The organism is Streptomyces sp. NEAU-W12 (assembly GCF_026242095.1).
Lineage (GTDB): Bacteria > Actinomycetota > Actinomycetes > Streptomycetales > Streptomycetaceae > Streptomyces.
The window spans coordinates 114,335-169,085 of the sequence record NZ_JAPJDM010000019.1 but is presented as its reverse complement, the minus strand read 5'-3'; the positions used below and the strand labels follow the sequence as shown (position 1 = coordinate 169,085).

Genomic DNA, 54,751 nt, shown 5'->3' with positions numbered 1-54,751 from the left:
CGCCCAGCTGCCAGTACGACCAGCCGACCGCCCCTGCGCCCGGCACCAGCACGCCCGCCAGCGCGAGGCCGGCGAACCGCAGGGCCCGCGCCCGGCGACGGGCCGGCTGCCGATCCGCCGGCGGGTCCGCCGCCCGGGCTGCCGCCGGGCCTGTCACCGGGTCCGCGGGCGGGTCCGCCACCGGTCCCGTGGGCGGCTCCGTGGGCGGGTCCGCCCGTATGTCCGCGTCTTCGGAGGGGGCCGAGGGCGTGTCCGAAGAGGCCTCGCCCCCGCCTTCGTCGCGCCCGTCACCGCGGCCCCCGTCGTGGCCCTCATGTCCCATCACAGACAGGAACGTAGGTCCGAATTATGACAACGAGCGCCCCCGGACCGTTTTCTTGTGAAGTTCTCAGACTTCACAGTCCGCACTCACCCGGGACACACGGCGAAACTTTCGGAACCGTCGACGACAGCCTTCGGACAGTGTCCGGCCGGCGCCCTCGAGCCCGGCAACCGTCACCCCCCGGCCGGCGGCGCCCCCGTGCTGCTGCGCACCACCAGGCTCGTCGCCAGTTCCACCCGGGTCGCGGCGGCCGCGGGGTCCTCGCCCTTGCCGAGGTCGAGGACCAGCCGGGCCGCCGTCTCCGCCATCTCCGTCAGCGGCTGCCGCACGGTCGTCAGCGGCGGCCCCACCCAGCGGGCCACCGGCAGGTCGTCGAATCCCACCACGCTCAGGTCCTCGGGAATCCGCAGGCCCAGCTCACGCGCGGCCTCGTAGAGGCCGAGCGCCTGGAGGTCGTTGCCGGCGAAGACCGCGGTGGGGCGGTCGGGCCGGCGCAGCAGGGCGAGGCCCTGGCGGTACCCGGTCTCGTGGTGGAAGTCGCCCGCCATGACCAGCCCGGGGTCCACCGGAAGTCCGCCGGTCTCCAGCGCGGCCCGGTAGCCGTCGATGCGGGCGCGGCTGCACATCATCCGCGAGGGTCCGCTGATCGCCCCGATCCTGGTGTGCCCGAGCTCGACCAGGTGCCGGGTGGCGGCGAGCCCGCCCTGCCAGTTGGTCGCGCCGACGGAGGGCACGTCGGTGCCGGGGTCGCCGGCCGGGTCCATCACCACGAACGGGATGGACCGGCTGGTCAGCAGCGCCCGCCCGGACTCGTCGAGGCCGGACAGGACGAGGACCACCCCGTGCGGGCGGCGCGCGGCGACCTGGTCGGCCCAGGTCCGCCCCGGGGTGAGCCGCCCCGCACTCTCGGAGAGGACGACACTCAGCCCCGCGTCCCTCGCCACGTTCTCCACGCCCCGGATGACCTCCATCGCCCAGGCGCTCTCGAGTTCGTGGAAGACCAGGTCGATCAGGGGCGAGCGGGCGGCCTCGGCGCGCCGTCGCCGGTAGCCGTGGGCACGCAGCAGTTCCTCGACCCGGCTGCGGGTGGCGGGGGCGACATCGGCGCGGCCGTTGAGGACCTTCGAAACAGTCGGTGCCGAGACACCGGCCTCGCGGGCAATCTCGGCGAGGGTCGCAGTCTGCGCACTGCGCCCTCGCGTCCGGGTTTCGGCGGGCTGCGAGGAAGTCATGGCCGCGATCGTATCCCTACGGGCTCCTTGACGAAGTGTTCCCGGAGCCACAGGCTTCCGAAATGTTCGATACACTTTACGAAACTTTTGTAGGCCGTGGCGGACCCGGCGGCCGCCCCGGCGTCAACCCGGCGGCCACAGAGACCCTTTCCACCTTCGCACCTCTGCGAGAGGGGCCTCCGCCCCCCGACAGGAGTTTCATGACCACCGTGCCCTGGCGTGACCCCGCCCTGCCCGCCGTCGCCCGTGCAGACGGCCTGCTCGCCCGGATGTCCCTGGAGGAGAGGACCGCCCGGCTGTACGGGGTCCGGGTGGGCGCGGACACGGACGGCGAGGGAGTCGCCCCGCACCAGCACGACACGACCTCCGACTACGACCGGGACGAGCCGACCACCCTCGGCCGGCTCGTCCGCCCCTTCGGCACGGCCCCGGTCGACCCGGACCTCGGCACGCGGGCGCCGCCCCGCGCCAGCGCCGGACCGCGGCGGCGGGGCCCGCCTCACCCTCACCGGCCCGCTCCACGAAACCCGCCCGGACCGAAGGCCGTGGTGCGGGACGGGGGCCACGGACACGGCACGAGGGGGCGGGTGGACCGGGTTGTCAGTCCCGGTCGGCAGCCGCCCGTCGGCCGGTGGCCGCACCGGTCACCTCGCCCCCACCGACTCGAAGCGCCACCGGTGCACCGCGCGGGTGACCAGGTCCCCGGTCGGTTCGGGGAGTTCGGGGAGGTCGGCCTCGTACGGGGCGTTCCACCAGGTGATGACAAGGACCCGGTCCTGCGGGGCGCGGAAGGTCTCCCGGCGCAAGGGGGCCGGGTCGGCGGGCAGTTCGCGCAGCTGCTCCTCGGTCCAGGCCAGCAGTTCCTCACCCCGGCCGGGCACGGCCCGTGCCTCCCACATCAGCGCGACGGTCACGAGTACAGGTTCTCCCCGCCGACCTCGTGCACGTGATCGTGCCCGAGGTCGTGCGTGTGCGTGTGGGGGTGGGTGTGGGTCTCGCCCGGCACGTGGGGTTCCGTCACGGGGAGGGAGGAGTCCGCGGACAGGTCCCAGTCGGACGCCGCCCGGCCCCGGGCGACCATCTCGGCGCCCAGGGCGGCCACCATCGCACCGTTGTCCGTGCACAGCCCCGGGCGCGGTACGCGCAGCCGGATGCCGGCCGCCTCGCAGCGTTCCTGGGCCAGCGCCCGCAGCCGGGTGTTGGCGGCCACTCCGCCGCCGATCATCAGATGGTCGACACCCTCGTCCTTGCAGGCGCGTACCGCCTTGCGGGTGAGCACGTCCACGACCGCCTCCTGGAAGGAGGCCGCCACGTCACGCACCGGGACCTCCTCCCCCGCCGCCCGCCTGGCCTCGATCCAGCGGGCCACGGCCGTCTTCAGACCGGAGAAGGAGAAGTCGTACGCGGGGTCGCGCGGCCCGGTCAGCCCGCGCGGGAACGCGATCGCGGACGGGTCGCCCTCGCGCGCGTACCGGTCGATGACCGGGCCGCCGGGGAAGCCGAGGTCGAGCACGCGCGCGATCTTGTCGAAGGCCTCGCCGGCCGCGTCGTCGATGGTGGCGCCCATCGGGCGGACGTCGGAGGTGATGTCCGAGGAGAGCAGCAGCGAGGAGTGGCCGCCGGAGACCAGCAGCGCCATCGTCGGCTCGGGGAGCGGCCCGTGCTCCAGCTGGTCGACGCAGATGTGCGAGGCGAGGTGGTTGACGCCGTAGAGGGGCTTGCCGAGGGCGTAGGCGTACGCCTTGGCCGCCGAGACGCCGACCAGCAGCGCGCCGGCGAGCCCCGGGCCGGCGGTGACGGCGATGCCGTCCAGGTCCCGGGCGCTCACCCCGGCCTCCTTCAGGGCGCGCCCGATCGTCGGCACCATCGCCTCCAGGTGGGCGCGGGAGGCGACCTCCGGGACGACACCGCCGAAGCGGGCGTGCTCGTCGACGCTGGAGGCGACGGCGTCCGCCAGCAGGGTGGTACCCCGGACGACGCCGACACCGGTCTCGTCGCAGGAGGTCTCGATCCCCAGCACCAGGGGTTCGTCAGCCATGGGTCTCGGTTCCTTCTACGCCGTTCACGGGGTTCACGGGGTTCACGAGGTCCGCGGGGTTCACGGAGACGGACGGGTCGGTCAGCCGCATCACCAGGGCGTCCACGTTTCCCGGCTGGTAGTAGCCCTTCCTGACCCCGATGGTCTCGAAGCCGAAGCGCTCGTACAGCTTCTGGGCCCGGACGTTGTCGATCCGGCACTCCAGCAGCACCTCGGCGCACTCGAACGCGGTCGCCGCCCGCAGCAGTTCCGTCAGCAGCCGCGAGCCGAGGCCGGTGCCCCAGTGGTCCCGGCGCACGGCGATGGTCTGGACGTCGGCCACCCCGGTCGCCTCGCCCGTGTCCTCGCCGCCGTCGGCCGCCGCGCCGGCGGAGGTGAGACCGGCGTATCCGACGAGCCGGCCGTCCTCCTCGGCGACCACGTAACGGCGGGTCGCGGCGGGGCCGCGCGCATGGGCCAGCTCGGACCAGAACATCCCCCGTGACCAGGCGTCCTCGGGGAACAGCTCGCGCTCCAGCTGGAACACCCGCTCGATGTCCCACCAGCGCATCTCGCGCAGCGCGACCTTCTCGGGCCCTGTCACTCGTGTCACTTGGGGGTGACCACCTTGTAGTTCTTGGGGACCTGGGCATCGGGGCGGCGCAGGTACAGCGGCCGCGGCGCGGGCAGCTGCGCACCGGCCGCCAGCCGCTCGGCGGCCAGCCGGGCGAGGGCGGCGGCACTCACGTGCTCGGGCTCGTGCGCCTTGGGGAAGGTTCCGGGGTACAGCAGCGCGCCGGCGCCGACCGCGGGCAGCCCCGCGACCCGACCGGCGATGTCGGCGGGCCGGTCGACGGCGGGGTCGGTGAGGCGGGTGCGGGAGTCGGCGTACCGCGCCCAGTAGACCTCCTTGCGGCGGGCGTCGGTCGCCACGACGAAGGGGCCCTCCAGGTCCGCGGCGTACGCGAGGCCGTCCAGCGTGCACACACCGTGCACGGGGACACCGAGCGCGAGCCCGAAGGTGTCCGCGGTCATCAGGCCGACCCGCAGCCCGGTGTACGGACCGGGGCCGATGCCGACGACGATCCCGGTGAGGGCGTCCGCCTTCACACCGGCCGCGGCGAGTACCCGGTCGACCGCCGGGAGCAGCAGTTCGCCGTGGCGGCGGGCATCCACCTGACTCGACGAGGCGATGACGTCGTCGCCGTCGTGCAGCGCGACGGTGACGGCAGGGGTGGCGGTATCCAGAGCGAGCAGGAGCACACAAACAGCCTACGGCTCCCGGCGCCCCGTGTCGGACGGCCCGGTCGGACGGTCACGTACTGCTACCGTCACATCGACGTACGCACACTCCGGGACGATCCTGGACGATCCGTGACTTTCCCGCAGGGCCCGCGGTCGTCCCGAAAGGTCACCACCGGGTGGCACGGAACGGCCGGGGCGACCGCGAGGCGGTACGGGGGTGACGTCGAGCGGCGCAGAAACGCAGAGGTACAGCGGCACAGCGGCACAGAGGTGGTGACGGCGGTGGCGGGCAACAGCTCGGCGATCGTGGCGGGGCTGACCGCGGCGGCCCTCCTGACGGTGGGCGTCCTCGGCTACCAGGCATCCGCGAACGCACCGGCCACCCGTCCCGCCGCCCGCGCGGGCACCGTACCGGCGGCCCTGCAGGCCGACCGGGGCGAGGACTCCTCCCCCACCAGCCCGCCCCGGGGGTCCGGCCGGGGCATCCGGGTCGTGTACGCGCTGGACGACGACCGGGTGTGGCTGGTCGAGAGGGACGGCACGGTCCGGCGCACCTTCACGGTCAGCCCCAGCACGGTGGACCCGGAACCGGGCACCTACCACGTCACCTCCCGCTCGGGGGCCGTCACCGGATCGGACGGCATCCCGGTCGAACACGTCGTCCGCTTCGCCACCCGCAACGGCACCGGGATCGGTTTCAGCGCGGCGCTCGACGGCTCGGCCCCGCACCTGGACCCGGAAGTCCCCACCGGCGGTATCCGCGAAACCCGCGCGGACGGCGAGGCGATGTGGAAGTTCGCCACCATCGGCCGCAAGATCGTCGTCGTGCGGTAGGCACGACACCGACCGCGCCCCGCGGGCCTGCGGCCCACGCCGCGGTCAGGCGGCCTCGCGGTGGCCGTTCACCGGCCCGGCGAGCCGGGGCTGCGGGCGGGGGTGCGGCTCGGGAGCGCGGGGCGGGGTGGAGATCGCGGCGGCGGCCTCGCCGGCCGCCAGCAGGTCGCGCATCGACACCCCGGTGAACGACTGCGGCCGTGCCTCGGTCCGGCGAGAGCTCTCGGTGGCCGGCATGGACGCCTCCTGGGGCCGGGGGCGGAAGTAGTTAGGTAGACCTAACTACGAGCTGGATACCATGTGACCACGCCGGGGGCACCGAATGCAACATCTTGCCGACACCTTGTCGGAACGAGCGGCGAACAGACACCGCGGCCACAGGAAACCGGGCACCACGGGCACCACGGGCAGCAGGGCACTTGCCGCCCGCCCAGGCCGGCAGGCCATCCGGGCCGACAGCCGTCCGGGCCGGCAGTGCGCTCAGGCCGACAGTGCGCTCAGGTCCGTGCCCGCCCAGCGGTCGCCCAGACCGGTCAGCGTCACGTGCCGTACCTCGTCCGTGGTGTCGCCGACCGCGCGGTGGATGACGATCTGGAGCCGGTCGTCGGTCAGCTCCTCGATCCTGCCCTCGCCCCACTCCACGACGATCACCGACTCGGGCAGCGAGACGTCGAGATCGAGGTCCTCCATCTCGTCCAGCCCGCCCGACAGCCGGTACGCGTCGACGTGGACCAGCGGCGGGCCGTCCCCCAGGGACGGGTGCACGCGGGCGATCACGAACGTCGGGGAGGTGACGGCACCCCGCACCCCGAGCCCTTCACCGAGCCCGCGGGTCAGCGTGGTCTTGCCCGCGCCCAGCTCGCCGGTGAGCATCACGAGGTCGCCGGCGCGCAGCAGCTTGGCGAGGGCGCGGCCGAGGTCCCGCATCCGGTCGGCCGAGGTGACGGTGAGCTCGACGGACGGCTCAGCCCGGTTGTGCGCTGCCGCTGGTGTTTCCATAGCCACCCACGGTAGCTCCTGCGGGCACCGCGCCCACGCGGACCAGCAGGTCCGCGAGACGGTCGGTGACCACTTCCGGGTGCTCCAAAATAACCAGGTGCCCGGCGTCCGGTACCAGCACCAGCTCGGCGTCCGGCAGCAGACCGGCGATGGCCTCGCTGTGCTCACTGGGCGTGATCAGGTCGTGCACCCCCGCCAGCACCAGCACCGGGAGACCGGTGAAGTGGGCGAGGGCCCCGGTCTTGTCGTGCTCGTGGAACGCCGGGTAGTACTCGGCGACGACGTCGATCGGGGTGGACTCGATCATCCGCTCGGCGAACCGGGCGACGGCCGGGTCGACGTCCCGGGCCGCGAACGAGTACCGCTTGATGATCCCGGCGAACAGGTCCACGGTGGCCCGGCGCCCCTTCTCCACCAGCTCGGCCCGCTGCCCCAGCGCCTTCAGTATCCCCGGCAGCACCCGCCGCACCGCGTTGACCCCGGCCACGGGCAGCCCGAAATTGACCTCGCCCAGCCTCCCCGGCGACGTGCCGACGAGGGCGACGCCGACGACCCGCTCGCGTATCAGCTCGGGATACCGGTCGGCGAGGGCCATCACCGTCATCCCCCCCATGGAGTGCCCGACCAGCACGACCGGGCCCTCGGGGGCGGCGGCCTCGATGACGGCCTTGAGGTCCTGCCCCAGCTGGTCGATGGTGACCGGCTCGCCCCGCTCGACCTGGGCCGCGCCCCGCCCGGAACGGCCGTGGCTGCGCTGGTCCCAGTAGACGGTCCGTACGACGCCCCTGAGCGCGGCCCGCTGGAAGTGCCAGGAGTCCTGGCTGAGGCAGTAACCGTGGCTGAAGACGACGGTGACGGGGGCCGGCGACTTGCGGCCGAACAGCCGGCGGCGGCGCGCGGGGGTGGCGTCCGGGTCGGGATCGAGGTCGTCGACCTCGTAGTACAGCTCGGTACCGTCCTCGGCGTACGCCGTGCCGGGGGTGCCGCGCAGCGAACCGTACGGTCCCGTGGAGTCCAGGGCGAGCCGTGCCTTCCTGCGCATGCCCCGGCCGACGGTCATCCGCTCTATGGCGACCCCGGCGGCGGCACCCGTGGCGAGCACGCCTATCGCCATGCCGGCGACCCCGGTCGCCCGGCGCCAGCCACCGGGCACTTCGGCGACGGAGGCGGCAGCCGTCATGGCGGCGTCCCGGGCAGCCTCCGCACTGCTCTCGCTCACGTACTGGCTCCTCTGTCGTTCCGGTGGTTCCGGTCGTTCCTCATGCGCGTGCGGTCGGACGGGCGTACGGGCGTACTACTTCGTCACGTCGCTCACGTCGCTCACGTCGTCCGTGCCGTTTGCGGCGTTCACGTGGACGCGCGGGACGCGGGTTCCGATCCGGGTGACGATCTCGTACCCGATGGTGCCCGCGGCCTGCGCCCAGTCCTCGACGGTGGGCTCGCCGCGGTCCCCGGGGCCGAAGAGCACCGCCTCGGTGCCCGGCGGGGGCTCCTCCCCGCCGAGGTCGACGACGAACTGGTCCATCGCGATCCGTCCCGCGGCCGTACGCCACTTGCCTTCGACCAGCACCGGACCGGTGGAGGAGGCGTGCCGGGGAATGCCGTCCGCGTAGCCGAGCGGGACCAGACCGAGGGTGGTGGCGCCCGGGGTGACGTAGTGGTGACCGTACGAGACACCGTGTCCGCCCGGGACGTGCTTCACCAGCGCGAGGGAGGCGGTCAGGGTCATCACCTGGCGCAGCCCGAAGTCGGCCGGGGTCCCGATCTCGGGGCTGGGTGAGACGCCGTACAGGGCGATGCCGGCCCGGACGAGGTCGAAGTGGCTGTCGGGGAGGGTGAGAAGGGCGGGCGAGTTGGCGATGTGCCGGACCTCGGGGGTGACGCCCTGCTGCTCGGCGTGCGCCACCATCTCCCGGAAGCGGGTGAGCTGGGCGTCGATGGAGGGGTGGCCCGGCTCGTCGGCGCAGGCGAAGTGCGACCACAGGCCGGTGACGCGCAGCAGGCCGTCGGCCTCGGCGGCGAGCGCCGCGGCGACCAGCCCGGCCCAGTCCCCGGGCGCGCAGCCGCCCCGCCCGAGACCGGTGTCGGCCTTGAGGTGCACGCGCGCGGGCCGCCCGGCGAGGCGCGCGGCCGCGGTGACCTCCTCCAGCGCCCACATGCCGCCGACGGAGACGTCGAGGTCGGCCTCGATCGCCTCCCGCCAGGGCCCGCCGGGTGTCCACAGCCAGCACAGGACGCGTACGCCGGCGGGGACACCGGCGCCGGGCGCGCGCAGCGCCAGCGCCTCCTGCGGGGTGGCCGTGCCGAGCCAGGACGCCCCGGCCTCGACGGCCGCCCGCGCGCAGGCGAGGGCGCCGTGCCCGTACGCGTCCGCCTTGACCACGGCCATGAGGGCGGCACCGGGCGCGTGGGCACGCAGGCTCCGCACGTTGGCGCGCAGCGCGGCCAGATCGATCTCGGCACGGGCCCGCAGGGTCGCGCTCCGCACAGCATCTGTCTCGTTCATCGCGCCCCAGTGTCTCAGAGCGGTAAGGGCTCTCACCGGGAGTGGTACGGCCAGGGCGGGCAGCGGTACGCCGCCACCGGCGGCCGTGGGCGGGGCGGAGGCGGGGTCATCCGCGGGTGACGTCCCGCCATGCCGCCGGGATCGCCGCCGCCACGTCGTGCGCCCCCACCGGTGCGCCGTCCGCCGCGTAGCGTCCGGCGAGTCCGTGCAGGTAGGCCGCCACGCTGCCGGCGTCCCTGGCCGGCAGACCCGCCGCCAGCAGTGAGCCCGCGAGGCCGGACAGGACGTCCCCGCTGCCGGCCGTGGCCAGCCAGGACGTACCGGTCGGGTTCACCCGTACGGCGGTGCCCTCCCCCTTCCCGCCCTTGCCCCCGTCTCCCGGGTCGGCGACCAGGGTCGTGGAGCCCTTGAGCAGCACGGTCGCTCCGTACCGTCCGGCCAGTTCACGCGCCGCGGCCAGCCGGCCGTCCTCGACCGCCTCGCGCTCGACGCCGAGCAGCGCGGCGGCCTCCCCGGCGTGCGGGGTCAGCAGGGTCGGCGCACTGCGGGCCCGTACGGCCGAGGCGTCGACGAGCCGCAGGCCGTCCGCGTCGATCAGCACCGGGACGTCGGCCGCCAGCACCTCCGCCACCGGCCCGGCGTCGTCGCCGGCGCCCGGCCCGGCCACCCACGCCTGCACCCGTCCGGCGTGCTTCGGTCCCCGGTCGGACACCAGCGTCTCGGGGAAGCGGGCGATCACGTCCTGTGCGGCGGGACCGACGTACCGTACGGCCCCGGCGCCGCCCCGCAGCGCGCCGGCCACCGCGAGTACGGCGGCGCCGGGGTAGCGGGCGGATCCGGCGGCGACGCCGACGACACCGCGCCGGTACTTGTCGCTCTCCGCACCGGGCACCGGCAGCAGGCGGGCCACGTCGGCGTGCTGGAGCGCCTCGAGCACCGGGCCGGCGGGCCCTGCGGGCAGGTCGAGGCCGATGTCGACGAGCCGTACGGACCCCGCGTACGCGCGCGCCGGGTCGACGAGCAGGCCCGGCTTGTGCGTCCCGAAGGTCACCGTGAGGTCGGCCCGGACCGCGGTGCCGCGCACCTCGCCGGTGTCCGCGTCGACGCCGCTCGGCAGGTCGACGGCGACGACCGCGGCCCCCGACCGTTCGGCGGCCTCGGCGAGCGGCACCGCCGCCGGGCGCAGCCCGCCCCTGCCGCCGATCCCGACGATGCCGTCCACGACGAGATCGGCCCGCCGGACGGCGGCGACGGCATCGGTGCCCGCCCGGGTTCCGCTTCCGGCGCCGGCGTCGGTGGTCCCCACGGTCCGGCCGCCCGCCCGGCGCAGTGCCGCGAGCCCGGCGGCATGGGTGTGCTCCGGCGCGAGCAGCACCGCCGTGACGCCTGCGCCGCGCCGGGCCAGCCGGGCACCGGCGTAGAGGGCGTCGCCGCCGTTGTCCCCGCTGCCGACCAGCAGGACGACCCTGCTGCCGTAGACCCGGCCGCGGCCCCGCCCCAGCAGGTCCGCGCAGGCCGCGGCGAGCCCGGCGGCGGCGCGCTGCATCAGCGCGCCCTCCGGCAGCCGCGCCATCAGGTCCCGCTCCGCCGCCCTGACGGTCTCCACGCTGTACGCAGTACGCATACGTCCGAGTGTCCCCCACGCCCCGTCCCGCACACCCCGCTCCGATGCCGCTCGCGGGAAGCCCTCCCCGCCCCCCTCCCGCACCCCGGAAACCGGTCGAAAGTTGTCGGAGCCCGTCCCCCGGTCGCATCCATTGACGACGTGCCGCCCCCTCGCCACACTCACCACCCCCCACCGCGTGAATCGATTCAGTCGAATCGGTTCGACGCGACGAGAAGACCAGAGGAAGAGGAAGCAGGGACCCCATGGGACGCAGAGCCGCACTCCTCGCCGCAGCCGGCGCCACCGCACTCCTCACCGCCGCGGGCGCGCTGACGGCCCCCGCCACCGCCGCACCCGCACCCGCTCCCGTCGCCCGGGAGGCCCCCGTCCAGGCCGCGGCCTGCGGTGACGGCTCCTACCAGGCCGAGGCCGTGCAGAGCGGCAGCACCTGGACCTCCCGGCGCGGCAGCAGCGTCGTCTACACCGGTACCGACATGCGCGCGGCCGTCCAGGCGGCGGTCAGCAGCCTGTCCTCGGGCCGCACCTCCAAGGAACGGGTGGTGGTGCGCGGCTCGGGCTCGATCTCCGCCGGTTCGCGCATCTCGCTGCCGAGCTACACGGTTCTGGACGTGTGCGGCACGATCAACGTCACGGGTAGCGGCTCCGGCGACCAGGCCCCGGTCTACTCCCGCGGCACGCGGGACGTCGAGGTCCAGAACCTCAGCGTCACCGGGACCCCGCTGTACGGCATCTTCCTGCGCAACGTGCAGAACGTGGTCCTGGGCCAGATCGACATGCGCCTCTCGCGCGGCCTCGGCGTCCGCATCGACAACCGCGGCGACACCAGCCAGTGGACGAGGAACGTCCGCATCGACAACGTCTACGTGTCCGGCGCCTCCAGTCACGCCGTCGAGACGTACGGGGTCGACGGCCTGACCGTCGGCACGGTGACGGCCCGCAACGTCGGCGAGTCCGGTCTCCTCCTCAACCAGACCGTCAACGCCACGGTCGGCAAGGTGGACGCGGAGAACGCGGGCACCGGCACCGGTTACGCCGCGTTCCGCATGGCCAACCGCAACGGGCGGGTCGGCAGTTCGTACCCGACCAACATCCGCGTCGGCGAGGTCGTCGCGCGGGGCGGCGGACGCGGCGTGTTCTGCGTCTCGGAGAGCGGCGGCGCGACGATCGACCGGATCAGCCTGTCCCACACGGGCAACAACGCCATCCTGATCGAGAACTGCTACAACGTCAGCCTCGCCGCGCAGAGCGGCACGGTCACGGGCGGCGGCGAGATCAGGCTGGCGGCGCGCACGGAGTTCGCGAACAACCGGGACATCACCGTGCAGAACCTGACGGTGACCAACTCCTCGATCCGCGAGAGCCCCTGCGGCGAGAACACCACGTTCCGCAACAACAGGCTGGTCAACAGCAGCCAGTCCATCTGCTGACGGAACCGGCGGCGACAAGGTGACCGGCCGACGAAGGCGAAGCCCCGCACGCCCGGCCGGTCACCGGCGCCACCGCCCGCGCCCCGCCCGCACCATCCTCACGACCGTGAACACCACGACGAGCAGGGCGGCGGCGGCGAGAAGCGCCTCTGCCCACACCGGCAGCCGTCCCCCGACCTCCCCGACCCCGGGAAACCCCAGCAGACCCGGCCGGCCCATGTCCGTCACCCTTCGGCGACGACGACCGCCGAGGCCACCCCGGCGTCATGGCTGAGCGAGACGTGCCACGACCGCACCCCCAGTTCCTCGGCCCGCGCCGCCACGGTCCCCTTCACCCGCAGCCGCGGCTGCCCGCTGTCCTCGCAGTACACCTCGGCATCGGTCCAGTACAGCCCCCCGGGCGCACCGAGCGCCTTGGCCAGCGCCTCCTTGGCGGCGAACCGCGCGGCCAGCGAGGCGACCCCCCGCCGCTCGCCGCCGGCCAGCAGCAGCTCGCTCTCCACGAACAGCCGCCGCGCGAGACCCGGCGTCCGCTCCAGCGACGCCGCGAACCGCTCGATCTCGGCCACGTCGATCCCGACCCCGATGATGCTCATGCCGAGCACTTTACGGCGACGCCGGGGCCCCGGCCCGCAGGCGGCGGGAACAAGAGCCCGGGTCTCACACCGCCGCCGTCCTCACTCACCGCGACGCGTACGGGAGCTACTGCGTAGGCTCCTCGGCATGACCGAGATGGGCGGGCTGCGTGAACGCAAGAAGCGGCAGATGTACCTACGGTTGTCGGACACGGCCATTGAACTCTTCCTGGAGAAGGGCTATGAGCAGGTGACCGTCGCCGATGTCGCTGCCGCCGTCGACATCTCCAAGCCGACGCTCTTCCGGTACTTCCCGACCAAGGAGGACTTGGTGCTGCACCGGTTGGCCGACCATGAGGGGGAGGCCGGCGAGGTGGTCGCACAGCGGTCCGCTGGATGCTCTCCGCTTGAGGCGCTGCGCCGTCACTTCCTGGACGGGCTGGCCCGGCGTGATCCGGTGACAGGCCTGAGCGATGACGCCGAGGTGCTCGCCTTCCACCGGTTGCTGTACGCGACGCCGCCCTTGGTGGCACGCCTGCATGCTCATGTGGAACGGAACGAGGACTCTCTGGCCGACGCACTCGGCAGGGAAGCCGTCAGCGGCGTCCGTGCACGTCTGGCGGCTGGGCAGATCGTTGCCGTCCAGCGCATCCTCGCGCAGGAGAACTGGCTGCAGATCACCGCCGGTCGCGGCGCGGACGAGCTCTACCCCGAGGCGGTCGAAGTGGCCCGGTCGGCGTTTGCGCAGCTTGAGGCCGGACTGCCCTGCCTTGCCCGGCCCTGAAGCGCAACCAAGTTAAAAACGTTACCCGGTTGCATTACTGTGTGGGGGTGCCACTCTCCGACTCCGTACCCAAGGACGCCCTCAGCGGGGAACGCGACTACCACGACTCGTGCCGCGCAGCACTGAGCGTCATGATCGACGACGCTCAGAAGCAGGTGACCGTCGGCGAGCACGCCTCCGCGTCGGGCGCCGACGCCGAAGTGCTCGGCTACCAGCTGCGCAGCCAGGCCAAGGAACTCCGGGAACTGCCCGAGGGTCCGTTGTTCTTCGGGCGCCTCGACTTCGCCCGGGACGCCCCGGCCGCGGGCGACCACGCCGGGCAGGAGTACCACATCGGGCGCATGCGGATCTCGCATGACCCGTCCGCCCCACCGATGGTGGTCGACTGGCGCGCACCGGTCGCGCGCGCCTTCTACCAGGCAAGCCCCCGCAATCCGCAGGGCGTGGCGGTCCGGCGCCGTTTCGGCTGGTCGCCCGTCGGCCGCGGTGACTCGGCCGACCTGACCAGCCTGGAGGACGAGCACCTCAGCGAGGGTGAGGCGAGGGAAAGCAGCATCGTCACCAGCGAGATCGAACGCCCTCGTATCGGCCCCATGCGCGACATCGCCGCCACGATTCAGCCCGAGCAGGACGACCTCGTACGCGAGAGCCTCACCTCTTCCCTCTGCGTTCAGGGCGCCCCCGGCACGGGCAAGACCGCGGTCGGACTGCACCGCGCCGCCTACCTCCTCTACACCCATCCGCAGCGCATGCAGCGCGGCGGAATGCTGATTCTCGGCCCCAACCGCGCCTTCCTCTCCTACATCTCCGAAGTCCTGCCCGCACTCGGAGAGACGGGCGTACGGCAGTCCACCCTCGAGGACGAGATCGCTCGCCACCCGGCCACGGCCCAGGACAACGACGCCGCGGCGATCATCAAGCACGACATCCGCATGGCCGACGTCATGTACCGCGCGCTCTACGCGCAGGTGTGTGCCGACAGAGTGCGACCACTCGTCGTACCCGACGGCTCCTACCGCTGGCGGGTACCTGAAGACGAACTCCAGCAGATCGTCCGGGACGTGCTCGCCGAAGAACCCGCCTACGCCGTGGGGCGCGAACGTGTTCGGACTCGAGTCGTCCGCGCCATGCAGCAACAAGCCGAGCACCGCGCCGGCCCCCGCCCCCGTACCTGGCTCGAGAAGATCTCCCGGGCACGCCCGCTCACCACCCTGCTCAACGCCATCTGGCCCACCGCGCGTCCCGAGCACGTCCTCGGGGACCTGCTGGCCCATCCGGACTTCCTGGCAGCCGCGGCCGAGGGGGTGCTGGACCCGGACGAGCAGAAGGCCCTCCTCTGGCCCAAGCCCCCGCGCTCCCACAAGTCGGCCCGCTGGTCGGCAGCCGACCTGGTACTGCTCGACGAACTCGCAGGGTTGATCACGCGCCCCGCCGGCTACGGGCATGTCGTGATCGACGAAGCACAGGACCTGTCCCCCATGCAGTGCCGCGCCGTCGCCCGCCGCTCGCTTTTCGGTTCCCTCACCATCCTCGGGGACCTCGCCCAGGGCACCACTCCCTGGGCCGCACGCGACTGGCGGCACTTCCTCAACCACCTCGGGAAACCGGACGCCGTCATCGCCCCACTCACCACGGGTTTCCGCGTCCCCGGCCCGGTCGCCGACATTGCCAACAGCCTCCTGGAGCACCTCGACGTGCACGTACCTCCAGCCCGGTCCCTGCGCCGCGACGGCGAGGCGAACATCGAGGCGACCCACGACACGGCCACAGCGGTGGTCACGGCCGTGAACGCCGCGCTGGAGCAAGCGGGTTCCATCGGCGTCATCACAGCCGACGCCGAGACGCACAGGCTTCACGACGCCCTGCGCGCAGCCGGAATCCAGGCATCCGGCCCCGCCGCCCTCGGAGCGCGCGTCACCGTGGTGCCGGCATCGGCGGCCAAGGGACTGGAGTACGACCACGTGGTGGTGGTCGAGCCGGCAGCCATCGCCGAGGCCGAGCCCCGCGGCATGAACCGCCTTTACGTGGCGCTCACCCGAGCCGTCTCACGTCTCCACATCATCCACTCCAAACCCCTGCCGGCCGCACTCAGACCGTGAGCAGGCGGCAAGGAAGAGCACGGACCCGCCCTCTGCTCACCGGTTTTCGCATGGTTTCTCACGCGCCGCGGCCCTTCGGGTGGCCGGGAGAGGTGCTGGTCCCCGGTCGACGCCTGACTGCCGGAGGCCACCATGGACACGACCTGTCGTGGAACTCGTACGTCAGGTCGGTGGGCAGCCGGGACGGTACGTTGCACGGCACAACGCGGCCAACGCCCGCAGGCGAGCCGTTGAGGCGGTCGGGCTGATTCCCAGGATGCCGAGGACGGTCAGGACGCGGTTGCCGACAGCTCGCACCACACGTACTTGCCCCGGTTTCCCTCTCTGGACAGCGGCTGCCGGCCCCACGCCTGCGAGCACGCCCGGAGGAGCGCCGGCCCACGCCCTCCCCGGTTCCTCGTCCGTGAACCGAGGGAGGGCTGCGGTGGCTCGGGCGGCCCGGAGCCGGTGTCCCACGTCCCGATCCGCGGCACCCCGCGGTCCGCCGCACCCGCAGCGCGGCAGGCCCCTTCGTAGGTCGCACGGCATTGGCGACCAGTTCCGTCGCAAGCAGTCCGGCAACGTCCACGAACCGGATCAGCCCGTGCATCGTGAGGAGGATCCGCGCGGAGGCCCTGCCCGGAAAGCGTGAGCGGTCGGCAGGCGAATGACACGTGACCGCTCGAACGGGCAGCACATGGACAGTGGCGCCCGGCGTGCTCACGGGTCCCCCGTCCCAGCCTCCGCCGGACTTCCTGAGCGGGCTGCGGGCTCACTCCACCGTGACCGACTTCGCCAGATTGCGGGGCTGGTCCACCTCGTTGCCGCGGGCCGTCGCCAGCTCGCAGGCGAATACCTGCAACGGCACCGTCGTCACCAGAGGCTGCAGCAGTGTGGGGGTGGCCGGGACGTGGATGAGGTGGTCGGCGTACGGGGCGACCTCGTCGTCGCCCTCCTCGGCGATGACGATGGTGCGGGCGCCGCGGGCGCGGATCTCCTGGATGTTGGAGACGATCTTGTCGTGGAGGGCGGAGCGGCCGCGTGGTGAGGGGACGACCACGACGACCGGCAGGTCGTCCTCGATCAGGGCGATCGGGCCGTGTTTCAGCTCGCCCGCGGCGAAGCCCTCCGCGTGCATGTAGGCGAGTTCCTTGAGCTTGAGCGCGCCCTCCAGGGCGACCGGATGGCCGACGTGCCGGCCCAGGAACAGCACGGTGTCCTTGTGGGCGAGGGTGCGGGCGAGCTCCCGGACGGGCTCCATGGTCTCCAGGACGCGTTCCACCGACCGGGCGATGGAGGACAGGTCCCTCACGACCTCGCGGATCTCGTCGCCGTCCTTCGCACCGCGGACCTGGGCGAGGTACAGGGCGACCAGGTAGCAGGCGACCAGCTGGGTCAGGAAGGCCTTGGTCGAGGCGACGGCGACCTCGGGGCCGGCGTGGGTGTAGAGGACGGCGTCGGACTCGCGAGGGATGGTCGAGCCGTTGGTGTTGCAGATGGCCAGGACGCGGGCGCCCTGTTCACGCGCGTGCCGCAGGGCCATCAGGGTGTCCATGGTCTCGCCGGACTGGGAGACGGCGATGACGAGGGTCTGCTGGTCGAGGATCGGATCGCGGTAGCGGAACTCGCTCGCCAGCTCCACCTCGCAGGGGATCCTCGTCCAGTGCTCGATGGCGTACCGGGCGATCATCCCGGCGTGGAAGGCGGTGCCGCAGGCGACGATGACGACCTTGTCGGCCTCCCGCAGCGCCTCCGGCGGGATGCGTACCTCGTCGAGGGACAGGGCGCCGGAGCCGTCGGTGCGGCCGAGCAGGGTGTCGGCGACCGCCCGGGGCTGCTCGGCGATCTCCTTGAGCATGAAGGAGGCGTAGCCGCCCTTCTCGGCGGCCGACGCGTCCCAGTCGACGTGGTACGTACGGACGTCCGCGGGTGTGCCGTCGAAGCCGGTGACCGTGACCGCGTCGCGGCGCAGTTCGACCACCTGGTCCTGGCCCAGTTCGATCGCGGAGCGGGTGTGGTCGATGAACGCGGCGACGTCCGAGGCGAGGAACGACTCGCCCTCGCCGACACCCACCACGAGCGGCGAGTTGCGGCGCGCGCCGACGACCACGTCCGGCGCGTCCGCGTGGACGGCGACCAGGGTGAAGGCGCCGAGCAGGCGCTTGCAGACGAGGCGCATCGCCTCGGCGAGGTCCGCGCAGGAGGAGAACTCCTCGGCGAGCAGGTGGGCGACGACCTCGGTGTCCGTCTCGGAGGTCAGGTCGTGGCCGCGCCCGGCCAGTTCGGCCCGCAGTTCGGCGAAGTTCTCGATGATGCCGTTGTGGACGACGGCGACCCGGCCCGCGTTGTCGAGATGCGGGTGGGCGTTGGCGTCGGTGGGGCCGCCGTGCGTGGCCCAACGGGTGTGACCGATGCCGGTCGCCCCGGTGGGGAGCGGCCGGGCCGCCAGCTCCTTCTCCAGGTTGAGGAGTTTCCCGGCCCGTTTCGCCGTGGCGAGCCCGCCGTCCACGAGGACGGCCACGCCCGCCGAGTCGTAGCCCCGGTACTCCAGTCGTTTCAGTCCGGCCGTCACGACGTCCAGCGCCGACTGTGGCCCCACGTATCCCACGATTCCACACATGCCCGGCAGCCTACGATCCGTCAGGCACCGGAAAGGGCCGCCGCGTGCCCGGAATCGGAAATTCCCACCGGTGCGCGACGCACCGGTGGGAACGGAAGGAGGTGCGTCAGCCGAGCTTGGCGAGCTGGGCGTCGGAGACCTGCGTCGGGAAGTCGAAGTCCGTGCCGGTGGCTGCGGAGGCGAAGTTGGCGGCGGTGAAGGAGGCGACGGTGGCACCCTTGCGAACGACGACGAACTTCACGGGCATCTTGATGTCCTCGTCCGCAGCCAGGGTCATCGTGATCGCGAGGGCTTCGTCGGCTTCGTCGGGCGCCTGGGTCTTCTCAACCTTCAGGGCCTTCATCTTCTCGCCTCCGGCGGCGTAGGTGAAGCCCCCGGCACACTCGCCGACAGCGGTGTTCACGTCCTTGATCACCTGCTCGGCGCCGCCGTCCTCGTGGGAGGTGAGCGTGAGCAGCATCTTCTCCACGTCCATGCCGGCGAGCAGGGTCTCCTCGATGCCGAGCTCCTTGGTCGGCCTCTTCGGCTCACCCGTCCAGGACCGCTTCACCGTGGCGGTCGGCGAGCCGACGGGCACACCCACCTGCATCTGGGCGAGAGGTTCGCAGGTCTTGTCCTCGGCCTCGACCTTGTCGGCGGCGAGGTCCTCCGCGGGCGGCAGCTTCGTCAGCACCTTGCCGTCCTTCACGTCCGCCTGCACCAGCGCGACCTTCTCCAGCTCGGCCGCGGTCAGCGCCTTGGCCGCGGGCGCGGCGGAGGCGGAGGAGTCGGCCTTGCCCTCGTCGCCCTTGCCGCTGCCGCTGCCGTCGGAGCCGCCGCAGGCGGTGACGAGCAGGGCGAGCGCGGTGGCGGAGGCGGCGAGAGCGGTACGGCGGACGGCGGTGGTTCTCACGGGGGGACTCTTTCTTCGAAGGCGCGGCGGGACCCGCAACGCGTTGCGCGCAATATAGACACAGCTCCCTCATGAAATGATCTTCAGAAGATCACCTGTGGGGCAACCGTGACTGCTGCGTGATCTTGCCTCGCGCACCCGCCGCCCGGCCCAGCCCGGCCCGGCAGGCCCGTTCCGCCCGTTCCGCCCGGTCAGCCCTTCTCGCCTGGCTTGGAGAGGCGACGCACCCGGCGGCGGACGGCGGGGCCGATCCGGACCATGGCGCGCTTCTCGATGCCGCCGATACGCCGCTCCAGGGCGGCGAGCCGCTTGTGGGTGGCCGCCAGTTCCTTGCGGGCCTCGGCAAGCTTCAGGCTCGTCTCCTTCGTCCGCTTCTCGGCGGCGGCCAGCCGGGTGCGCAGTTCCTTGTTCTCCTGGACGCGCTTGTCGATCCGGGTGTTGGCGACGGCGATCCGCTCCCGCAGCCGGCTGACCCGGTAGCGCATGTGGCCGTCGTCCGAGCCGTCCCAGACCGGCATCGACGCGGGCAGGTCCAGGGCGGCGAGCCGGGCGTCGAACGCGGCGCCACCGTCGCCGTGGGAGTAGGTGTTCCGCAGGTCGTTGCGGTCGAGGAAGGAGACGATCCGCTCGAACCGTTCACCGTGGTTCTTGATCATCGGCGAGTAGTCGGCGGCTTCGTACAGGTCGCGCGGGTCGGTGTCCGCGGCGAGCGTGGCCAGCGGGACGTGCGGGATGTCGAAGTAACGGCACAGTTCGAGGGTCCGCGAGTCGTGAGTGAGGACGACGCTCGGCGTACCGGCCAGCAGGGCGGCGATGTTGCCGTGGATCCGGGTGCCGTAGGCGAAGTCGCGGCCGCGCAGCTCGTCGATCCAGGTCGCCGGGTCCAGCGGCATGCGCACCTTGTTCTCACGCAGCAGTTCGTGGCTGAGCTGGAGCGGGAACGGTTTCTCGATCCCGGTCTCCGGCGTGAGGTCACCCCAGAACAGCAGTTCCGCGTCGACGAGGTTCTGCGCGTAGTAGAGCAGGTCGGGGTAGCGCTCCCAGGCGTGACGGGCCAGTCCGGAGATGTCTCCCACGGGTATGGCGTTCGGGGAGAGGTTGAGGGCGAGACGTGAGGAGCCGGTCAGCTCGACGGGACGGATGTCGGGGAAGGTGTCCCCGTGGAGGAACATCGACGGGCAGCCGATGATGTCGATGCGGTCGGCGGGGAACCCCAGGCCGGTGAGGTAACGGGCGGTCAGCTCGCCGCGGACGCCGATCGACGCGGACCGGTCGAGGACGGCGGAAATGAAACGTCGCACCGACGCGTTGAGCGGCCTGAGCTGCTCGGTGTCGTAGTCGTCCCCGGTCTGGGCACCCACGCCGAAGACGACCACGGGGATGGTGAGCTGCTCCACCAGGGTCGACAGCCGGTCCAGGGACGCCTGGAAGGTGGGGCGGAAGGCGTTCGCGAGGGGCACGACGAAGGCGTCGTACTGCTCGTTGATCTCGGCCGCGCGCCGGGCGGACGGGTCGGTGCGGATGCCGTTCGAGACGACCTCGGTGTCCGGCGCGGAGAGCATCTTGTGGGCGGAGTCGCTGAAGAGCAGGTTGCCCGTGTTGGTCCCGATCAAGTCCTGGTGCATGAACTCCGTCGGCGTGGCCACGCGGAACGGGCTCTTCCCTGAACGGATCAGAATACGCTTCACTCGACACTCCCGGTCGCGGTTTGATGCGCTCGACTGCGGTCCGAGCTGCTACGAAATGCTAAACGTCATGCAAAGAAAAGTCGGACACGGGGTGTTCACATTCCGACAACTTCCCCCAACAGCCCTCTGCTCCCGCCCATCACGTGACACAGCCCACGAACCATCCCGTTCGAACTCCGTTAACAATGGACTGTGATCTCTCCGGTCTCCTCGACTTCCCGGAGCGCCCACCGGCAGCGGCCGGAGGCGACTCCCTACCTCGACCTCACCCGTGCGGAGTGGAGCGCGCTGCGCCACAAGACGCCGCTGCCGCTGTCCGCCGACGAGGTGGAGCGGCTGCGCGGGCTCGGTGACGTCATCGACCTCGACGAGGTGCGGGACATCTACCTGCCGCTGTCCCGGCTGCTCAACCTCTACGTCGGCGCCACCGACGGGCTCCGCGGCGCGCTGAACACCTTCCTCGGGGAGCAGGGCTCGCAGTCCGGCACACCCTTCGTGATAGGGGTCGCCGGTTCCGTCGCCGTCGGGAAGTCCACGGTCGCCCGGCTGCTCCAGGCCCTGCTGTCGCGCTGGCCCGAGCACCCGCGCGTCGAGCTCGTCACCACGGACGGCTTCCTGCTGCCCACCGCGGAGCTCCAGGCGCGCGGCCTGATGTCGAGGAAGGGGTTCCCCGAGTCGTACGACCGCCGCGCGCTCACCCGTTTCGTCGCCGACATCAAGGCCGGCAAGGACGAGGTGACGGCCCCGGTCTACTCCCACCTCATCTACGACATCGTCCCGGGCGAACGACTCACCGTGCGCCGCCCGGACATCCTGATCGTCGAGGGGCTCAACGTCCTGCAGCCCGCGCTCCCGGGCAAGGACGGGCGCACCCGGGTCGGGCTCGCCGACTACTTCGACTTCAGCGTGTACGTGGACGCCCGCGCCGAGGACATCGAGCGCTGGTATCTCAACCGCTTCCGCAAGCTGCGCGCGACCGCCTTCCAGGACCCCTCCTCGTACTTCCGCAGGTACACCCAGGTCTCGGAGGAGGAGGCCCTCGACTACGCCGGCACGACGTGGCGGACGATCAACCGGCCCAACCTGGTGGAGAACATCGCCCCCACCCGCGGCCGGGCCACCCTCGTCCTGCGCAAGGGCCCGGACCACACGGTCCAGCGCCTCAGCCTGCGCAAACTCTGACCTCGGGCGCGGAGCACCGGTCGCGATCCGGGTGCGGGGCGATCAGCCGCCCCGCACCCCGCCCACGCCCGCCCCGGTCAGCCCAGTGCCGACTTCACCACGTCCGCCAGGCGTTCCGCGACCGAGCGGGCCTGGTCGATGTCGGCGGCCTCCACCATCACGCGGACCAGCGGCTCGGTGCCCGAGGGGCGCAGCAGCACGCGGCCGGTCCCGCCCAGCTCGCGCTCGGCCTCCGTCACTGCCGCCGCGAGTTCCCCGGAGGTCTTCACCCGGCTCCTGTCCACGTCGGGCACGTTGATGAGCACCTGCGGCAGCCGCTCCATCACCGACGCCAGCTCGCGCAGCGAACGCCCCGTCTCGGCGACGCGCGCGGCCAGCAGCAGCCCGGTGAGCGTGCCGTCGCCGGTCGTGGCGTGGTCGAGGACGATGACGTGGCCGGACTGCTCGCCGCCGAGGGCGTAGCCCTGCTGCTTCATCTGCTCCAGGACGTACCGGTCGCCGACCGCGGTCTGCACGAAGTGGATGCCCTCGCGCTCCATGGCGAGCTTGAACCCGAGGTTGGACATCACGGTCGCGACGACGGTGTCGGAGCGCAGTGCGGAACGCTCCCGCATCGCCAGCGCGAGCACGGCGAGGATCTGGTCCCCGTCCACCTCTTCACCGGTGTGGTCGACCGCCAGACAGCGGTCGGCGTCGCCGTCGTGCGCGATACCGAGGGCGGCCCCGTGCTCGACGACCGCGGCCTTCAGCTGCTCCAGGTGGGTCGAGCCGCAGCCGTCGTTGATGTTGAGCCCGTCCGGCTGGGCGCCGATGGTGACGATCTCGGCCCCGGCCCTCGTGAACGCCTCCGGCGAGACCCGGGAGGCGGCGCCGTGCGCCTCGTCGAGGACGACCCGCAGGCCGTCCAGCCGGTTCGGCAGCACGCCGACGAGGTGGGCGACGTACGTGTCGAGCCCCTCCTCGTGGTCCCGCACGCGGCCCACGCCCGCGCCGGTCGGGCGGTCCCAGGGGGCGCCGGTGCGGTGCTCCTCGTACACGGACTCGATCCGGTCCTCCAGCTCGTCGGCGAGCTTGTGGCCGCCGCGCGCGAAGAACTTGATGCCGTTGTCGGGCATGGCGTTGTGGCTCGCGGACAGCATCACGCCGAGATCGGCGCCGAGCGCCCCGGTCAGATGCGCCACGGCGGGCGTCGGCAGCACGCCGACCCGCAGCACGTCCACGCCGGCGCTGGCCAGCCCGGCGACCACCGCGGCCTCCAGGAACTCCCCGGACGCCCGCGGGTCACGCCCGACCACGGCGGTCGGCCGATGCCCCTCGAACGTGCCCGCCTCGGCCAGTACGTGCGCGGCGGCCACGGAGAGGCCCAGCGCCATCTCGGCCGTCAGGTCCACGTTGGCGACACCGCGCACGCCGTCCGTGCCGAAGAGTCGTCCCACTTGTCCTCCTGAGAAGCGTCAGTATCGATGCGGGGCACCGGGCACCGTGCATGACTCCCCGGGCCGCGGCCCATGGGTGCGTGTGCGGTGTTCGAAGGTCGCGATGCATGGGCGGCTCCCGCATCCCGAGGCAAGCGCTCCCCGGCCATCCGATCAGATTAGCCGTCGAGCACCTTGTGCCGTTATACGCCCGCAACAGTGAGAAAACGAACGCCCCGACGGCACTGTGGCGTGCCGCCGGGGCGTTCGGAGTACGTGCAGGGGCAGCTGCAATCAGCGCTTGCTGTACTGCGGGGCCTTGCGGGCCTTCTTCAGACCGGCCTTCTTGCGCTCGACCGCGCGGTCGTCGCGGCGGAGGAAGCCGGCCTTCTTGAGCGCGCCGCGGTTGTTGTCGACGTCCGCCTCGTTCAGCGCGCGGGCGACACCGAGACGGAGCGCACCGGCCTGACCCGAGACACCGCCACCCGCGATGCGGGCGATGACGTCGTAGCGGCCCTCGAGCTCGAGCACCTTGAAGGGCTCGTTGACTTCCTGCTGGTGCACCTTGTTCGGGAAGTAGTCCTCGAGGGTGCGACCGTTGATCTTCCACTTGCCGGTGCCCGGGACGATCCGGACACGGGCGATGGCGTTCTTGCGACGGCCCAGGCCGGCGGCCGGCTGCGGGTCACCGAAGCGGGACGCCATGGACTCCGAGGTGTACTCGCCCTCGACGGGCACCTCGGACTCGGTGGTGTAGCTGTCGATGTCGATGTCGGTCTCTTCGAGCGGCTGCTCGGCAGTGGTCTCGGCCACGATGCTCCTCAGATTCTCTTCAGTCTTAGGGGGTGGCCGGAATTACTGCGCGACCTGGGTGATCTCGAACGGCACCGGCTGCTGCGCAGCGTGCGGGTGCTGGTCGCCCGAGTAGACCTTCAGCTTCGACAGCATCTGACGGCCCAGGGTGTTCTTGGGGAGCATGCCCTTGACGGCCTTCTCGATGGCCTTCTCGGGGTTCTTCGCCAGCAGCTCGTCGTAGCGGACGGAGCGCAGACCGCCCGGGTAGCCCGAGTGGCGGTACGCCATCTTCTGGGTCCGCTTGTTGCCGGAGAGGTGCACCTTGTCGGCGTTGACGATGATGACGAAGTCACCGGTGTCGACGTGGGGGGCGTAGATCGGCTTGTGCTTGCCGCGCAGGATGGAGGCCGCAGTGGAGGCCAGACGACCCAGGACGATGTCCTGAGCGTCGATGACGTGCCACTGGCGCGTCACATCGCCGGGCTTGGGGCTGTACGTACGCACGGTTCGTAGCCTTCGCTTCTTCAGTGAGTGGTCCTGACATGGCCACCGAAGACGATCACGACAGCCCTGACCGCACTGCGGTGACGCAAACCGCGTGCTGGTCGCTGGTCATCGGCCCGGCGGACCGGTGTAAGGGCCCCTCACGTGAGAATGAGCAAGCCAATACACATAACGAACATGCAGAATACCCACGCTCGACCGGACGGGTCAAAACGAGTCCGTCGGATGTGGGCTACACCAACTCTACAGGGGTCCGCCACCACCCGGCCCCCTCCCGTTCGCCGAGACCTCCCGCGCGTCACCCGCACCAACCACCCCGAGTTGTCCCCTTTGCCCGCCGGTGCGGTGGTGACGGCGGCAACGGCGGGGGCACCGGGCGGCGTTGGGGCGGACCGGCGCACCCCGCTCCCCGTCTAAGATGCGCCCCATGAGTTACGGGCAGGGGGGACCTCCTTCGCAGTGGGATCCCTGGAAACCACAGTCTCAGCAGCCCTGGACCAGCGGGGGCGCGAGCGGCAGCGGCCAGGGACCGGACTGGGCCGCGCTCGCCGACGCGTCCGAGACACGCCACAAGCGACGGCGGCTGCTGTTCATCGGCGGCGGCGCGATCGCGACCGTCGCGATAGGCACGGCCGTGGCGGTGGCCGTCGTCTCGGCGAACGGTGGCGACCAGGCCTCCGGCCCCTCGTCCTCCCAGCTGCCGGCGACCGCCGGCCTGCCCAGCGCCACCGGCACGGTCCCGTCGTTCGCCCCGACGAGCGCGCCGCCGCCGCTGGACCCGAAGGACTTCGTCTCCAGCGTGCAGAAGGACCGGGCGCCGCTGGCTCCCGACGTCCTCTTCCCGGGCACGCAGCTCACCATGGGCGACACCGTGTACAAGAAGGGCCCGACGGCCGACACCCGCGACTGCGCCTCGGCCGCGAAGGCCACGCTGCCCAAGGTCCTCACCGACAACGGGTGCAGCCGCCTGCTCCGGGTCACCTACACCAAGGACGACATCGCGGTGACGGTGGGCGTGGCCGTCTTCGACACCGAGGCCCAGGCGGTCAAGACCAAGCAGCAGGCCGACACCAGGAGCATCGTCAAGTCCCTCGCGGGCGGCGGCGTCAAGGGCTTCTGCGACGGCGCGGTCTGCCGCTCGACCACCAACTCCTACGGCCGTTACGCCTACTTCACGCTGTCCGGCTTCACCGACGCCAAGAACGTGACCGAGCAGGACAAGGCCGTCTTCTCCACCGGCAACGATCTCGCCGAGTTCACCTTCCGCCAGATCCGCCGCCGCGGCGAGGCCCAGGCCTCGGCCGCCGCGAACGGGTGACGACGGCCGGGCGAGCTCCTTCGGTCACCGCGGCCACCGGGGGCCCGGCCCGGGGGCCCGGCCCGGTTCTTCCGTGCCTCGTTCCCCCGGTGCCTCACAGCCGCTTCGCGCTGCGCAGCGTCTTCGCGTAGTAGCCGTTGCCGTCCAGCCGGGACACGCCGCCGACGTCGCCGATGGTCGGGCCGTTGATCTCCTCACGGCTGGAGACGAAGATCAGGTGGCCCTCGGTGTCGTAGCCGAGCACCATGCCCACGTGGTCCAGCCGGTCCTTGGTCCGCGCGTCGAGCTTGAAGAAGACGAGGTCGCCGGGCTGCAGCTGGTCGATGTTGGCGGGCCGGTCCTCCGCGGCCACTCCGGTGAGCGGGAGCACGTCGGCGCCCACCTTGGAGCGGGCCATGCCGTTGGCGGTGCGCGGCAGCCCGTCGCCGGAGGAGTCGTCCGAGGACATCAGCGGGTAGCGGGCGCGGTAGCCGAGCACCATGCGGATGAAGCCGGAGCAGTCCAGGGCCCTGGCCCGCATGGTCTCCGGCGCCCCGACGGCACCGTCCCTGAACGGGTACGGGACACCGAGGAAGTCGTAGAAGTCGGACTGCTCCAGGCGCAGGTCGCCGCCTTCCGCGCCGCTGGTGTTCAGTGGGCCGAAGTCGGCGTCACCGGCGTAGAGCGTGCCCTGCTCGTCCTTCTTGTCCGGGGCGCCGGCCACGTACTGGAAGGCGAACGCGAAGAGGTCGTCCTCCTCGCTGCCCTTGTTCTCCGCGTACCAGTCCTTGAACCACTGCTCCTCCTCCGCGCCCTCCTCCCACGCCTCGGGCATGAGCCGGACCCAGTCCCGGGTCGACACCTTGGACTTGGTGGCTGCCGGCTCCTGGAAGGTGCGGGCCTTCCCGGTCAGCGTCGCGGTGCGCGACCCGTCGGTGAGGACCGCCGCGATCTGCCCGTCGCCGCCGCGCAGCACCGAGCGCGCCGGGTTCTCCAGCCGGGACCACGTCGCCTTGCTGTCGTCCGCTCCGCCCCCGGACCCGCCGGTGCCGTCCAGGACACCGACGTTGCGGACCTCGGTGACGCCGGGCGCCTCCTGCTTGCGCAGCTCCACGGTGAGGTAGCCGGAGGCCGCGACGAGGGTGAGCACCACCAGTCCGGGGACGATGTGGCGCGTCTTCCTCTTCCCTTTCCCTGCCATCGGAATGCTCCTCGGTTGTTGTCAGACGGTGGGCATGACGCCGAGCAGCAGGCCGGCGGCGATGACGATGTAGGCCATGAGCGACACGGTGCCTGTGGCCAGCAGGGTGGGTCCCTTGGGCTGCCGCACCATCTGGTAGGCGATCAGGCCGGGCACGATGAACCCGAGGGTCTGGTTGCCGTACAGCAGCGGGAACTCGAGTGAGAGCACGATCATCACGGTGCCCTGGAGCAGCACGCCCAGCAGCACGACCGCGGCGAAGAGCCGCTTGCCGTACAGGATCACCAGCCGCTGCATCACCTTGGTGCCCGCGTAGGTCAGGGCCGTCACCCCCACCACCATCGCCGCGCGCTGCAGGTCCTCGATGAGGGTGAGCGCCAGCCAGCCCGGGGTGATCATGCCGCCGGGCGACAGGTTGGTGGTGAGGTAGCACAGCAGTGAGAAGAACAGACCTATCGCGATGCCCAGAGCGGCCATCTCGGGGGTCAGTGCGGCGGTGATCAACGGGGTCTCCGGGCAGGTGTGCGGAAGGAAGAAGGGCGGTCGGCCCGCGAGGGCTCAGCGACGCGGAGGTGGTCCGCCGCTGTCCTCGTCGGTCGGGTACCAGGGCCCGCCGTCGGGTTCGTCGTAGTACGGCGGGCGCTGCTGCTCGGGCCCGTGCTCCTGGTACTGCCCGTGCTGCGGAGCGCGCTGCGCCTGCTGCGGCGGGTGCGGTGCGCGCCGCTGCTCGTACTGCCCGGGCTCCGCGTACCGGTCGCGCTGCTCGTACCGCTCGTGCTGCGCATGCTGCTGGTACCGGCCTCGCTGCTCGTACTGGTCCTGTGGGGCGTAGGGGGTGTACTGGTCCTGCTGCTGGCCCTGCTGCTGGTCCTGCTGCTGGAGTGCCGCCTGCCGGGCGAGGAGGTGGCGGCGGATGACGGGGATCTCCTGGGTCCGGGACGCCTGGTAGCGCTCCTCGTACGCCGTCGGGTAGGCGGCGAACGGGTCCAGGCGGGGCACCTGCTGCGCCGGAACGGCGGCCGGGCCCCGGGCCGCCGGTCCCGGGCCGGTCTGCTGCCCCGGGCCGGCCGGCTGGTCCGCGTCGGGCGTCTCGTCCGCGGGGAGTTCGGCCAGATACTCCAGCAGTTCCTCGCCCTGGCCGTGGATGTTGCCGATGGCGACGAGCGAGGAGCCGTCGGACATGCGGCCGAGCAGTTCCGTCATGAACTCGTGGGCGTCCCGGCGTTCGCCGCCCAGGTCGACCGCGCGGTCCCGCCACTCGGCGGGAATGGCGTCGATGGCGCTCTTGGCGGGGTGTCCGATGACGAAGACGTTGTCCGGCTGGAGGTCGGGGACGATCTCGCCCATCTGCCCGTTGCGCTCCACCCGGTCCGGGCGGCAGTTGATCACGACGTTCAGCGGGCGGCGGATGGCGCCGAGGTCGAGCAGCTGGTTGATGTTCATCAGCGTCGACTCGGGGTCGTTGGCCGCGAAGACGTTGGCGAAGGACAGCCGCTTGTTCTCCTCGGTCACGTACTTCTCCACGGAGAGCACACCCGGGTCCGGCGGGGCGTCGTACATGCCCTGCAGGGCGACCTCGCGTTCCACGCCGAGCAGCTCGGCCACGACCAGGGCGATCGCGACGTTCTCCTTGAACGTGAACCAGCTGAAGCCCCGCAGCTCCTCGTCGGTGACCATCTCCGGGTCCGCGTAGATCAGCTTGCAGTTCCGGGCGTCGGCCTCCTCCTGAAGGATGTCGAAGCGATCCTTCTCGGCGGTGACGCAGATGCCGTCCTGGGGCATCGAGCGGCACAGCGAACGGGCCACGTCGTCGAGCGTGGGGCCCATCTCGGCGAGGTGGTCCTCACGGACGTTGCACAGCACACCGATCGTCGAGCGGATCAGCTTGCTCTGGTTGACCTCCTGCAGCGCCGGCATGACCGCCATGCACTCGATGACGAGCGCGTCCGGCCGGTACGCGGCAGCCCGGCGGACGATACCGATCTGTTCCACCACGTTGGCGATGCCGAACTTGCGGTAGACCGGCTCCTCGGTCGCGTCCGGGTGGATGAACCGGGCGGCCGTGCCGGTCGTCTTGGCGACGGTGGTCAGGTCACCGCCGCGCAGGGCGCCGGCGCACAGCCGGGTGATGGAGGACTTGCCGCGGATGCCGTTGACGAGTACCCGGGACGGTATGGAGTGCAGGGCGGCGTAGTGCCGGCGCTGCTCGACGACACCCGCGACGAAGAGAAGCAGGCAGCAGATCAGCAGCGCGAAGTAGAGGTAGAGCACGGCGGGTCACCTTCCTCCGGTGCCGAGCCGGGGCTCACCGGGTCGGGGGTCGGCGGATCGGGGGTCGGCGGGTCGGCGGGTCTGCTGCTGCCGACGGGTCTGGAGCTGCTGGCGGATCAGTTCGAGGCTGCGGACGACCGCTCCCACCTCGTCGTGGTACGTGGGGTAGAGCACCGCCTTGAGGTCGCCGTCGGCCAGCTTCTCGGCGCTGGTGGCGAGGGCGCGCAGGGGCCGGGCGACCACCAGGTGCACCCAGCCCAGGCAGACCACGATCGCGGCGAGTCCGAGCAGGCCCGCGAGTACGCTGCGGTCCTCCTGCTCGTACGCGGTGATCTGGAAGCGGTCGGCGTTCTGCCAGCTGACCACGGTCCAGCCGATGTCGGCGGCGACACCGCCGCCGCTGAAGGGAGCCGCGGCCGCGACGGTGATGGTGCCGCCGTCGCGGATGAGGAGCCCGTTCTCGACGGGTCCGGCGCCGACCTGCACACTGCCCGCCCGGACCAGGTCCGTCAGGGCCTCGCGGGGCAGTTCCTCGAAGGCGAGGAAGCCGTCACTGGCGGCGAGGGTCCGGCCCTTCGCGTCCGCCACGCGGACCTCACCGAGGCCGGGACGCTTCAGCAGCGAGTTGAGGAACTCGACCCGTACCTCGCCGACGAGCGTGCCGCCCTCCTCCGGGAGCGGCGCGCCGGCCTGGAGCACCGGCTTCCTGCCGCCCTCCCCGGAGATCCGGACCAGCGGCAGATCCTTCTCGTCGCTCCAGGCGTGCGGGTCGCCGCCGGCGCGGGCGGCGACCTCGCCACCCGCGTCGACGACGTACAGCGCCGCGTACCGGGTGTGCTGGCGCAGGGCGTCCTCGAGCACCTTCTCGGTGGCGGCCCGGTCGGCCACGTCGACGAGGCGGGAGGTGGAGACCAGGTCCGCCTGGGCCTCGTTGAGCGCCCGGCGGACGCGGTCGGACACCAGGTCGGTGCGGTCGCGCTGGTCGTTGACCATGGGGGCGGGCACGCTGACCGAGTCGTCGGTGCGGTTCAGGAGCAGGCCGACCGGCACGCACCACAGGAGCAGCAGTACGGCGGTCACCGCGAGCTGCGCCCGGATGCCGAACCGGGCCCTGCCGCCGCGCTTGGTGCCCTTTCCGCCGTCGGGGCCCCCCGGGCCGCCGAGCTGTCCCCGCAGCCGCTCCAGGGCGGAGCCGATGCGGGCGGCCTCGCCGCCCCGGAAGGTACCGACGGGGCGGGTCAGGTCACCGCGGGCGAGCCGGCGGGACTCCAGGAACAGCCGCAGCAGGGGCCGCTGCACCCGCGCCCACAGCACCGCCGCGGCCAGCAGGCCGAGCACCACCAGGGCCCCGGCCGCGATCAGTCCGTACAGCTCGCGGCCGGTGGCACCGCTCTGCTCGGCGACCACGGGCAGCATGGCCACGACCGTGAGTCCGAGGCCCGCCGCGACGCTGTCCTTCTCCTCGGGGTCGGAGGAGGCCAGGGAGGCGTAGCCGCCGGTGACGACACGGCCGTTGTACTCGTCTCCGGTCACGGACCCGCTGATGCCGGGGTAGCCGCGGGAACCGGGCTCCTTGGCGGTGACGGGGTGGTCCTCGGTCCGCTCGGCCGCCCGGCCGGACAGGTCGCTCATCTGCTTCTGGAGGAACTCGAGTTCCTTGCGCTCCTGGTCCGAGTTGAGCGCCTCGGACCGCTCGAAGCCTGCCGTGGCGAGCACTTCGCCACCCCGCGCGACCACGGCCATGGTGCGGAACGGGCCCAGTGTGATGGGCGGCACGGACAGGCTGTTGGAGGCGATCAGCAGCTGCTGGGGACGGTCCTTCCAGTCGAGGAGGGCCATCGTCATCAGCCGGACGTCACCGGTCTCCAGCCGCACCATGCGCGGAATGAGGGCGTGTTCCCCGGTGAGGACGCCCTTGTCCAGCCAGCCGAGCGGAATGCGTTCGCCACGTGCGGCGAGCACGTCCCCGCTCTCCAGGTCCACCACGGTGGTGCCGGTCCACTTCTGGTACGTGGTGCCGAGGTCGGAGAGGACGTCCTCCGGCTCGGCCGGCTTCCCGGCGTTCAGCGCGGTGGCGGTGCGCCGCAGGTCCGTGACCCGCTCGTCGATCGAGGCGCGCAGGGCGATCGCCCCGTCCTCCGCGTAGTGCTGCTGGGAGGAGAGCACGGCCTTCGGTACGACCGGATCGCTGCCGGGGCCGAGCACCTGGGCGGTCAGCCCGGCCAGGGCGAGGATCAGTACGCACAGCACCGCGATCGGCGGACGGACGCCGCCGAGCAGCGGCATGTCCGCCCGTCTGCGGCTGCGGCGCCGCTTCTGTGCCGAGGGCGGCGCGACACGACTCGATGTCACCGGTGGTCTTCCTTGGTCTGTACACGAGTGCCGGGCGTACGCCGGCGCACCATTACCGCGACCGTGCGACGTCGTCACTCAATGGACTGATAAACGCCGACAAGGTTGTATCCCCGGCGCGGACTTCGGGTGTGGGGCCGGTCACTTCTCCAGCGAGAGCTGCTCCATGCCGTCGCCGCCGGGGGCACCCCGGTTGTAGAGGAAACCGCGGGTCCGGTCGAGCGCCAGCCGGTAGCGGGCGAGCCGCTCCTCGGACAGGTCACCGGGCTCGTCGAGCATCTGCTGGGCGTCCACCAGCCGCAGGTCCCGTACGGCGCCGTCGGGTGCCTCCTCGCCGGGCTCCACCTCCGGCGGAATGTCCACCAGCGTGGTGCGGTAGCGCGCGGTGACGTCCCAGCCCTCGGCCGTCTCCTGGAACTCGAACCAGCCGATGACCCCCTCCTCGGTCAGTCCCGTCGGGGAGGAGTGCCGGGCCAGCTGGTTGCCGAGGCTGTAGGCGACCCAGGTGCCGTTCACCTTCTGGATCGGCTGGACGACGTGGGCGTGGTGCCCGATCACGAGGTCGACGCCGGTCTCCTCGGTGAGCCGCTGCGCCAGCTGCAGCTGAGGCACGCTGGGCTCGTTGTAGTGCTCCAGCCCCCAGTGGACGGAGAGGATCACCACCTCGGCACCCTCTTCCCGGGCACGGGCCTCGGCCTTCTTGATCTCCTCGGTGCTGAGCCGGTTCAACGCCCACTTCTGCTTCTCGGGCGTCGGGTTCAGAAACGACTCCCAGGAGAAGGAGAGATGTCCGACCTTGACACCCTTGACCTCGCGAAGGGTGACCGACTGCGCCTCCTCGGCCGACCGCGCCGATCCGGCGTGCCCGAGCCCCAGGTCGTCCATGACGTCCAGCGTGCGCCGTACGCCGTCCAGCCCGTGGTCGTACGTGTGGTTGGAGGCCGTGGAGCAGGTGTCGTACCCCACGTCCTTCAGCGACGTCAGGACCTGCGGCGGGACCAGGAACTCGGGATACCCCTCGAAGGGGCCCTCGGGCTCGCCCACGGGGGTCTCCATGTGGCAGATCGCCAGGTCCGCCTTGCTGATGACGGGCTTCACCCCGGCGAGCGTCGGCCCGAAGTCCAGCCCGGCCTCTCCCTCACCGGTCGCCTTCGCATCCTTGGCGGCCTGCTCGACGATCTCGGGGTGGATGAGCACGTCGCCCGCAGCCGCGACGGTGAAGGAGCGTCCTCCCGGCTTGGCCTGCGGCTCCACGGAACCGTCGGCCGTACCGCACGACGCCAGGAGAGCGGTCAGCGCGACCAGGGTGGCCGCCACCCGGACCTTGGGGAGAGACTTACACAGTGTCACTTGGTCATATTTACATGGTCCGTACATCCCCCACGCCGATTACCATTACGAGACAGTCACGTTTCACTCCACTTATCGCCCTGGTGCTACTCGTTCTTACAATGACGGGCTGCCAGGCGAAATCCGCGGATAAATCGGAGGAAACCATTCCAGCAGCGCGGGAACTGGTGGACCTTCGCAGCCGCGTCCTCACCTACACGGAGACCTTCGAGCGCGACGGTCCCTACGCGCCCCCCGACGCCGACCAGCGCGACCGGCTCGCCCGCGGCATCGGACGGCTCCTCGACCACGACGCGCGCGAGGCCGGTGAACTCCTCGCCCCCCTCGGCCTGCGCGTCACCCGGCTCACCGACACCTCCACCGGCCGGCGCTACGACGAGGTCGCGGCCTCGGGCAAGGGCGCGAGCGCGCACTGGGGGCGGCTGTATCTGAACGCCGACTCCGCCGTCCGCTGGAACGCGCAGGTGCCGCACCCCGTCGCCGACCGAAAGACCGAGGCGCTCGGCGTACGGCTCCTGGAGGACAACCCGGGCGGTGCGCTCGTCCTGGCCGGCGCCCACCGCCGGGCGGGCGACGGCCAGGACGACGACGGAAACGCCGTCGCCGATGTGGCCCACCGTGAGGACAGCGCCTTCCACACCGTCGTCGTGGAGTTGCAGAAGCGCGGAGTACCCGGCATCCAGCTGCACGGCTTCGCCGAGTCCTCCGCGAAGCGCTACGACGCGATCCTCTCCAGCGGTGCCGCGCAGAGCGCGCCCGGCGAGGCGTCCGCCCTGGCCGACCGTCTGGAGACGGACGGGCTGCGGGTCTGCCGCGGCTGGTCGGCCCGCTGCCCCCTCGAGGGCACCACCAACGTGCAGGGCAAGGCCGCACAGCAGCACCACGCGACCTTCCTGCACCTGGAACTCACCCCGGACGGCCGCGGCGAGGGACCCGACTCCCAGGAGGTCGTGGACGCCCTGGCGGGACTGCTCACGACCTGGGCGGAGGAAGGAGCCGGAAACTGAGCAAGGAGCGGGGCGGAGAACCGGTCCGGGCCCGGGATCAGCAGCACCGGGCCGGCGGTGCCGGCAGCGAGCGCTTGTTGCGGGCCTCCTGGGAGCGGGCGGCCAGGAGGTCGTCGGACGGATAGCCGACCTCCTCCAGGGTCAGCCCGTGCGGACGCACGACGTGCACCGCGGAGTCCCGTACGCCCGCCGCCAGTACCTTGCCCGGCCAGTCGGGCGCGCGGTGGCCGTCGCCGACGAACAGCAGCGCCCCGATCAGCGAGCGCACCATGTTGTGGCAGAAGGCGTCGGCCCGGACCGTCGCCGTGATCACCCCGTCCGCGTCGCGCGCCAGGCTCAGCTCCTGGAGCGTACGGATCGTCGTCGCGCCCTCCCGCCGCTTGCAGTACGCGGCGAAGTCGTGCTCCCCCAGGAGCCCCCCCGCCGCCTCGTTCATGGCGTCGACGTCCAGGGGCCAGTCGTGCCAGAGCACGTGGCCCCGCAGCAACGGGTCCACCCCGCCGGGATGGTCGGTGACGCGGTACGCGTAACGCCTCCAGATCGCGGAGAAGCGTGCGTTGAACCCCGCGGGGGCCTCGGCGAGGGACCAGATGCGCACATCGCGCGCCAGCCGTCCCGCGAGCCGCTTGAGCAGCTTCTCCCGGTGCTGCTCCCACAGTTCGGCCGGGAGGTCGACATGGGCCACCTGGCCGCGGGCGTGCACCCCGGCGTCGGTCCGTCCCGCCACGGTCAGCTCGTACGTCGTCTCCCCGGACCGCGTGACGGTCCGCAGGGCGTCCTCGATCTCCCCCTGCACGGTCCGCCGGCCCCCGGCCTGCTTGGCCCAGCCGGAGAACCCGGCCCCGTCGTAGGAGAGATCGAGACGGATACGGACGTGTCCGGGCTGCACTTCGTCACTCACGTACAGATCCTCTCAGGCGCACGGCATCGGGCAGGAGACAGGAGGCAGGAGGGGCAGCAGGCATACGAAGAAGCGGGCCCGCCCTCACAGGGCGGACCCGCTCAACGTGAAGCAGTACTGCCTCAGGCGTCCTTGGCGTCCTCGGCGGCCTCGTCCTTGGCCAGGTCGGCCTTGGTGTCCTCGGCCGGGGCCTCGGCGGCCTCGTCCTTCTTGAGGGTGTCTTCCTTGACCGCGCGCTTGGTCGCGGCCTCGGCCTCACCGGTGGCCTCCTGGGCGACCGTCAGGGCCTCGACCAGCTCGATGACGGCCATGGGCGCGTTGTCGCCACGGCGGTTACCGATCTTGGTGATGCGGGTGTAGCCACCCGGCCGGTTCTCGTACCGCGGGCCGATCTCGGTGAAGAGCGTGTGCACGATGCTCTTGTCCGTGATGACCTGGAGCACCTGGCGGCGGTTGTGAAGGTCGCCCTTCTTCGCCTTGGTGACCAGACGCTCGGCGTACGGACGCAGCTTGCGCGCCTTCGCCTCGGTGGTGGTGATCCGGCCGTGCTCGAAGAGCGACTTCGCGAGGTTCGCGAGGAGCAGCTTCTCGTGCGCGGCGCTGCCGCCCATACGGGCACCCTTGGTGGGCTTCGGCATGCTGTCTCTCCTAGGTGTCTGCCCCGGCCGTATCAGGTACCGGGGTCAGTATCCGAGCAGGCGGTCGCCTGTCGGAGACCCCGCGCCCCACAGGGGCACGGGGAGGTGCCGGTATGCGGCTCCGTCGCGTGCGCGCGACCAGCCGAAACGGAACCGTCGGTCCCGGGCCCTCAGTACTGCTCGGTCTCGACGAACCCGGCGTCCGCGTCGTCGTCCGCGCCGAAGGCGTCCGCGGCAGCGGTCGGGTCGAATCCGGGCGGGCTGTCCTTCAGAGCCAGGCTCATGCCGGCCAGCTTCGCCTTGACCTCGTCGATCGACTTCGCACCGAAGTTGCGGATGTCGAGGAGGTCGGCCTCGGAGCGGGCGACGAGCTCACCCACGGAGTGGATGCCCTCACGCTTGAGGCAGTTGTACGAGCGGACGGTGAGCTCGAGCTCCTCGATCGGCAGTGCCAGATCGGCGGCGAGAGCGGCGTCCGTCGGGGACGGGCCCATGTCGATGCCCTCGGCGTCGATGTTGAGCTCGCGGGCCAGACCGAACAGCTCGACCAGGGTCTTGCCGGCCGACGCCATGGCGTCACGCGGACGCATGGCCTGCTTGGTCTCGACGTCGACGATCAGCTTGTCGAAGTCGGTGCGCTGCTCGACACGGGTCGCCTCGACCTTGTACGTGACCTTCAGCACGGGGCTGTAGATGGAGTCGACCGGGATACGGCCGATCTCCTGGCCCACCTGCTTGTTCTGCACGGCGGAGACGTAGCCGCGGCCGCGCTCGACGGTCAGCTCCATCTCCAGCTTGCCCTTGCCGTTGAGCGTGGCGAGGACGAGGTCGGGGTTGTGCACCTCGACACCGGCCGGGGGCGCGATGTCGGCGGCGGTGACCTGACCCGGGCCCTGCTTGCGCAGGTACATCACCACGGGCTCGTCGTGCTCGGAGGAGACGACCAGCTGCTTGATGTTGAGGATCAGGTCGGTGACGTCCTCCTTGACGCCCGGCACGGTGGTGAACTCGTGCAGGACACCGTCGATGCGGATGCTGGTGACAGCAGCGCCGGGGATCGACGACAGGAGGGTACGGCGGAGGGAGTTGCCGAGGGTGTAGCCGAAGCCCGGCTCCAGCGGCTCGATCACGAACCGGGACCGGAACTCGTCGACGACCTCTTCGGTCAACGAGGGACGCTGAGCGATCAGCATGTGTGGATCCTTCTCTCGTGGACGCCCGCTATTTGACGTCCGACGGAAACCGCACCCGGTGAGGAGTGCGGGCACTGCAAGGGTACGGGCGGTACGGCCCGTATACGGAACGTACCGCCCGAAAAATCACTGCCCGCGTGGCACCGGGTCAAGGACTCGGACGCGACGCCGGCGAATCGGACCCGGCGACGCTTCGGCGGACGGCAGCCGTGCTGCGACACCGCGGGGGACGACCCCCGCACCCCCAGCAGGAGGCCGACCACCGACACCGGCGAATCAGACCCGGCGACGCTTCGGCGGACGGCAGCCGTTGTGCGGGGTCGGGGTGACGTCCTGGATGGAGCCGACCTCGAGACCGGTCGCCTGGAGCGAACGGATGGCGGTCTCACGACCGGAACCCGGGCCCTTGACGAACACGTCGACCTTGCGCATGCCGTGCTCCTGGGCGCGGCGGGCAGCCGACTCGGCGGCCATCTGCGCGGCGAACGGCGTGGACTTCCGGGAGCCCTTGAAGCCGACGTGGCCGGCGGAGGCCCAGGAGATCACGTTGCCGGACGGGTCCGTGATGGAGATGATCGTGTTGTTGAACGTGCTCTTGATGTGCGCGTGGCCGTGAGCGACGTTCTTCTTTTCCTTGCGGCGCACCTTCTTGGCAGCGCCCTGACGTCCCTTGGGGGGCATCTACTAACTCCTACGGGAGGTGGTCGGTCCTTCAGCGAAGACCGTGGACAGGTGTCCGCTGCGGACTACTTCTTGCCCGGCTTCTTCTTGCCGGCGATGGCGCGACGCGGGCCCTTGCGGGTACGCGCGTTGGTGCTGGTGCGCTGACCGCGGACGGGCAGACCGCGACGGTGACGCAGACCCTGGTAGGTACCGATCTCGACCTTGCGGCGGATGTCGGCCTGGATCTCGCGACGGAGGTCACCCTCGGTCTTGATGTTGTTGTCGACGAACTCGCGGATCGCGACGAGCTGCTCCTCGGAGAGGTCGCGAACGCGGGTGTTCGGGTCGACGCCGACAGCGGCCAGCGTCTGCTGCGAAAGGGTTCGGCCGATGCCGAACACGTAGGTGAGGGCGATCTCCACGCGCTTTTCGCGCGGGATGTCAACACCGGAAACGCGTGCCATTCAATGGCTCCAGTTTGTTGTCGGAGGTCTTCCGCAGAACCGCCTCCCAGCCGCCGGCCTCGCCCGCTTCGGCGATTTGGTACGGACTGGGTCCCCAGCCTCCGAGCCGGGGGTGTCGAGCCGCGAGGCTCGGGTCCTGCGTATGAACGTGTGTTGCTCGCGTCGCGCGAAGTTCTGCGGAAAGTCGCAGAGGGTGGGTCGTGCGGTTCAGCCCTGGCGCTGCTTGTGGCGCGGGTTGTCGCAGATGACCATGACCCGGCCGTGACGGCGGATCACCCTGCACTTGTCGCAGATCTTCTTGACGCTCGGCTTGACCTTCATGGGATGTGAAGTTCTCCGGGCTCAGTGCCCCCGCACCCGCATCACGGGGGGAGGGGCAAGATCTACTTGCTCACTTGTACCGGTAGACGATCCGGCCACGCGTCAGGTCGTACGGAGAGAGCTCCACCACGACCCGGTCGTCAGGGAGGATACGGATGTAGTGCATACGCATCTTGCCGCTGATGTGCGCCAGGACCTGGTGGCCGTTCTGGAGCTCGACCTTGAACATGGCGTTCGGAAGAGACTCGACGACAGTGCCCTCGATCTCGATGGCACCCTGCTTCTTGGCCACGCTTCGCCCTTCGAATCGACTACCTTGATCGACTCAGCTGCGCACCCCGGCGCGGACCCGCGTCCATGGACGCGGATGCAGGCATGCGGGTGCACAAGAGCCGACGAGTCAGTCTACGTCAGGGCTCCCGGAAAGACGAATCGGGAAAGTCTGCCCCACCCACGAGATCCTTAACCCGCGGGCCTGTGCACGTGCCGCCCGTCGTGATCACGCTCCGGTCGACCCGCTCCTCCCCCACGCCCCTCTCGCGGGCTCGGCACCCGGGGCGCCTCACAGGCTTCGGGCGACTGCGCCGGCCTCCGGCCGGCGGGCGTGGCGGGGGCCCACGTCAGGCGAGCGGGTCCGGAGCCGCCGTGATCCCGTACTCGGCGAGCTTCGCCTTCCCGCCGTCCGGAGCGGTCAGCACCAAGGGACCCGCCTCCGTCAGCGCGACCGAGTGCTCCCAGTGCGAGGACCAGGTGCCGTCCGTGGTGATCACGGTCCAGTCGTCCTCCAGCACCCGCGTCTTCGCGGTGCCCAGCGCGACCATCGGCTCGATGGCGAGGCAGAAGCCCGGGACCAGCTTGGGCCCCTTGCCCCGGCGGCGGTCGACGTAGTTCAGCAGGTGCGGGTCCATGTGCATCTCGGTGCCGATGCCGTGGCCGCCGTAGTCCTCGATGATCCCGTAGCGTCCGCCGCCCGGCTTCGGCTGCCGGCGGATGTAGGTCTCGATGGCGCGGGAGACGTCGACCAGCCGGTTGCCGAGCTTCATGGCCGCGATGCCGGCCCACATCGACTCCTCGGTCACCCGGGACAGCTCGACCAGCTCCGGCGCGTGTCCCGAGCCGACGAAGGCCGTGTAGGCCGCGTCGCCGTGCCAGCCGTCGATGATGGCTCCGCAGTCGATGGAGATGATGTCGCCGTCCGCCAGGACGACGTCGTCGGAGGGGATGCCGTGGACGACGACCTCGTTGGCGGAAGTGCAGATCGTCGCGGGGAAACCGCCGTAGCCCAGGAAGTTCGACTTCGCGTTGTGCTCCGCGAGCACCTTGCGGGCGACCTGGTCCAGGTCCTTCGTCGTGGCCCCGGGCACGGCAGCCTCGCGGGTGGCCGCGTGAATGGCAGCGACCACCAGCCCCGCCTCACGCATCTTGGCGATCTGCTCGGGGGTCTTGATCTGCACCATGAGGGCGACGGCCTTTCTGGACCGGAAGGAATACGGACACCGTCAACGATACGGGGGACGGCGTCCGCACCCGCTCACCCGTACTCACGCCCGCCGCGCACACGTCGGCCGCGGCCCCCGCAGGGAACCGCGGCCGGACGGGCACGGCTACTTGTCCTGCTTGAGCGCCTCCAGCGCACGCCCGGTGACCTCGTCGACCGGACCCGTCGCCTGGATCGTCACCACAAGGCCCTGGGCCTTGTAGTAGTCGATGATCGGCTCGGTCTGCGTGTGGTAGACCTCCAGCCGGGTGCGCACCGTCTCCTCGGAGTCGTCGTCGCGCTGGTACAGCTCGCCGCCGCAGACGTCGCAGACGCCCTCCTGCTTCGGCTTGCTGTACGTCACGTGGAAGACGTGGCTGGAGTCCTTGCGGCAGATCCGCCGCCCGGCGATCCGCTTGACCACCTCGGCCTCGGGGGCCTCCAGGTCCAGCACCGCGTCGAGCGTGATGCCCTCGGTCTCCAGCAGCTCGTCCAGGGACTCGGCCTGGGAGACGTTCCTCGGGAAGCCGTCCAGCAGGAAGCCGCCTTCGGCGTCCGGCTGCTCCATGCGGTCCTTCGCCATGGCGATGGTGACCTCGTCCGGCACCAGGTTGCCCGCGTCCATGTAGGACTTCGCGAGCTTGCCCAGCTCGGTCTGCTTGCTGATGTTGGCGCGGAACAGGTCGCCGGTGGAGATGTGGGGGATGCTCAGCTTCTCGGCTAGGCGGGTGGCCTGCGTGCCTTTCCCAGCACCGGGCGGCCCGACGAGGACGATTCGCATCAGCGGAGGAACCCTTCGTAATTGCGCTGCTGGAGCTGGCTCTCGATCTGCCTCACCGTCTCGAGACCGACACCCACGATGATGAGGATGCTGGTCCCGCCGAACGGGAAGTTCTGGTTTGCCCCGAAACCGGCCAACGCCATCGTCGGCACGAGAGAGATCAGCCCCAAGTACAGCGAACCCGGCCAGGTGATCCGGTTGAGTACGTAACTCAGGTACTCAGCGGTCGGTCGGCCAGCCCGGATGCCCGGGATGAAACCACCATACTTCTTCATGTTGTCGGCGACTTCTTCGGGGTTGAAGGTAATCGCCACATAGAAGAACGCGAAGAACACGATCAGGAAGAAGTACAGAATGATGTGCATCGTGGCGCCGGTGTCGGCGAGGTTGTTCGTCACCCACGTCGCCCAGCCCGAGGTGGAGCTGGAGAACTGGACGATCAGCGCCGGGATGTAGAGCAGCGACGAGGCGAAGATGACGGGGATGACACCCGCCTGGTTCACCTTGAGCGGGATGTAGGTCGACGTACCGCCGTAGGAACGACGGCCGATCATGCGCTTCGCGTACTGCACGGGAATCCGGCGCTGGGCCTGCTCGACGAAGACGACGAGGCCGACCATGACCAGACCGACGATCATGACCGTGCCGAACTCGATCCAGCCGTCCGCCAGGCTGCCCTGCTCCTTGATGGCCCACAGGGCGGAGGGGAAGGTGGCGGCGATCGAGATGAACATCAGCATCGACATGCCGTTGCCGATGCCGCGGTCGGTGATCAGCTCACCGAGCCACATGACGGCGGCCGTGCCGGCGGTCATGGTGATGACCATGGTGATGGTCACGAACATCGACTGGTCGGGGACGATCTCGCTCGCCACCGGGCAGCCCTGGAAGAGCGCGCCACTGCGGGCGGTGGCCACCAGGCCGGTGCCCTGCAGGATGGCCAGCGCCACCGTCAGGTAACGGGTGTACTGCGTGATCTTGGCGGTGCCGGCCTGGCCCTCCTTCTTCAGGGCCTCCAGGCGCGGAATCACCACGGTCAGCAGCTGCAGAATGATACTCGCCGTGATGTACGGCATGATTCCCAGCGCGAAGACCGTGATCTGCAGCAGCGCACCGCCGCTGAACATGTTGACCAGCCCGAACAGGCCCTGGTTCGCCTGGGCCGCATCGATACAGGTCTGCACGTTCCGGTAGTCGACACCGGGAACCGGCACGTTGGTACCGATCCGGTACACCACGATGATGCCGAGAGTGAACAGCAGCTTCTTGCGCAGGTCGGGCGTCTTGAACGCCCGGGCGAACGCGGTGAGCACGGTGCCTCCTGCGACCCCCGCGCAACCGCGTCAAGGGTGGTGGTCTTGAGGTTCGACGAATAGGTAACGGACAACCTTCGCCCGGAGTGCCCGCGTGGGGCGCCCGGGGAAAGTGGGCAGTGCAGGCCACCTTACCGGCGAGACCACCGCCCTAGGAACGACCAACCGGGGATACCCCATATGTGGGGTATCCCCGGTCGGGATCGCTCAAGTCATCGGCACGCCTGAGTGGTTCAGACGAGCTCGGTGACGGTACCGCCGGCGGCGGTGATCTTCTCCTTGGCGGAGCCGGAGACGGCGTCGACCGTCACCTGCAGCGCCACGGAGATCTCGCCCTGGCCGAGGACCTTGACGAGGCTGTTCTTGCGAACGGCCCCCTTGGCCACCAGACCCTCGACGGTGACCTCGCCACCCTCGGGGTAGAGCGCGGCCAGCTTGTCGAGGTTCACGACCTGGAACTCGGTCTTGAACGGGTTCTTGAAGCCCTTCAGCTTCGGGAGGCGCATGTGGAGGGGCATCTGGCCACCCTCGAAGCGCTCCGGAACCTGGTAACGGGCCTTGGTGCCCTTCGTACCACGACCGGCCGTCTTACCCTTGGACGCCTCGCCACGACCCACACGGGTCTTGGCGGTCTTGGCGCCCGGGGCGGGACGGAGGTTGTGGATCTTGAGCGGGTTGTTCTCCGCCATGATCAGTCGACCTCCTCGACCGTCACGAGGTGGCGGACGGTGTGCACCATGCCGCGGAACTCGGGACGATCCTCCTTGACGACCACGTCGTTGAGCCTCTTCAGGCCCAGCGAACGCAGGGTGTCACGGTGGTTCTGCTTGCTGCCGATGTAGGACTTGACCTGCGTAATCCTGAGCTGCGCCATGATTACGCACCCGCCCCGGCACGTGCACGGAGAAGAGCCGCGGGGGCGACGTCCTCGAGCGGCAGGCCGCGGCGGGCCGCGACCTCCTCGGGACGCTGCAGGCCCTTGAGGGCCGCCACGGTCGCGTGCACGATGTTGATCGCGTTGTCGGAGCCGAGCGACTTCGACAGGATGTCGTGGATACCGGCGCACTCGAGCACGGCGCGCACCGGACCACCGGCGATAACACCGGTACCGGGGGACGCGGGCTTGAGCAGAACGACGCCGGCAGCCTTCTCACCCTGGATCGGGTGCGGGATGGTGCCCTGGATGCGGGGGACCTTGAAGAAGTGCTTCTTGGCCTCCTCAACACCCTTGGCGATGGCGGCCGGCACCTCCTTGGCCTTGCCGTATCCGACACCCACGGTGCCGTCACCGTCGCCCACCACGACCAGCGCGGTGAAGCTGAAGCGACGACCACCCTTCACAACCTTGGCGACACGGTTGATCGCGACGACGCGCTCAACGTATGCGGTCTTCTCGGCGGCAGCTGCGCCGCCGTCACGGCCCTTCCGGTCCCGCCGCTCGCCGCCACCGGCACCGCCACCGCGGCGCTGGGGTCCAGCCATTGGAATTACCTCTCTCTGTTTCCGCTAGCTACGCGCCAACGATTGTGTCGCTGACGCGACGGGCGACTCAGAACTTGAGTCCGGCCTCGCGGGCGGCGTCCGCCAGGGCGGCGATGCGCCCCGCGTACCGGTTACCACCGCGGTCGAATACGACAGCCTCGACACCGGCGGCCTTGGCGCGCTCCGCGACCAGGGCACCGACCTGCTTGGCCTGCGAGGACTTGTCGGCCTCGCCACCGCGGATCGATGCGTCCAGCGTGGACGCCGACGCCAGGGTGTGACCCTTCAGGTCGTCGATCACCTGCGCCACGATGTGGCGGTTGGAACGGGTCACGACCAGGCGAGGACGCTCGGCGGTACCAGAGACATTCTTGCGGATCCGGATGTGACGACGCTTGATAGCAGCACGCTTGTAGGCGTCGCCCTTGAGGATCTTCTGCCCGTATGCCATGGCTTACTTACCCGCCTTTCCGACCTTGCGCCGGATGACTTCGCCCTCGTACTTGACGCCCTTGGCCTTGTACGGGTCGGGCTTGCGGAGCTTGCGGATGTTCGCCGCAACCTCGCCGACCTTCTGCTTGTCGATGCCCTCGACCGAGAAACGGGTCGGGGACTCCACCTTGAAGGTGATGCCCTCGGGGGCCTCGACCAGAATCGAGTGGCTGTAACCGAGAGAGAACTCCAGGTTCGAACCCTTGGCGAGTACGCGGTAACCGACACCGCTGATCTCGAGCTTCTTCACGTAACCCTGGGTCACGCCGGTGATCATGTTCGCCACCAGCGTGCGGGACAGGCCGTGGAGGGCCTTGTTCTGACGCTCGTCGTTGGGGCGGGTGACGCTCAGCACGCCGTCCTCGCCCTTGGCGATCTCGATCGGCGCCACGACGGTGTGGGTCAGCGTGCCCTTCGGGCCCTTGACCGCGACCGTGCGGCCGTCGATGGTGACGTCCACGCCGGCGGGAACCGCGATGGGGAGCTTGCCGATGCGCGACATAGCTGTTTCCTCCGTTCCCTTCTGCTACCAGACGTAGGCGAGGACTTCCCCACCCACGCCCTTCTTGCCGGCCTGCTTGTCGGTGAGGAGCCCGTGCGACGTGGAGATGATCGCCACGCCGAGGCCGCCCAGCACCTTCGGCAGGGAGGTGGACTTCGCGTACACCCGGAGACCGGGCTTGGAGATCCGCTTGATGCCCGCAATGGAGCGCTCACGGTTGGGGCCGAACTTCAGCTCCAGGACGAGGTTCTTGCCGACCTCGGCGTCCTCGACCTTCCAGCCCGTGATGAAGCCCTCCTGCTGGAGGATCTCCGCGATGTGAGACTTGATCTTGGATGCCGGCATCGTCACGGAGTCGTGGTACGCCGAGTTCGCGTTCCGCAGACGAGTCAGCATGTCTGCGATCGGATCAGTCATGGTCATGAATTGGCCTTCGGCCTCTCTCGCCGTGGTTTCCTGGTGCGCCATCCCTCTCCCCGATCCGAGACGGGACGGGTGCGGCGCGGTGGACCTACGGCGTAGTAAGCAAACATTAGCGGGCGAGCCCGCGTGCGTCCGGGCACGGCAGGTGCCCAACCCCACAAGCCTAAGCCATGCGGAGCGGGCCTCCTGCCGTTCCCCTTGCTTACCGAGAGCCCTGGGAGTCCGGAACTACCGGACTACCAGGAACTCTTGGTCACGCCCGGCAGCTCGCCACGGTGAGCCATCTCACGAAGGCACACGCGGCACAGGCCGAACTTGCGGTACACGGAGTGCGGGCGACCGCAGCGCTGGCAACGGGTGTAGCCGCGCACTCCGAACTTGGGCTTGCGAGCAGCCTTCGCGATGAGAGCCTTCTTCGCCATCTCGCTCACGCCTCCTTGAACGGGAAGCCGAGGTGACGGAGAAGGGCACGGCCCTCTTCGTCGTTGGTCGCCGTGGTGACCACGGTGATGTCCATACCCCGGACACGGTCGATCTTGTCCTGGTCGATCTCGTGGAACATGACCTGCTCCGTGAGACCGAAGGTGTAGTTGCCACGGCCGTCGAACTGCTTGGGGGACAGACCACGGAAGTCGCGGATGCGCGGCAGCGCGAGCGACAGGGTGCGGTCCAGGAACTCCCACATGCGGTCGCCACGGAGGGTGACGTGGGCACCGATCGGCTGGCCCTCACGCAGCTTGAACTGCGCGATGGACTTGCGGGCCTTGGTGACGGCCGGCTTCTGACCGGTGATCGTGGTGAGGTCGCGCACGGCGCCGTCCATCAACTTGGAGTCGCGGGCGGCGTCGCCCACACCCATGTTGACCACGATCTTGACGAGGCCGGGAACCTGCATGACGTTCTCGTAGGAGAACTGCTCACGCAGCTTGCCCGCGATCTCCTCGCGGTACTTCGTCTTCAGACGCGGAGTGGTGGTGGTCGTCATCAGATGTCCTCACCCGTCCGCTTGGCAACGCGGATCTTGTTGCCTTCGTCGTCGAAGCGGTAACCGACGCGGGTGACGACCTTCTGGCCGTCCTTCTCCACGACGAGCTGAACGTTGCTCACGTGGACCGGGGCCTCGGTGGTCACGATCCCGCCGGCCTGCGAACCGCGGGCGGTCGGGGCGGCCTTGGTGTGCTTCTTGACCCGGTTGACGCCCTCGACCAGGACGCGGTCCTCGCGCGGGTAAGCGGCAATGACCTTGCCCTGCTTGCCCTTGTCCTTGCCGGTGACGACCTGGACCAGGTCACCCTTCTTGATCTTCATGCTCACAGCACCTCCGGCGCGAGGGAGATGATCTTCATGAACTTCTTCTCGCGCAGCTCTCGGCCGACCGGGCCGAAGATACGGGTGCCACGAGGGTCGCCGTCGTTCTTCAGAATGACGGCGGCGTTCTCGTCGAAGCGGATGTACGAGCCGTCCGGACGGCGGCGCTCCTTGACGGTGCGAACGATGACCGCCTTGATGACGTCACCCTTCTTCACGTTGCCACCGGGGATCGCGTCCTTGACGGTGGCGACGATGACGTCACCGATGCCCGCGTAGCGGCGACCGGAGCCACCGAGCACACGGATGCAAAGGATTTCCTTCGCCCCCGTGTTGTCGGCGACGCGCAGTCGCGACTCCTGCTGGATCACGTCTATCTCCTGATTGTCTGCCGGTTCCCCGGGGTCCGGTCACCTGGACCGGGCCCCGGAGCCTGGCGGAACTGTCCTGCGAGGGGTGCCTCGCAGGAACGTGCTCTTGGAATTCCCTTGCGGGAACTACCTACTTGGCCTTCTCGAGGACCTCGACGATGCGCCAGTGCTTGGTCGCGGACATCGGCCGGGTCTCCATCAGGAGGACGCGGTCGCCGACGCCGGCCGAGTTCTGCTCGTCGTGGGCCTTGAGCTTGCTCGTGCTGCGGATGACCTTGCCGTACAGCGCGTGCTTCTTGCGGTCCTCGACGGCGACGACGACGGTCTTGTCCATCTTGTCGCTGACGACGATGCCCTCGCGGGTCTTGCGGAAGCCCCGCTGGTCGTTCTCGGTCACGTTGTTCTCGCTCATCAGGCGCTCTCCACCGTCTCGATGCCCAGCTCACGCTCGCGCATCAGGGTGTAGATCCGCGCGATGTCCTTGCGGACCGCCTTGAGACGGCCGTGGTTCTCGAGCTGTCCGGTCGCCGCCTGGAAGCGGAGGTTGAACAGCTCTTCCTTGGACTCGCGGAGCTTCGCGAGAAGCTCCTCGTTGTCCAGTTCGCGCAGCTCGGACGCCTTGGTACCGGCCGACATCACGCTTCACCTGCCTCGCGCTTGACGATCCGGCACTTCATCGGCAGCTTGTGGGCCGCACGAGTCAGCGCCTCACGGGCGATCTTCTCGTTGGGGTAGGACAGCTCGAACATGACCCGGCCCGGGTGCACGTTCGCGATCCACCACTCCGGAGAACCCTTACCGGAACCCATGCGGGTCTCGGCAGGCTTCTTCGTCAGCGGGCGGTCCGGGTAGATGTTGATCCAGACCTTGCCGCCACGCTTGATGTGGCGGGTCATCGCGATACGGGCCGCCTCGATCTGGCGGTTGGTCACGTACGCCGGCGTGAGGGCCTGGATGCCGTACTCGCCGAACGCGACCGTCGTACCGCCCTTGGCCTGACCACGGCGCTTCGGGTGGTGTTGCTTGCGGTGCTTGACCCTACGGGGGATCAGCATGTCGGTCAGGCCTCCGTTCCGGTGCTCTCAGCCGGAGCGGCGGCGGGAGCCTCGGCCTTGGGGGCCTCGGCAGCCGGAGCCTGCTGCGGCTTGCGACCGCGCCCGCCACGCTCGCCACCGCGGCCACCACGGCCGGCCGGGCGGTCGGCACCGCCACGGGCCGGACGGTTGCCGGCGCGGGCGGCGGCGTTCTCGGCGCGGACCTCGGCGATGTTCTTGACGTCGCCCTTGTAGATCCAGACCTTCACGCCGATGCGGCCGAAGGTCGTCTTGGCCTCGAAGAAGCCGTAGTCCACGTTCGCGCGGAGCGTGTGCAGGGGCACACGGCCCTCGCGGTAGAACTCCGAGCGGGACATCTCGGCGCCGCCGAGACGGCCACCGCACTGGATCTTGATGCCCTTGGCGCCCGCCTTCATCGCCGACTGCATGCTCTTGCGCATGGCACGGCGGAAGGAGACGCGGGAGGAGAGCTGCTCGGCGACGGCCTGGGCCACGAGCTGAGCGTCCGTCTCGGGGTTCTTGACCTCGAGGATGTTCAGCTGGACCTGCTTGCCCGTGAGCTTCTCGAGGTCGCCGCGGATGCGGTCGGCCTCGGCGCCACGGCGGCCGATGACGATGCCCGGACGCGCGGTGTGGATGTCCACCCGCACACGGTCACGGGTGCGCTCGATCTCCACCTTCGAGATGCCGGCGCGCTCCATGCCGGACGTCATCATCCGACGGATGGCGACGTCTTCCTTGACGTAGTCCTTGTACAGCTTGTCGGCGTACCAGCGCGACTTGAAGTCGGTGGTGATGCCGAGCCGGAACCCATGCGGGTTTACCTTCTGGCCCATTACCGGGTTCCTTCCTTGCTGCTGACGACCACGGTGATGTGGCTGGTCCGCTTGCGGATCCGGTAGGCGCGGCCCTGGGCGCGCGGCCGGAACCGCTTCAGGGTCGGACCCTCGTCGACGTACGCCTCGGAGATGAAGAGGCTGTCGGCGTCGGTGTGGTCGTAGTTGTGCGCGGCGTTGGCGATGGCGCTGTCCAGCACCTTGCCGACCGGCACGCTCGCGGCCTGCGGGGCGAAACGCAGGACCGCCTGAGCCTCCGTGGCGTCCATGCCACGGATGAGGTCCACCACGCGGCGGGCCTTCATGGGCGTGACGCGGATGTACCGCGCCTGGGCCCTGGCTTCCATGGTTGTCCTTCCAGTGTCTGTCATGGTCATTCCACCCCGCCTTTAGCGGCGCTTCGACTTCCGGTCGTCCTTGACGTGACCCCGGAAGGTGCGCGTCGGCGAGAACTCGCCGAGCTTGTGGCCGACCATCGACTCGGTGACGAACACCGGAATGTGGGTCTTGCCGTTGTGCACCGCGATCGTGTGGCCGAGCATGGCCGGGACGATCATCGAGCGACGGGACCAGGTCTTGATGACGTTCTTGGTGCCAGCTTCGTTCTGGACGTCCACCTTCTTGATCAGGTGGTCGTCGACGAAGGGCCCCTTCTTGAGACTCCGCGGCATCTAAACCCGCTCCTAGCGCTTCTTGTTCGTCTTGCGGCGGCGGACGATGTACTTGTTCGACGCCTTCTTGGGCGAACGAGTACGGCCTTCCTTCTGACCCCACGGGGACACCGGGTGGCGACCACCGGAGGTACGGCCCTCACCACCACCGTGCGGGTGGTCCACCGGGTTCATGACCACACCACGCACGGTCGGGCGGACGCCCAGCCAGCGCTTGCGCCCGGCCTTGCCCCAGTTGATGTTGCTCTGCTCGGCGTTGCCGACCTCGCCGACGGTGGCGCGGCAGCGGACGTCGACCAGGCGGATCTCACCGGAGGGCATGCGGAGGTGGGCCATGGAGCCCTCCTTCGCGAGCAGTTGCACCGAGGCGCCGGCGGAGCGGGCGAACTTGGCACCGCCACCGGGACGCAGCTCGATGGCGTGCAGCGTGGTACCGACCGGGATGTTGCGCAGGGCGAGGTTGTTGCCCGGCTTGATGTCGGCCCCGGGACCGTTCTCCACGCGGTCGCCCTGCTGCAGGTTGCGCGGGGCGAGGATGTAGCGCTTCTCGCCGTCCGCGTAGTGCAGCAGCGCGATGCGCGCGGTGCGGTTGGGGTCGTACTCGATGTGCGCGACCTTCGCCGGCACGCCGTCCTTGTCGTGACGACGGAAGTCGATCACGCGGTAGGCGCGCTTGTGTCCGCCACCCTGGTGGCGAACGGTCACACGACCTGAGTTGTTACGGCCGCCCTTGCTGTGCAGGGGACGGACCAGCGACTTCTCCGGCGTGGACCGCGTGACCTCGACGAAGTCGGCGACGCTGGAGCCACGACGGCCCGGCGTAGTCGGCTTGTACTTGCGGATTCCCATTTCTCAGTCCTCGTCCGATTCCGGACGATCCGGACCTCCGTCAGGAGGTCGGACCGCCGAAGATGTCGATACGGTCGCCCTCGGCAAGGGTCACGATCGCGCGCTTGGTGCCCGCGCGCTGGCCGAAGCCGGTGCGGGTGCGCTTGCGCTTGCCCTGGCGGTTGATCGTGTTGACCCCGGTGACCTTGACCGAGAAGACCGCCTGCACGGCCTCCTTGATCTCCGTCTTGTTGGAGCCCGGAGCGACGATGAACGTGTACTTGTTCTCGTCGATGAGCGCGTAGCTCTTCTCCGACACGACCGGCTTGATCAGGACGTCACGGGGGTCCGTGTACGCCTTGCTCGCCGGGGTGACGACGGTGTTCTTGCCCTCGGTGGCGTGGCGGCGCGCCTTGGCGACGCGTGCGGCCTTGGCCTTCTTCGCCGCCTTGGAGGCGATGGAGGGGTGACGGACTGCCATCAGACCTCGCTCCCTTCGTTGTCGTTGGCCTTGTTCGGGCCGGCGACGAAGGACTCGAAAGCGGCCTTGGTGAAGACCACGTCGTCCGAGACGAGAACGTCGTACGTGTTCAGCTGGCCCGGCTCCAGGATGTGGACCTGGGGCAGGTTGCGGGCGGAGAGCCACGCGGCCTCGTCGGCGCGGTCGACGACCAGGAGCAGGTTCTTGCGCTCCGAGATCTTGCCGAACAGCGTCCGAGCGGCCTTCGTGGAGGGGTTCTCGCCCTCGATCACGCCGGTGACGACGTGAATGCGGTCGTGGCGGGCCCGGTCGGTGAGGGCGTGGCGCAGCGCCGCGGCCTTCATCTTCTTCGGGGTCCGCTGCGAGTAGTCGCGCGGCTGCGGGCCGTGGACGACGCCACCGCCGGCGAACTGCGGCGCACGGGTCGAGCCCTGGCGGGCGCGGCCGGTGCCCTTCTGGCGGTACGGCTTCTTGCCGCCACCACGGACCTCACCGCGACGCTTGGTCTTGTGCGTGCCCTGGCGGGCAGCGGCGTTCTGCGCGACGACGACCTGGTGGATCAGCGGGATGCTGATCTTCTCCACGCCGAAGATCTCCGCGGGGAGCTCGACGCTTCCGGTCTTCTCGCCGGCAGGCGAAAGGATGTCAACAGTGCTCATCGGTTACCTCAGGCCCCCTTGGCCGCGGTGCGGACCAGGACGAGGCCGCCGTTCGGACCGGGAACCGCGCCCTTGATGAGCAGCAGACCCTTCTCCGCGTCAACGGCGTGGACGGTCAGGTTCTGGGTGGTGACCCGCTCGTTGCCCATGCGGCCGGCCATGCGGAGGCCCTTGAACACGCGGCCCGGGGTGGCGCAGCCACCGATGGAACCGGGAGAGCGGTGCTTGCGCTGGGTGCCGTGTCCGGCGCCGAGGCCCTTGAAGTTGTGACGCTTCATGACACCGGCGAAGCCCTTGCCCTTGCTCTTGCCGGTCACGTCGACCTTGATGCCGGCCTCGAAGACCTCGGCGGTGACTTCCTGACCGAGCGTGTACTCGGCGGCGTCGGCCGTGCGGATCTCGACGAGGTGGCGGCGGGGGGTGACGTCGGCCTTGGCGAAGTGACCCTTGAGGGGCTTGTTCACCTTGCGCGGGTCGATCTCGCCGAAGGCGATCTGGACGGACTCGTAGCCGTCGACATCGTTCGTGCGGACCTGGGTGACGACATTGGGGCCGGCCTTGACGACGGTGACGGGGACGACGCGGTTGTTCGCGTCCCACACCTGCGTCATGCCGAGCTTCTCGCCCAGGATGCCCTTGATCTGCTTCGTCATCTCTTCAGATCACCGGCCTCAGAGCTTGATCTCGATGTCGACACCGGCCGGGAGGTCGAGTCGCATCAGAGAGTCAACGGTCTTGGGGGTCGGGTCGAGGATGTCGATCAGACGCTTGTGCGTGCGCATCTCGAAGTGCTCGCGCGAGTCCTTGTACTTGTGCGGCGACTTGATGACGCAGTACACGTTCTTCTCAGTGGGCAGCGGCACCGGGCCCGCGACCGACGCACCAGTACGCGTCACCGTCTCGACGATCTTCTTCGCCGAGGAGTCGATGACCTCGTGGTCGTAGGCCTTGAGCCGGATGCGGATCTTCTGTCCCGCCATGGCTGCTTCGTAGTCCTGTCTCTAGTAACGCTCCGGAACCCGGTGGTGTCCTGCTCTGTCACTCACCCTCCCCTCCTCCGACCCACGCGGTCGGGCGTGTCGCGCTCCCGCTGACATGAATGTCCCTTGTCGGAACTTCCCTGCGTGGGAGTGCGGGCCCTTCCGGAACCGCGGGCGGGGGCGAGAGGCCCACCGGGTGCCTGGCCGGCACCCCGCTGACGCTTCCCGGAAGATTCCCGTACGTCCGCTCCTACATCTCTCGATGTATCGCGTGGGGCGACGAGTACTGTGGGACTCGCTTCCGGTCCCCCCGGCGGGAGGCGCGCAGCATCGGCACTCGACCGAGCAACCCCGCTAGTCTGCCATACGGGGTGCGGGACTGGCCAATCGGGGCGGGAGAGAATACCCCGGGGGTGGCGGGGGTCAAACCCGGCGGCGCCCCCGTGGGCGTGCGCGCTTCCGCCCGACCCTGGCGTCACAAGTTCACCGGGGGGCCGCATCCGCCCGGAGGCCTTGGTCCGAGGCATTCACTCGGTGAGCGTCCAGACATGCCAGCTCTTCGGAGGGGCCGGCCTCGTTTCCCACCGCGAGAGGTCCTCGGCAGCTCCACTGTGCGGGACTCTTCCGTCCTTGGGCGGAAGCAGATTCATAGGCCCGGCACTCCGGCTCCTCATGGCACCTGAGGAGCCGGACAGGGTTCGACAACGGCTCCCTCATATGCCGCATCAACGCGTGCCACGGCCTCGGCCCGAGAAACACCGGCCCGGCCGACCAACTCGTCGGCAACCTACCGAAAAACTCACGCATTCCTTCGTCGAGCACCATAAGGAGTTCTTCCGTCCCCGTCATGGATCCAGCCTCTGCAGAGGGTCGGCCCCTCACCGGTCTCTTGTCTCCCTGGTGATCGACGGACCGGTCCGGCCGCGCGTCGGCACGGCTTTCCGTAGTGGCGTCGTCCGGTCCCTGCGGCGCCCACACGCAGCATGTACCGGCTCTGCCGTGTCACCTCGCCTTCGCCCGCAGCAGCTCGGTGGGGTTCCGGCGAGACCGCTGACAATGAGCCGGAAACATCGGTCCACCTCGTACGGGGTAAGCGTCGCGGAGTGGGCTTCGCGCCCCGTTCGGTGCCTTACGAGCGCGCCTCCGCAGGCCTCGCCAGGCATCCCCGGTGGTGTCCTCGGAGCGCAGCCACCAGCCTTCCGGCGTGTCCCACACCGTCACACATGCCCACCACCACTCGAACCACGGGGGCAGCTACCGGAACGGGACGAATGTCAGCGTGTCCCTGATGGCGTCGTCGGCGACGTTACCGAATCCCTCCACGCGCAGCGCGGTACACGGTTCCGGCGTCAACCCTCCATTGAGACGGACCACCGCGCCTGCGGCCGTGAACGCCAATCCCCGCTGATCCCGGTCCGGCAGCCGCGTCCTCCTGACGATCCGGGGCGACGCCTCCTCCGGCGAGCAGTTGAAGGCCGACCCGATCACCACCGCCCGAAGTCGCCGCTCGCCCCGCTCAAACGCCGCGTCCACCTCGGCAGGGTCGTCGATACCCGGCAGACCCTCGCCGCTTTCCCAGTCCCACTTCACCCGCACATCACCAACAACCGTATGCACACGTGCACTTACAAGGCACAACAGTTCGAGGGAAAGGCCAGGCCAGGCCGGGGCGCGTGGCTCAGTCGGTGAAGCGGAACGTCGACGTGATCGCGTCGAAGATGTCGAAGAAGGAGTCCGCGAGGTCGAGGACCTGGCTGCTGCCGGCCACCAGGGCGACCTTGCCCTCCTGGCCCGGGACCGGGATGAAGGTCTGGGTGAGCACCGCGCGGACGGTGCGGTGGAGTTCGTCACCGGGGACGGGGATGTCCTCGATGCCGTACGTCCGGGCCGCCGGACCCACGCCCGGGATGTCGACCGTCGCCACCTTGCGCCAGGAGTCACCCGGCTTCTTGGCCTCCTTGACGGCGAGTTGGGCGGCGACGGCGGCCGGGTCGGTGGGGAGCGGGTCACCCCCGTCCGTACGGCCGCCGACCAGGGACACCGTCACCGAGCCGGTGATCGGGGTGTCCCCGCCGAAGTTCTCCGCCATGCAACCGCAGTACAGCGCACCCGACTTCCAGGCGTCCGCAGCGGCCTTCCGCAGGAACGTGGTGTACGTGTCCCGGTGCGGTTCCAACTCCGGGTGCCGGCGCAGGCGTTCGGTCACCATCCGGTGGATCGAGTCGTCCCGGGACTCGGGCCGGACGTCGAACTCCCACCAGGACTCCGGCACCTTGATCCGGAAACCGCCGCGCTCGACGGTCAGCGCCTCCATGTAGCGGGCCATGACGCCGCACTCCCCCGTTCACGGTTCGATCGTCTGCGCCGACATCGTCCCATTGTCCGATGCGGCTCCCGTGGTGGGGAGGGTTCGGTCCTCGCTCCTGTCCCTCAGCCCTGCTTGGCGACGGTGAGGAGTACGGCCGCGTCCTCCAGGGCCTCCAGGGCGTGCCGGGCCGGCGGGACGACGATCAGGTCTCCGGTCCGGCCCTCCCACGACGTCTCCCCGCTGGTGAGGCGGACCCGGCCGCGCAGCACCAGCAGGGTGGCCTCACCGGGGTTCTCGTGCTCGGCGAGGGAGGTTCCGGAGGTCAGGGCGAGGAGGGTCTGGCGCAGGGTGTGTTCGTGACCGCCGTGGACCGTGCTCGCGCTG

Annotated in this window: 65 protein-coding genes and 1 pseudogene (2 of these 66 cut by a window edge); 7 read left to right on the top strand and 59 right to left on the bottom strand. The window is 70.2% G+C overall.

What is annotated here, in order from left to right; genetic code table 11:
- From ORI94_RS23880 to tsaB, 6 genes are all read right to left on the bottom strand, one after another.
- On the bottom strand, positions 1-322 hold the start of the coding sequence (locus ORI94_RS23880) for an LCP family protein (RefSeq protein ID WP_416237881.1). The gene continues 914 nt to the left of window position 1, outside the view; 322 of the gene's 1,236 nt are visible here — the first part of the coding sequence; its start codon is at positions 320-322; the stop codon falls past the left edge of the window.
- A gap of 173 nt (positions 323-495) precedes the next feature.
- Positions 496-1,554: a LacI family DNA-binding transcriptional regulator gene (locus ORI94_RS23875; RefSeq protein WP_266079096.1), complete on the bottom strand. Its 1,059-nt coding sequence runs from the start codon at positions 1,552-1,554 to the stop codon at positions 496-498.
- A gap of 644 nt (positions 1,555-2,198) precedes the next feature.
- Positions 2,199-2,468: a hypothetical protein gene (locus tag ORI94_RS23870; protein WP_266079094.1), complete on the bottom strand. Its 270-nt coding sequence runs from the start codon at positions 2,466-2,468 to the stop codon at positions 2,199-2,201.
- On the bottom strand, positions 2,465-3,592 hold the full coding sequence (gene tsaD, locus ORI94_RS23865; RefSeq protein WP_266079091.1) for a tRNA (adenosine(37)-N6)-threonylcarbamoyltransferase complex transferase subunit TsaD: 1,128 nt from the start codon (positions 3,590-3,592) through the stop codon (positions 2,465-2,467). Before tsaD ends, ORI94_RS23870 begins: the two co-directional genes overlap by 4 nt.
- On the bottom strand, positions 3,585-4,175 hold the full coding sequence (gene rimI / locus ORI94_RS23860; protein WP_416237880.1) for a ribosomal protein S18-alanine N-acetyltransferase: 591 nt from the start codon (positions 4,173-4,175) through the stop codon (positions 3,585-3,587). The genes tsaD and rimI overlap by 8 nt, the downstream gene beginning before the upstream one ends.
- A gap of 5 nt (positions 4,176-4,180) precedes the next feature.
- Positions 4,181-4,834 carry a tRNA (adenosine(37)-N6)-threonylcarbamoyltransferase complex dimerization subunit type 1 TsaB gene (tsaB, locus tag ORI94_RS23855; RefSeq protein ID WP_266079089.1) on the bottom strand — a complete coding sequence of 218 codons (654 nt, stop codon included), beginning with the start codon at positions 4,832-4,834 and terminating at the stop codon, positions 4,181-4,183.
- A 264-nt stretch (positions 4,835-5,098) separates the two neighbouring features.
- Between tsaB and ORI94_RS23850 the strand changes: the two genes are divergently transcribed.
- Positions 5,099-5,650: a hypothetical protein gene (locus ORI94_RS23850; RefSeq protein ID WP_266079087.1), complete on the top strand. Its 552-nt coding sequence runs from the start codon at positions 5,099-5,101 to the stop codon at positions 5,648-5,650.
- Between the two features lie 45 nt (positions 5,651-5,695).
- Here ORI94_RS23850 and ORI94_RS23845 read toward each other — a convergent pair whose 3' ends face one another.
- The 5 genes from ORI94_RS23845 to ORI94_RS23825 all read right to left on the bottom strand — a co-directional run bounded on the left by ORI94_RS23845 (position 5,696) and on the right by ORI94_RS23825 (position 10,779).
- A complete protein-coding gene (locus ORI94_RS23845; protein WP_042165168.1) occupies positions 5,696-5,887 on the bottom strand; it encodes a hypothetical protein in 192 nt (63 codons plus the stop codon).
- Positions 5,888-6,130: 243 nt separating this feature from the next.
- A complete protein-coding gene (gene tsaE, locus ORI94_RS23840; RefSeq protein ID WP_266079084.1) occupies positions 6,131-6,649 on the bottom strand; it encodes a tRNA (adenosine(37)-N6)-threonylcarbamoyltransferase complex ATPase subunit type 1 TsaE in 519 nt (172 codons plus the stop codon).
- Positions 6,615-7,868, bottom strand: coding sequence for an alpha/beta fold hydrolase (locus ORI94_RS23835; protein ID WP_266079082.1), 1,254 nt, complete (start codon positions 7,866-7,868; stop codon positions 6,615-6,617). Before ORI94_RS23835 ends, tsaE begins: the two co-directional genes overlap by 35 nt.
- Positions 7,869-7,943: 75 nt before the next feature.
- Entirely contained in the window at positions 7,944-9,155 is a 1,212-nt protein-coding gene (alr, locus tag ORI94_RS23830) for an alanine racemase (RefSeq protein WP_266079080.1), read from the bottom strand.
- A gap of 106 nt (positions 9,156-9,261) precedes the next feature.
- The gene (locus tag ORI94_RS23825; RefSeq protein WP_266079078.1) at positions 9,262-10,779 is read right to left on the bottom strand and encodes an NAD(P)H-hydrate dehydratase; all 1,518 of its coding nucleotides are present in this window, start codon (positions 10,777-10,779) and stop codon (positions 9,262-9,264) included.
- Between the two features lie 245 nt (positions 10,780-11,024).
- On the opposite strand from ORI94_RS23825, the gene ORI94_RS23820 reads away from it, so the two are divergent.
- Positions 11,025-12,209, top strand: coding sequence for a hypothetical protein (locus ORI94_RS23820; RefSeq protein ID WP_266079076.1), 1,185 nt, complete (start codon positions 11,025-11,027; stop codon positions 12,207-12,209).
- A gap of 60 nt (positions 12,210-12,269) precedes the next feature.
- Here the strand turns inward: ORI94_RS23820 and ORI94_RS23815 are convergent, their stop codons facing one another.
- Both ORI94_RS23815 and ORI94_RS23810 read right to left on the bottom strand, forming a co-directional pair.
- Positions 12,270-12,428: a hypothetical protein gene (locus tag ORI94_RS23815; RefSeq protein ID WP_266079074.1), complete on the bottom strand. Its 159-nt coding sequence runs from the start codon at positions 12,426-12,428 to the stop codon at positions 12,270-12,272.
- Between the two features lie 5 nt (positions 12,429-12,433).
- Positions 12,434-12,805 carry a holo-ACP synthase gene (locus ORI94_RS23810; protein ID WP_042165154.1) on the bottom strand — a complete coding sequence of 124 codons (372 nt, stop codon included), beginning with the start codon at positions 12,803-12,805 and terminating at the stop codon, positions 12,434-12,436.
- Between the two features lie 127 nt (positions 12,806-12,932).
- On the opposite strand from ORI94_RS23810, the gene ORI94_RS23805 reads away from it, so the two are divergent.
- Positions 12,933-13,568, top strand: coding sequence for a TetR/AcrR family transcriptional regulator (locus ORI94_RS23805; RefSeq protein WP_266079071.1), 636 nt, complete (start codon positions 12,933-12,935; stop codon positions 13,566-13,568).
- A 47-nt stretch (positions 13,569-13,615) separates the two neighbouring features.
- Positions 13,616-15,667, top strand: coding sequence for a HelD family protein (locus ORI94_RS23800; RefSeq protein ID WP_266079069.1), 2,052 nt, complete (start codon positions 13,616-13,618; stop codon positions 15,665-15,667).
- Positions 15,668-15,936: 269 nt separating this feature from the next.
- On the opposite strand, the pseudogene ORI94_RS23795 reads toward ORI94_RS23800, so the two are convergent.
- From ORI94_RS23795 to ORI94_RS23780, 4 genes and pseudogenes are all read right to left on the bottom strand, one after another.
- Positions 15,937-16,343 (bottom strand): annotated as a pseudogene (locus ORI94_RS23795) (ATP-binding protein).
- Positions 16,344-16,418: 75 nt separating this feature from the next.
- Positions 16,419-18,266: a glutamine--fructose-6-phosphate transaminase (isomerizing) gene (gene glmS, locus ORI94_RS23790; RefSeq protein ID WP_266079067.1), complete on the bottom strand. Its 1,848-nt coding sequence runs from the start codon at positions 18,264-18,266 to the stop codon at positions 16,419-16,421.
- 106 nt (positions 18,267-18,372) lie between these two features.
- A complete protein-coding gene (locus ORI94_RS23785; protein WP_266079065.1) occupies positions 18,373-19,158 on the bottom strand; it encodes a hypothetical protein in 786 nt (261 codons plus the stop codon).
- Positions 19,159-19,349: 191 nt separating this feature from the next.
- Positions 19,350-20,846 carry a polysaccharide pyruvyl transferase family protein gene (locus ORI94_RS23780; protein WP_416237876.1) on the bottom strand — a complete coding sequence of 499 codons (1,497 nt, stop codon included), beginning with the start codon at positions 20,844-20,846 and terminating at the stop codon, positions 19,350-19,352.
- 192 nt (positions 20,847-21,038) lie between these two features.
- On the opposite strand from ORI94_RS23780, the gene coaA reads away from it, so the two are divergent.
- Positions 21,039-22,028: a type I pantothenate kinase gene (gene coaA / locus ORI94_RS23775; protein ID WP_266079061.1), complete on the top strand. Its 990-nt coding sequence runs from the start codon at positions 21,039-21,041 to the stop codon at positions 22,026-22,028.
- A 77-nt stretch (positions 22,029-22,105) separates the two neighbouring features.
- On the opposite strand, the gene glmM is transcribed toward coaA, so the two are convergent.
- The 3 genes from glmM to rplM all read right to left on the bottom strand — a co-directional run bounded on the left by glmM (position 22,106) and on the right by rplM (position 24,742).
- Positions 22,106-23,464: a phosphoglucosamine mutase gene (gene glmM / locus ORI94_RS23770; protein WP_042165141.1), complete on the bottom strand. Its 1,359-nt coding sequence runs from the start codon at positions 23,462-23,464 to the stop codon at positions 22,106-22,108.
- Positions 23,465-23,737: 273 nt separating this feature from the next.
- Positions 23,738-24,256 carry a 30S ribosomal protein S9 gene (rpsI, locus tag ORI94_RS23765; RefSeq protein ID WP_042165139.1) on the bottom strand — a complete coding sequence of 173 codons (519 nt, stop codon included), beginning with the start codon at positions 24,254-24,256 and terminating at the stop codon, positions 23,738-23,740.
- 42 nt (positions 24,257-24,298) lie between these two features.
- Positions 24,299-24,742 carry a 50S ribosomal protein L13 gene (rplM, locus tag ORI94_RS23760; protein ID WP_266079057.1) on the bottom strand — a complete coding sequence of 148 codons (444 nt, stop codon included), beginning with the start codon at positions 24,740-24,742 and terminating at the stop codon, positions 24,299-24,301.
- A 427-nt stretch (positions 24,743-25,169) separates the two neighbouring features.
- Between rplM and ORI94_RS23755 the strand changes: the two genes are divergently transcribed.
- Positions 25,170-26,060, top strand: a complete 891-nt coding sequence (locus ORI94_RS23755; RefSeq protein ID WP_266079055.1) for a hypothetical protein — start codon at positions 25,170-25,172, stop codon at positions 26,058-26,060.
- 94 nt (positions 26,061-26,154) lie between these two features.
- Here the strand turns inward: ORI94_RS23755 and ORI94_RS23750 are convergent, their stop codons facing one another.
- From ORI94_RS23750 to ORI94_RS23730, 5 genes are all read right to left on the bottom strand, one after another.
- Positions 26,155-27,240: a C40 family peptidase gene (locus ORI94_RS23750; protein WP_266079053.1), complete on the bottom strand. Its 1,086-nt coding sequence runs from the start codon at positions 27,238-27,240 to the stop codon at positions 26,155-26,157.
- 21 nt (positions 27,241-27,261) lie between these two features.
- The gene (locus ORI94_RS23745) at positions 27,262-27,744 is read right to left on the bottom strand and encodes a poly-gamma-glutamate biosynthesis protein PgsC/CapC (RefSeq protein ID WP_055592185.1); all 483 of its coding nucleotides are present in this window, start codon (positions 27,742-27,744) and stop codon (positions 27,262-27,264) included.
- Between the two features lie 54 nt (positions 27,745-27,798).
- Entirely contained in the window at positions 27,799-29,511 is a 1,713-nt protein-coding gene (gene pgsB, locus ORI94_RS23740; protein ID WP_266079048.1) for a poly-gamma-glutamate synthase PgsB, read from the bottom strand.
- Between the two features lie 6 nt (positions 29,512-29,517).
- Entirely contained in the window at positions 29,518-31,797 is a 2,280-nt protein-coding gene (locus tag ORI94_RS23735; protein WP_266079131.1) for a HAMP domain-containing protein, read from the bottom strand.
- A gap of 207 nt (positions 31,798-32,004) precedes the next feature.
- Positions 32,005-33,213 carry a CapA family protein gene (locus ORI94_RS23730; protein WP_416237875.1) on the bottom strand — a complete coding sequence of 403 codons (1,209 nt, stop codon included), beginning with the start codon at positions 33,211-33,213 and terminating at the stop codon, positions 32,005-32,007.
- Positions 33,214-33,380: 167 nt separating this feature from the next.
- Here ORI94_RS23730 and ORI94_RS23725 point away from each other — a divergent pair, with 167 nt between their 5' ends.
- The gene (locus ORI94_RS23725; RefSeq protein ID WP_416237874.1) at positions 33,381-34,220 is read left to right on the top strand and encodes a hypothetical protein; all 840 of its coding nucleotides are present in this window, start codon (positions 33,381-33,383) and stop codon (positions 34,218-34,220) included.
- Positions 34,221-34,257: 37 nt separating this feature from the next.
- Here ORI94_RS23725 and truA read toward each other — a convergent pair whose 3' ends face one another.
- The 34 genes from truA to ORI94_RS23555 form a co-directional block, all read right to left on the bottom strand.
- Entirely contained in the window at positions 34,258-35,121 is an 864-nt protein-coding gene (gene truA, locus ORI94_RS23720; RefSeq protein ID WP_266079046.1) for a tRNA pseudouridine(38-40) synthase TruA, read from the bottom strand.
- Positions 35,122-35,243: 122 nt separating this feature from the next.
- Positions 35,244-35,759 (bottom strand): 50S ribosomal protein L17, encoded by a 516-nt coding sequence (rplQ, locus tag ORI94_RS23715; protein WP_266079044.1) that lies wholly within the window; start codon positions 35,757-35,759, stop codon positions 35,244-35,246.
- Between the two features lie 170 nt (positions 35,760-35,929).
- A complete protein-coding gene (locus ORI94_RS23710; RefSeq protein WP_042165128.1) occupies positions 35,930-36,952 on the bottom strand; it encodes a DNA-directed RNA polymerase subunit alpha in 1,023 nt (340 codons plus the stop codon).
- Between the two features lie 276 nt (positions 36,953-37,228).
- Positions 37,229-37,633, bottom strand: a complete 405-nt coding sequence (rpsK, locus tag ORI94_RS23705; protein ID WP_042165126.1) for a 30S ribosomal protein S11 — start codon at positions 37,631-37,633, stop codon at positions 37,229-37,231.
- 65 nt (positions 37,634-37,698) lie between these two features.
- A complete protein-coding gene (gene rpsM, locus ORI94_RS23700; protein ID WP_031041520.1) occupies positions 37,699-38,079 on the bottom strand; it encodes a 30S ribosomal protein S13 in 381 nt (126 codons plus the stop codon).
- 207 nt (positions 38,080-38,286) lie between these two features.
- Positions 38,287-38,400 (bottom strand): 50S ribosomal protein L36, encoded by a 114-nt coding sequence (gene rpmJ, locus ORI94_RS23695; protein WP_003974245.1) that lies wholly within the window; start codon positions 38,398-38,400, stop codon positions 38,287-38,289.
- Between the two features lie 70 nt (positions 38,401-38,470).
- Positions 38,471-38,692, bottom strand: coding sequence for a translation initiation factor IF-1 (gene infA / locus ORI94_RS23690; protein WP_003948620.1), 222 nt, complete (start codon positions 38,690-38,692; stop codon positions 38,471-38,473).
- A 328-nt stretch (positions 38,693-39,020) separates the two neighbouring features.
- On the bottom strand, positions 39,021-39,857 hold the full coding sequence (map, locus tag ORI94_RS23685; RefSeq protein ID WP_266079030.1) for a type I methionyl aminopeptidase: 837 nt from the start codon (positions 39,855-39,857) through the stop codon (positions 39,021-39,023).
- A 147-nt stretch (positions 39,858-40,004) separates the two neighbouring features.
- Entirely contained in the window at positions 40,005-40,658 is a 654-nt protein-coding gene (locus ORI94_RS23680) for an adenylate kinase (protein ID WP_266079028.1), read from the bottom strand.
- On the bottom strand, positions 40,658-41,971 hold the full coding sequence (gene secY / locus ORI94_RS23675; RefSeq protein WP_042165119.1) for a preprotein translocase subunit SecY: 1,314 nt from the start codon (positions 41,969-41,971) through the stop codon (positions 40,658-40,660). The genes ORI94_RS23680 and secY overlap by 1 nt, the downstream gene beginning before the upstream one ends.
- Before the next feature lie 233 nt (positions 41,972-42,204).
- The gene (gene rplO / locus ORI94_RS23670) at positions 42,205-42,660 is read right to left on the bottom strand and encodes a 50S ribosomal protein L15 (protein WP_003974249.1); all 456 of its coding nucleotides are present in this window, start codon (positions 42,658-42,660) and stop codon (positions 42,205-42,207) included.
- A gap of 2 nt (positions 42,661-42,662) precedes the next feature.
- Positions 42,663-42,845: a 50S ribosomal protein L30 gene (gene rpmD, locus ORI94_RS23665; RefSeq protein WP_042165115.1), complete on the bottom strand. Its 183-nt coding sequence runs from the start codon at positions 42,843-42,845 to the stop codon at positions 42,663-42,665.
- A gap of 2 nt (positions 42,846-42,847) precedes the next feature.
- On the bottom strand, positions 42,848-43,453 hold the full coding sequence (gene rpsE / locus ORI94_RS23660) for a 30S ribosomal protein S5 (protein ID WP_007494753.1): 606 nt from the start codon (positions 43,451-43,453) through the stop codon (positions 42,848-42,850).
- A gap of 67 nt (positions 43,454-43,520) precedes the next feature.
- Positions 43,521-43,904, bottom strand: coding sequence for a 50S ribosomal protein L18 (gene rplR, locus ORI94_RS23655; protein WP_042165110.1), 384 nt, complete (start codon positions 43,902-43,904; stop codon positions 43,521-43,523).
- 3 nt (positions 43,905-43,907) lie between these two features.
- Positions 43,908-44,447, bottom strand: a complete 540-nt coding sequence (gene rplF / locus ORI94_RS23650) for a 50S ribosomal protein L6 (protein WP_042165107.1) — start codon at positions 44,445-44,447, stop codon at positions 43,908-43,910.
- A 24-nt stretch (positions 44,448-44,471) separates the two neighbouring features.
- Positions 44,472-44,870 (bottom strand): 30S ribosomal protein S8, encoded by a 399-nt coding sequence (gene rpsH, locus ORI94_RS23645; RefSeq protein ID WP_013001411.1) that lies wholly within the window; start codon positions 44,868-44,870, stop codon positions 44,472-44,474.
- Positions 44,871-45,106: 236 nt separating this feature from the next.
- Complete coding sequence (locus tag ORI94_RS23640) at positions 45,107-45,292, bottom strand: type Z 30S ribosomal protein S14 (protein ID WP_003948630.1); 186 nt, start codon at positions 45,290-45,292, stop codon at positions 45,107-45,109.
- A gap of 5 nt (positions 45,293-45,297) precedes the next feature.
- Positions 45,298-45,855 carry a 50S ribosomal protein L5 gene (rplE, locus tag ORI94_RS23635; protein WP_042165103.1) on the bottom strand — a complete coding sequence of 186 codons (558 nt, stop codon included), beginning with the start codon at positions 45,853-45,855 and terminating at the stop codon, positions 45,298-45,300.
- Entirely contained in the window at positions 45,855-46,178 is a 324-nt protein-coding gene (rplX, locus tag ORI94_RS23630) for a 50S ribosomal protein L24 (protein WP_042165101.1), read from the bottom strand. Before rplX ends, rplE begins: the two co-directional genes overlap by 1 nt.
- A gap of 2 nt (positions 46,179-46,180) precedes the next feature.
- On the bottom strand, positions 46,181-46,549 hold the full coding sequence (rplN, locus tag ORI94_RS23625) for a 50S ribosomal protein L14 (protein ID WP_003992364.1): 369 nt from the start codon (positions 46,547-46,549) through the stop codon (positions 46,181-46,183).
- Between the two features lie 130 nt (positions 46,550-46,679).
- A complete protein-coding gene (gene rpsQ, locus ORI94_RS23620; RefSeq protein WP_042165099.1) occupies positions 46,680-46,961 on the bottom strand; it encodes a 30S ribosomal protein S17 in 282 nt (93 codons plus the stop codon).
- Positions 46,961-47,185 (bottom strand): 50S ribosomal protein L29, encoded by a 225-nt coding sequence (rpmC, locus tag ORI94_RS23615; protein ID WP_042165097.1) that lies wholly within the window; start codon positions 47,183-47,185, stop codon positions 46,961-46,963. The genes rpsQ and rpmC overlap by 1 nt, the downstream gene beginning before the upstream one ends.
- The gene (gene rplP / locus ORI94_RS23610) at positions 47,185-47,604 is read right to left on the bottom strand and encodes a 50S ribosomal protein L16 (protein ID WP_004927269.1); all 420 of its coding nucleotides are present in this window, start codon (positions 47,602-47,604) and stop codon (positions 47,185-47,187) included. Before rplP ends, rpmC begins: the two co-directional genes overlap by 1 nt.
- 5 nt (positions 47,605-47,609) lie before the next feature.
- Positions 47,610-48,440, bottom strand: a complete 831-nt coding sequence (gene rpsC / locus ORI94_RS23605) for a 30S ribosomal protein S3 (RefSeq protein WP_037747976.1) — start codon at positions 48,438-48,440, stop codon at positions 47,610-47,612.
- Positions 48,440-48,787, bottom strand: a complete 348-nt coding sequence (rplV, locus tag ORI94_RS23600; protein ID WP_003974262.1) for a 50S ribosomal protein L22 — start codon at positions 48,785-48,787, stop codon at positions 48,440-48,442. The genes rpsC and rplV overlap by 1 nt, the downstream gene beginning before the upstream one ends.
- Positions 48,788-48,829: 42 nt before the next feature.
- Positions 48,830-49,111 carry a 30S ribosomal protein S19 gene (rpsS, locus tag ORI94_RS23595; RefSeq protein ID WP_003948639.1) on the bottom strand — a complete coding sequence of 94 codons (282 nt, stop codon included), beginning with the start codon at positions 49,109-49,111 and terminating at the stop codon, positions 48,830-48,832.
- Between the two features lie 12 nt (positions 49,112-49,123).
- Positions 49,124-49,960 (bottom strand): 50S ribosomal protein L2, encoded by an 837-nt coding sequence (rplB, locus tag ORI94_RS23590; RefSeq protein ID WP_257851099.1) that lies wholly within the window; start codon positions 49,958-49,960, stop codon positions 49,124-49,126.
- Positions 49,961-50,000: 40 nt separating this feature from the next.
- On the bottom strand, positions 50,001-50,420 hold the full coding sequence (rplW, locus tag ORI94_RS23585) for a 50S ribosomal protein L23 (protein ID WP_055570323.1): 420 nt from the start codon (positions 50,418-50,420) through the stop codon (positions 50,001-50,003).
- On the bottom strand, positions 50,420-51,079 hold the full coding sequence (gene rplD, locus ORI94_RS23580; RefSeq protein WP_042165086.1) for a 50S ribosomal protein L4: 660 nt from the start codon (positions 51,077-51,079) through the stop codon (positions 50,420-50,422). The genes rplW and rplD overlap by 1 nt, the downstream gene beginning before the upstream one ends.
- Before the next feature lie 8 nt (positions 51,080-51,087).
- Complete coding sequence (gene rplC, locus ORI94_RS23575; protein WP_042165083.1) at positions 51,088-51,732, bottom strand: 50S ribosomal protein L3; 645 nt, start codon at positions 51,730-51,732, stop codon at positions 51,088-51,090.
- Between the two features lie 18 nt (positions 51,733-51,750).
- Entirely contained in the window at positions 51,751-52,059 is a 309-nt protein-coding gene (gene rpsJ / locus ORI94_RS23570) for a 30S ribosomal protein S10 (RefSeq protein WP_003948644.1), read from the bottom strand.
- Between the two features lie 1,254 nt (positions 52,060-53,313).
- On the bottom strand, positions 53,314-53,649 hold the full coding sequence (locus tag ORI94_RS23565; RefSeq protein WP_266078958.1) for a hypothetical protein: 336 nt from the start codon (positions 53,647-53,649) through the stop codon (positions 53,314-53,316).
- An 88-nt stretch (positions 53,650-53,737) separates the two neighbouring features.
- Positions 53,738-54,385: a hypothetical protein gene (locus ORI94_RS23560; protein WP_266078956.1), complete on the bottom strand. Its 648-nt coding sequence runs from the start codon at positions 54,383-54,385 to the stop codon at positions 53,738-53,740.
- 104 nt (positions 54,386-54,489) lie between these two features.
- Positions 54,490-54,751: the 3' portion of a cupin domain-containing protein gene (locus ORI94_RS23555; RefSeq protein ID WP_266078954.1), read on the bottom strand. Its footprint extends 71 nt past the window's final position; 262 of the gene's 333 nt are visible here — the last part of the coding sequence; its start codon lies off the right edge, out of view; the stop codon is at positions 54,490-54,492.

Coding starts and splice junctions, on each gene's coding strand:
- rpsE (WP_007494753.1), bottom strand. CDS start 43,453: ATGGCTGGACCCCAGCGCCGCGGTGGCGGTGCCGGTGGCGGCGAGCGG.
- rplO (WP_003974249.1), bottom strand. CDS start 42,660: ATGGCGGAGAACAACCCGCTCAAGATCCACAACCTCCGTCCCGCCCCG.
- ORI94_RS23640 (WP_003948630.1), bottom strand. CDS start 45,292: ATGGCGAAGAAGGCTCTCATCGCGAAGGCTGCTCGCAAGCCCAAGTTC.
- rplP (WP_004927269.1), bottom strand. CDS start 47,604: ATGCTGATCCCCCGTAGGGTCAAGCACCGCAAGCAACACCACCCGAAG.
- rplC (WP_042165083.1), bottom strand. CDS start 51,732: ATGACGAAGCAGATCAAGGGCATCCTGGGCGAGAAGCTCGGCATGACG.
- rpmJ (WP_003974245.1), bottom strand. CDS start 38,400: ATGAAGGTCAAGCCGAGCGTCAAGAAGATCTGCGACAAGTGCAGGGTG.
- rpmC (WP_042165097.1), bottom strand. CDS start 47,185: ATGTCGGCCGGTACCAAGGCGTCCGAGCTGCGCGAACTGGACAACGAG.
- ORI94_RS23805 (WP_266079071.1), top strand. CDS start 12,933: ATGACCGAGATGGGCGGGCTGCGTGAACGCAAGAAGCGGCAGATGTAC.
- ORI94_RS23680 (WP_266079028.1), bottom strand. CDS start 40,658: ATGCGAATCGTCCTCGTCGGGCCGCCCGGTGCTGGGAAAGGCACGCAG.
- ORI94_RS23820 (WP_266079076.1), top strand. CDS start 11,025: ATGGGACGCAGAGCCGCACTCCTCGCCGCAGCCGGCGCCACCGCACTC.
- rplD (WP_042165086.1), bottom strand. CDS start 51,079: ATGAGCACTGTTGACATCCTTTCGCCTGCCGGCGAGAAGACCGGAAGC.
- ORI94_RS23560 (WP_266078956.1), bottom strand. CDS start 54,385: ATGGCCCGCTACATGGAGGCGCTGACCGTCGAGCGCGGCGGTTTCCGG.
- map (WP_266079030.1), bottom strand. CDS start 39,857: ATGGTGCAGATCAAGACCCCCGAGCAGATCGCCAAGATGCGTGAGGCG.
- ORI94_RS23875 (WP_266079096.1), bottom strand. CDS start 1,554: ATGACTTCCTCGCAGCCCGCCGAAACCCGGACGCGAGGGCGCAGTGCG.
- rpsQ (WP_042165099.1), bottom strand. CDS start 46,961: ATGAGCGAGAACAACGTGACCGAGAACGACCAGCGGGGCTTCCGCAAG.
- rpsM (WP_031041520.1), bottom strand. CDS start 38,079: ATGGCACGCGTTTCCGGTGTTGACATCCCGCGCGAAAAGCGCGTGGAG.
- rpsJ (WP_003948644.1), bottom strand. CDS start 52,059: ATGGCGGGACAGAAGATCCGCATCCGGCTCAAGGCCTACGACCACGAG.
- rpsC (WP_037747976.1), bottom strand. CDS start 48,440: ATGGGCCAGAAGGTAAACCCGCATGGGTTCCGGCTCGGCATCACCACC.
- rplX (WP_042165101.1), bottom strand. CDS start 46,178: ATGAAGATCAAGAAGGGTGACCTGGTCCAGGTCGTCACCGGCAAGGAC.
- tsaE (WP_266079084.1), bottom strand. CDS start 6,649: ATGGAAACACCAGCGGCAGCGCACAACCGGGCTGAGCCGTCCGTCGAG.
- rpsS (WP_003948639.1), bottom strand. CDS start 49,111: ATGCCGCGGAGTCTCAAGAAGGGGCCCTTCGTCGACGACCACCTGATC.
- ORI94_RS23710 (WP_042165128.1), bottom strand. CDS start 36,952: ATGCTGATCGCTCAGCGTCCCTCGTTGACCGAAGAGGTCGTCGACGAG.
- tsaD (WP_266079091.1), bottom strand. CDS start 3,592: ATGGCTGACGAACCCCTGGTGCTGGGGATCGAGACCTCCTGCGACGAG.
- rpmD (WP_042165115.1), bottom strand. CDS start 42,845: ATGGCGCAGCTCAGGATTACGCAGGTCAAGTCCTACATCGGCAGCAAG.
- alr (WP_266079080.1), bottom strand. CDS start 9,155: ATGAACGAGACAGATGCTGTGCGGAGCGCGACCCTGCGGGCCCGTGCC.
- ORI94_RS23735 (WP_266079131.1), bottom strand. CDS start 31,797: ATGCCGCTGCTCGGCGGCGTCCGTCCGCCGATCGCGGTGCTGTGCGTA.
- rplE (WP_042165103.1), bottom strand. CDS start 45,855: ATGACGACCACCACCACTCCGCGTCTGAAGACGAAGTACCGCGAGGAG.
- rplR (WP_042165110.1), bottom strand. CDS start 43,904: ATGGCATACGGGCAGAAGATCCTCAAGGGCGACGCCTACAAGCGTGCT.
- ORI94_RS23815 (WP_266079074.1), bottom strand. CDS start 12,428: ATGGGCCGGCCGGGTCTGCTGGGGTTTCCCGGGGTCGGGGAGGTCGGG.
- rplB (WP_257851099.1), bottom strand. CDS start 49,960: ATGGGAATCCGCAAGTACAAGCCGACTACGCCGGGCCGTCGTGGCTCC.
- ORI94_RS23845 (WP_042165168.1), bottom strand. CDS start 5,887: ATGCCGGCCACCGAGAGCTCTCGCCGGACCGAGGCACGGCCGCAGTCG.
- rplV (WP_003974262.1), bottom strand. CDS start 48,787: ATGGAAGCCAGGGCCCAGGCGCGGTACATCCGCGTCACGCCCATGAAG.
- ORI94_RS23755 (WP_266079055.1), top strand. CDS start 25,170: ATGAGTTACGGGCAGGGGGGACCTCCTTCGCAGTGGGATCCCTGGAAA.
- ORI94_RS23810 (WP_042165154.1), bottom strand. CDS start 12,805: ATGAGCATCATCGGGGTCGGGATCGACGTGGCCGAGATCGAGCGGTTC.
- ORI94_RS23750 (WP_266079053.1), bottom strand. CDS start 27,240: ATGGCAGGGAAAGGGAAGAGGAAGACGCGCCACATCGTCCCCGGACTG.
- ORI94_RS23825 (WP_266079078.1), bottom strand. CDS start 10,779: ATGCGTACTGCGTACAGCGTGGAGACCGTCAGGGCGGCGGAGCGGGAC.
- rplF (WP_042165107.1), bottom strand. CDS start 44,447: ATGTCGCGCATCGGCAAGCTCCCCATCGCGGTTCCCGCCGGCGTGGAC.
- glmS (WP_266079067.1), bottom strand. CDS start 18,266: ATGTGTGGAATCGTGGGATACGTGGGGCCACAGTCGGCGCTGGACGTC.
- rplQ (WP_266079044.1), bottom strand. CDS start 35,759: ATGCCGAAGCCCACCAAGGGTGCCCGTATGGGCGGCAGCGCCGCGCAC.
- rpsH (WP_013001411.1), bottom strand. CDS start 44,870: ATGACCATGACTGATCCGATCGCAGACATGCTGACTCGTCTGCGGAAC.
- rplW (WP_055570323.1), bottom strand. CDS start 50,420: ATGGCAGTCCGTCACCCCTCCATCGCCTCCAAGGCGGCGAAGAAGGCC.
- rpsK (WP_042165126.1), bottom strand. CDS start 37,633: ATGCCCCCCAAGGGACGTCAGGGCGCTGCCAAGAAGGTGCGCCGCAAG.